The sequence below is a fragment of the Stenotrophomonas capsici genome (assembly GCF_034961085.1).
Taxonomy (GTDB): domain Bacteria; phylum Pseudomonadota; class Gammaproteobacteria; order Xanthomonadales; family Xanthomonadaceae; genus Stenotrophomonas; species Stenotrophomonas capsici.
In genome coordinates this window covers 115,344-160,991 of sequence record NZ_JAYFUH010000248.1, presented here as the reverse complement: position 1 = coordinate 160,991, position 45,648 = coordinate 115,344, and the positions used below count along the sequence as shown (strand labels likewise).

Annotated in this window: 47 protein-coding genes and 1 pseudogene (1 of these 48 cut by a window edge); 35 read left to right on the top strand and 13 right to left on the bottom strand. The window is 66.3% G+C overall.

Going from position 1 to position 45,648, the window contains the following annotated elements; all coding sequences use genetic code 11:
* From VA603_RS13255 to VA603_RS13215, 9 genes are all read left to right on the top strand, one after another.
* The coding region (locus VA603_RS13255; RefSeq protein ID WP_323439130.1) for a DUF2345 domain-containing protein at positions 1 to 497 on the top strand (497 nt) is incomplete at its 5' end.
* Between the two features lie 13 nt (positions 498 to 510).
* Entirely contained in the window at positions 511 to 1,458 is a 948-nt protein-coding gene (locus tag VA603_RS13250; RefSeq protein WP_165931222.1) for a DUF4123 domain-containing protein, read from the top strand.
* Positions 1,459 to 1,559: 101 nt separating this feature from the next.
* Positions 1,560 to 2,141, top strand: a complete 582-nt coding sequence (locus tag VA603_RS13245; RefSeq protein ID WP_225591987.1) for a DUF3304 domain-containing protein — start codon at positions 1,560 to 1,562, stop codon at positions 2,139 to 2,141.
* Entirely contained in the window at positions 2,138 to 4,546 is a 2,409-nt protein-coding gene (locus VA603_RS13240) for a T6SS phospholipase effector Tle1-like catalytic domain-containing protein (RefSeq protein WP_323439129.1), read from the top strand. Before VA603_RS13245 ends, VA603_RS13240 begins: the two co-directional genes overlap by 4 nt.
* 225 nt (positions 4,547 to 4,771) lie before the next feature.
* Positions 4,772 to 7,663: a type VI secretion system Vgr family protein gene (locus tag VA603_RS13235; RefSeq protein WP_323439128.1), complete on the top strand. Its 2,892-nt coding sequence runs from the start codon at positions 4,772 to 4,774 to the stop codon at positions 7,661 to 7,663.
* Positions 7,664 to 7,666: 3 nt separating this feature from the next.
* Positions 7,667 to 9,289, top strand: a complete 1,623-nt coding sequence (locus VA603_RS13230) for an esterase/lipase family protein (RefSeq protein WP_323439127.1) — start codon at positions 7,667 to 7,669, stop codon at positions 9,287 to 9,289.
* Between the two features lie 115 nt (positions 9,290 to 9,404).
* Positions 9,405 to 10,289 carry a T6SS immunity protein Tli4 family protein gene (locus VA603_RS13225; RefSeq protein ID WP_132865971.1) on the top strand — a complete coding sequence of 295 codons (885 nt, stop codon included), beginning with the start codon at positions 9,405 to 9,407 and terminating at the stop codon, positions 10,287 to 10,289.
* 203 nt (positions 10,290 to 10,492) lie between these two features.
* Positions 10,493 to 10,909 carry a hypothetical protein gene (locus VA603_RS13220; protein ID WP_132865972.1) on the top strand — a complete coding sequence of 139 codons (417 nt, stop codon included), beginning with the start codon at positions 10,493 to 10,495 and terminating at the stop codon, positions 10,907 to 10,909.
* Positions 10,910 to 11,078: 169 nt separating this feature from the next.
* Positions 11,079 to 11,441: a roadblock/LC7 domain-containing protein gene (locus VA603_RS13215; protein WP_132865973.1), complete on the top strand. Its 363-nt coding sequence runs from the start codon at positions 11,079 to 11,081 to the stop codon at positions 11,439 to 11,441.
* Positions 11,442 to 11,569: 128 nt separating this feature from the next.
* Here the strand turns inward: VA603_RS13215 and VA603_RS13210 are convergent, their stop codons facing one another.
* A complete protein-coding gene (locus VA603_RS13210; protein WP_132865974.1) occupies positions 11,570 to 11,857 on the bottom strand; it encodes a hypothetical protein in 288 nt (95 codons plus the stop codon).
* A gap of 289 nt (positions 11,858 to 12,146) precedes the next feature.
* On the opposite strand from VA603_RS13210, the gene VA603_RS13205 reads away from it, so the two are divergent.
* A complete protein-coding gene (locus VA603_RS13205; RefSeq protein ID WP_323439126.1) occupies positions 12,147 to 13,655 on the top strand; it encodes an EAL domain-containing protein in 1,509 nt (502 codons plus the stop codon).
* 27 nt (positions 13,656 to 13,682) lie between these two features.
* On the opposite strand, the gene VA603_RS13200 is transcribed toward VA603_RS13205, so the two are convergent.
* Positions 13,683 to 13,976 carry a hypothetical protein gene (locus VA603_RS13200; RefSeq protein WP_132865976.1) on the bottom strand — a complete coding sequence of 98 codons (294 nt, stop codon included), beginning with the start codon at positions 13,974 to 13,976 and terminating at the stop codon, positions 13,683 to 13,685.
* Between the two features lie 268 nt (positions 13,977 to 14,244).
* Between VA603_RS13200 and lexA the strand changes: the two genes are divergently transcribed.
* From lexA to VA603_RS13175, 5 genes are all read left to right on the top strand, one after another.
* Positions 14,245 to 14,847, top strand: coding sequence for a transcriptional repressor LexA (gene lexA, locus VA603_RS13195; RefSeq protein ID WP_132866243.1), 603 nt, complete (start codon positions 14,245 to 14,247; stop codon positions 14,845 to 14,847).
* A gap of 3 nt (positions 14,848 to 14,850) precedes the next feature.
* A complete protein-coding gene (gene imuA / locus VA603_RS13190; RefSeq protein ID WP_165931224.1) occupies positions 14,851 to 15,465 on the top strand; it encodes a translesion DNA synthesis-associated protein ImuA in 615 nt (204 codons plus the stop codon).
* Positions 15,466 to 15,474: 9 nt separating this feature from the next.
* Positions 15,475 to 16,893, top strand: coding sequence for a Y-family DNA polymerase (locus tag VA603_RS13185; protein WP_132865977.1), 1,419 nt, complete (start codon positions 15,475 to 15,477; stop codon positions 16,891 to 16,893).
* Positions 16,890 to 20,147, top strand: a complete 3,258-nt coding sequence (locus VA603_RS13180; RefSeq protein ID WP_323439125.1) for an error-prone DNA polymerase — start codon at positions 16,890 to 16,892, stop codon at positions 20,145 to 20,147. The genes VA603_RS13185 and VA603_RS13180 overlap by 4 nt, the downstream gene beginning before the upstream one ends.
* An 86-nt stretch (positions 20,148 to 20,233) precedes the next feature.
* Complete coding sequence (locus VA603_RS13175; protein WP_323439124.1) at positions 20,234 to 20,500, top strand: hypothetical protein; 267 nt, start codon at positions 20,234 to 20,236, stop codon at positions 20,498 to 20,500.
* A gap of 27 nt (positions 20,501 to 20,527) precedes the next feature.
* Here VA603_RS13175 and VA603_RS13170 read toward each other — a convergent pair whose 3' ends face one another.
* Complete coding sequence (locus VA603_RS13170) at positions 20,528 to 20,941, bottom strand: winged helix-turn-helix transcriptional regulator (protein WP_192285614.1); 414 nt, start codon at positions 20,939 to 20,941, stop codon at positions 20,528 to 20,530.
* A gap of 119 nt (positions 20,942 to 21,060) precedes the next feature.
* Here VA603_RS13170 and VA603_RS13165 point away from each other — a divergent pair, with 119 nt between their 5' ends.
* Positions 21,061 to 21,939: an SDR family oxidoreductase gene (locus VA603_RS13165; protein WP_323439123.1), complete on the top strand. Its 879-nt coding sequence runs from the start codon at positions 21,061 to 21,063 to the stop codon at positions 21,937 to 21,939.
* 14 nt (positions 21,940 to 21,953) lie between these two features.
* Here the strand turns inward: VA603_RS13165 and VA603_RS13160 are convergent, their stop codons facing one another.
* Positions 21,954 to 22,847, bottom strand: coding sequence for an ATP-grasp domain-containing protein (locus VA603_RS13160; RefSeq protein WP_323439122.1), 894 nt, complete (start codon positions 22,845 to 22,847; stop codon positions 21,954 to 21,956).
* A gap of 226 nt (positions 22,848 to 23,073) precedes the next feature.
* Here VA603_RS13160 and VA603_RS13155 point away from each other — a divergent pair, with 226 nt between their 5' ends.
* The 5 genes from VA603_RS13155 to VA603_RS13135 all read left to right on the top strand — a co-directional run bounded on the left by VA603_RS13155 (position 23,074) and on the right by VA603_RS13135 (position 26,527).
* A complete protein-coding gene (locus VA603_RS13155; protein ID WP_323439121.1) occupies positions 23,074 to 23,652 on the top strand; it encodes a TetR/AcrR family transcriptional regulator in 579 nt (192 codons plus the stop codon).
* 18 nt (positions 23,653 to 23,670) lie between these two features.
* A complete protein-coding gene (locus VA603_RS13150; RefSeq protein ID WP_323439120.1) occupies positions 23,671 to 24,597 on the top strand; it encodes an alpha/beta fold hydrolase in 927 nt (308 codons plus the stop codon).
* A 32-nt stretch (positions 24,598 to 24,629) separates the two neighbouring features.
* Positions 24,630 to 25,073: an RrF2 family transcriptional regulator gene (locus VA603_RS13145; protein WP_323439119.1), complete on the top strand. Its 444-nt coding sequence runs from the start codon at positions 24,630 to 24,632 to the stop codon at positions 25,071 to 25,073.
* Positions 25,070 to 25,963 carry an NAD(P)/FAD-dependent oxidoreductase gene (locus VA603_RS13140; RefSeq protein WP_323439118.1) on the top strand — a complete coding sequence of 298 codons (894 nt, stop codon included), beginning with the start codon at positions 25,070 to 25,072 and terminating at the stop codon, positions 25,961 to 25,963. The genes VA603_RS13145 and VA603_RS13140 overlap by 4 nt, the downstream gene beginning before the upstream one ends.
* 102 nt (positions 25,964 to 26,065) lie before the next feature.
* Positions 26,066 to 26,527, top strand: a complete 462-nt coding sequence (locus tag VA603_RS13135) for an acetyltransferase (RefSeq protein WP_323439117.1) — start codon at positions 26,066 to 26,068, stop codon at positions 26,525 to 26,527.
* Between the two features lie 86 nt (positions 26,528 to 26,613).
* Here VA603_RS13135 and VA603_RS13130 read toward each other — a convergent pair whose 3' ends face one another.
* A complete protein-coding gene (locus tag VA603_RS13130) occupies positions 26,614 to 26,793 on the bottom strand; it encodes a hypothetical protein (RefSeq protein WP_132866245.1) in 180 nt (59 codons plus the stop codon).
* A 197-nt stretch (positions 26,794 to 26,990) separates the two neighbouring features.
* Here VA603_RS13130 and VA603_RS13125 point away from each other — a divergent pair, with 197 nt between their 5' ends.
* The 5 genes from VA603_RS13125 to VA603_RS13105 all read left to right on the top strand — a co-directional run bounded on the left by VA603_RS13125 (position 26,991) and on the right by VA603_RS13105 (position 32,483).
* Positions 26,991 to 27,272 (top strand): DUF3247 family protein, encoded by a 282-nt coding sequence (locus VA603_RS13125; RefSeq protein WP_132865988.1) that lies wholly within the window; start codon positions 26,991 to 26,993, stop codon positions 27,270 to 27,272.
* A 451-nt stretch (positions 27,273 to 27,723) separates the two neighbouring features.
* Complete coding sequence (gene ku, locus VA603_RS13120) at positions 27,724 to 28,632, top strand: non-homologous end joining protein Ku (RefSeq protein ID WP_323439116.1); 909 nt, start codon at positions 27,724 to 27,726, stop codon at positions 28,630 to 28,632.
* A gap of 9 nt (positions 28,633 to 28,641) precedes the next feature.
* Positions 28,642 to 29,277 carry a GIY-YIG nuclease family protein gene (locus VA603_RS13115; RefSeq protein ID WP_323439115.1) on the top strand — a complete coding sequence of 212 codons (636 nt, stop codon included), beginning with the start codon at positions 28,642 to 28,644 and terminating at the stop codon, positions 29,275 to 29,277.
* The gene (ligD, locus tag VA603_RS13110; RefSeq protein ID WP_323439114.1) at positions 29,274 to 31,805 is read left to right on the top strand and encodes a DNA ligase D; all 2,532 of its coding nucleotides are present in this window, start codon (positions 29,274 to 29,276) and stop codon (positions 31,803 to 31,805) included. The genes VA603_RS13115 and ligD overlap by 4 nt, the downstream gene beginning before the upstream one ends.
* A gap of 78 nt (positions 31,806 to 31,883) precedes the next feature.
* Positions 31,884 to 32,483, top strand: a complete 600-nt coding sequence (locus tag VA603_RS13105) for an NADPH-dependent FMN reductase (RefSeq protein ID WP_323439113.1) — start codon at positions 31,884 to 31,886, stop codon at positions 32,481 to 32,483.
* Between the two features lie 223 nt (positions 32,484 to 32,706).
* Here the strand turns inward: VA603_RS13105 and VA603_RS13100 are convergent, their stop codons facing one another.
* The 3 genes from VA603_RS13100 to VA603_RS13090 form a co-directional block, all read right to left on the bottom strand.
* On the bottom strand, positions 32,707 to 32,883 hold the full coding sequence (locus tag VA603_RS13100; protein WP_323439112.1) for a hypothetical protein: 177 nt from the start codon (positions 32,881 to 32,883) through the stop codon (positions 32,707 to 32,709).
* A 188-nt stretch (positions 32,884 to 33,071) separates the two neighbouring features.
* A complete protein-coding gene (locus VA603_RS13095; RefSeq protein ID WP_323439111.1) occupies positions 33,072 to 33,671 on the bottom strand; it encodes a cysteine hydrolase family protein in 600 nt (199 codons plus the stop codon).
* Between the two features lie 2 nt (positions 33,672 to 33,673).
* Complete coding sequence (locus tag VA603_RS13090) at positions 33,674 to 34,837, bottom strand: zinc-dependent alcohol dehydrogenase (protein WP_323439110.1); 1,164 nt, start codon at positions 34,835 to 34,837, stop codon at positions 33,674 to 33,676.
* A 288-nt stretch (positions 34,838 to 35,125) separates the two neighbouring features.
* Here VA603_RS13090 and VA603_RS13085 point away from each other — a divergent pair, with 288 nt between their 5' ends.
* Genes VA603_RS13085 through VA603_RS13075 form a run of 3 tightly spaced genes read left to right on the top strand, consistent with a single transcriptional unit; the run spans position 35,126 to position 37,387 of the window.
* Positions 35,126 to 35,701, top strand: coding sequence for a hypothetical protein (locus VA603_RS13085; protein ID WP_323439109.1), 576 nt, complete (start codon positions 35,126 to 35,128; stop codon positions 35,699 to 35,701).
* A 21-nt stretch (positions 35,702 to 35,722) separates the two neighbouring features.
* Positions 35,723 to 36,706 (top strand): magnesium transporter CorA family protein, encoded by a 984-nt coding sequence (locus VA603_RS13080; protein WP_323439108.1) that lies wholly within the window; start codon positions 35,723 to 35,725, stop codon positions 36,704 to 36,706.
* Positions 36,707 to 36,733: 27 nt separating this feature from the next.
* Positions 36,734 to 37,387 (top strand): DUF6766 family protein, encoded by a 654-nt coding sequence (locus VA603_RS13075; protein WP_323439134.1) that lies wholly within the window; start codon positions 36,734 to 36,736, stop codon positions 37,385 to 37,387.
* Positions 37,388 to 37,413: 26 nt separating this feature from the next.
* Here VA603_RS13075 and VA603_RS13070 read toward each other — a convergent pair whose 3' ends face one another.
* Both VA603_RS13070 and VA603_RS13065 read right to left on the bottom strand, forming a co-directional pair.
* A complete protein-coding gene (locus VA603_RS13070; RefSeq protein WP_323439107.1) occupies positions 37,414 to 37,605 on the bottom strand; it encodes a hypothetical protein in 192 nt (63 codons plus the stop codon).
* A 96-nt stretch (positions 37,606 to 37,701) separates the two neighbouring features.
* Positions 37,702 to 37,845, bottom strand: coding sequence for a hypothetical protein (locus VA603_RS13065; protein ID WP_323439106.1), 144 nt, complete (start codon positions 37,843 to 37,845; stop codon positions 37,702 to 37,704).
* Positions 37,846 to 38,043: 198 nt separating this feature from the next.
* Between VA603_RS13065 and VA603_RS13060 the strand changes: the two genes are divergently transcribed.
* Both VA603_RS13060 and VA603_RS13055 read left to right on the top strand, forming a co-directional pair.
* On the top strand, positions 38,044 to 39,099 hold the full coding sequence (locus VA603_RS13060) for a DUF3182 family protein (RefSeq protein ID WP_323439105.1): 1,056 nt from the start codon (positions 38,044 to 38,046) through the stop codon (positions 39,097 to 39,099).
* Positions 39,089 to 39,892 (top strand): alpha/beta hydrolase family protein, encoded by an 804-nt coding sequence (locus VA603_RS13055; RefSeq protein WP_323439104.1) that lies wholly within the window; start codon positions 39,089 to 39,091, stop codon positions 39,890 to 39,892. The genes VA603_RS13060 and VA603_RS13055 overlap by 11 nt, the downstream gene beginning before the upstream one ends.
* 69 nt (positions 39,893 to 39,961) lie before the next feature.
* Here the strand turns inward: VA603_RS13055 and VA603_RS13050 are convergent.
* Positions 39,962 to 40,171: pseudogene (locus tag VA603_RS13050) on the bottom strand (VOC family protein); the annotation flags it as partial.
* Positions 40,172 to 40,377: 206 nt separating this feature from the next.
* On the opposite strand from VA603_RS13050, the gene VA603_RS13045 reads away from it, so the two are divergent.
* Together VA603_RS13045 and VA603_RS13040 are read left to right on the top strand one after the other, a co-directional pair.
* A complete protein-coding gene (locus VA603_RS13045) occupies positions 40,378 to 41,037 on the top strand; it encodes a lysoplasmalogenase (protein WP_323439103.1) in 660 nt (219 codons plus the stop codon).
* Between the two features lie 52 nt (positions 41,038 to 41,089).
* Positions 41,090 to 41,467 carry an MmcQ/YjbR family DNA-binding protein gene (locus tag VA603_RS13040; protein WP_313256038.1) on the top strand — a complete coding sequence of 126 codons (378 nt, stop codon included), beginning with the start codon at positions 41,090 to 41,092 and terminating at the stop codon, positions 41,465 to 41,467.
* 28 nt (positions 41,468 to 41,495) lie between these two features.
* On the opposite strand, the gene VA603_RS13035 is transcribed toward VA603_RS13040, so the two are convergent.
* Entirely contained in the window at positions 41,496 to 42,041 is a 546-nt protein-coding gene (locus tag VA603_RS13035) for an SMI1/KNR4 family protein (protein WP_323439102.1), read from the bottom strand.
* A gap of 271 nt (positions 42,042 to 42,312) precedes the next feature.
* On the opposite strand from VA603_RS13035, the gene VA603_RS13030 reads away from it, so the two are divergent.
* Positions 42,313 to 43,818, top strand: coding sequence for a serine hydrolase (locus VA603_RS13030; protein ID WP_323439101.1), 1,506 nt, complete (start codon positions 42,313 to 42,315; stop codon positions 43,816 to 43,818).
* A 566-nt stretch (positions 43,819 to 44,384) separates the two neighbouring features.
* Entirely contained in the window at positions 44,385 to 45,212 is an 828-nt protein-coding gene (locus VA603_RS13025; RefSeq protein WP_323439100.1) for an alpha/beta fold hydrolase, read from the top strand.
* Positions 45,213 to 45,415: 203 nt separating this feature from the next.
* Here VA603_RS13025 and VA603_RS13020 read toward each other — a convergent pair whose 3' ends face one another.
* Positions 45,416 to 45,648 carry the 3' portion of a MerR family transcriptional regulator gene (locus tag VA603_RS13020; protein ID WP_323439099.1) on the bottom strand. 157 nt of this gene lie beyond the right edge of the window, so only the last 233 of its 390 coding nucleotides appear in the window; the start codon falls outside the window, past its right edge; the stop codon is at positions 45,416 to 45,418.

Genomic DNA, 45,648 nt, shown 5'->3' with positions numbered 1-45,648 from the left:
AGGCGCTGCACTGGACGGCCGGTGAAGGGCTGCTGCTGGCCAGCGGCGAGCACAGCGACACCACGGTGATGGGGGATGCGCGGCTGCATGCCGGGCAGGCGGTCGGGATGCTGGCGGCCGCGGTCGACGGCGGCGTGAAGGAAGGCAACGCGCTGAGCGTGGTCACCGGTGCCGGCGAGCTGGACGTGCAGGCGCAGAACGACAAGGTGCAGATCCAGTCACGGCAGGCGCTGCGCGCGGCCAGTGCGCAGGGCGTGGTGGAGCTGGCAGCCGGCAAGACGATCCACATCGCCACCGCCGGTGGCGCGAGCGTGACGATCGAGGGCGGCAACATCAGCTTCAACTGCCCGGGAAAGATCACCGTGCATGCCAAGAAGAAGTCCTTCGTGGGCCCGGTGCAGGGCGACTATCCGTTGCCGCTGTTCCCGAAGTCCATCTGCGTGGAGTGCATGCTGAAGGCCGCCGCGTCCGGTGCGCCATTCGCGGCATTGCAGTAAGGAGGAAGCGACGTTGTCCTCCTGTCATGCAAACAATGCACTGCCTTCGGCCGCGTTGCCCGCGTTGGCGGCCGCCATCGCCGGTGACGGCGATCTTGCCTGTTGGGCGTTGCTGGATGCTGCCCTGGTCGATGCCGGGCGGGTGCAGGCGGTCTGCGCCCGGCATGGCATGCAGGTCACGGCGGCCTATGCGGGCTCGGAGCTGGATGCCTACGGCGACGTGGGCGTGCTGCTGCTCTCCCTTGCCGGCAGTGAGGTGCACCGCACCGCGCAGGTCCTGCAATTGCTTGAGCTCGCAATGCCCGCGCCGGCGCTGAGCTGGTTGTACAGCAATGCCGATGTTGGGCAGTTGCAGCGGTTGTGCGCCTATCTGGGCATGGCGCGCGTCGCCGAACGCGGGCAGCCCATCCACTGCCGGTTCGCCGATACGCGCGTGCTGCCAGTGTTGCTGGCCGAGTTGTCCGCCACGCAGGTTGCGCGCGTGAGCGGATGTGTCGCGCAATGGGGTTGGGTGGACCGCAACGGACAGTACGTGCAGTGGCGTGGAGCGCCGGGCGGGGCGGTCGCCGATACACACGAGCACCTGCACCTGTCCGTGGCCCAGTTCCGTGCGCTGCGCGCCGCCGCCGAGCCCGATGCGATCTTCATGATGTTGTGCGAACAGACCCCCAGCCTGGTGCCGGAGGCACGCGTGCGCGGCGACTTCCATGCCCGGATCACCCAGATCCTGCAGACGGCGTCCCGCTTCAACGTGCAGGATCTCAAGAGCCGCCTGCAGTTCGTGGTGCTCAGCCTCAGCTGCGGGGAAGACTTCCACACCCTGCCGGAACTGCACTCCACCTGGGAAGGCGTGCGAGCGGGGGAGTTCCTGCTGGTCGACAAGATGCCGCTGTGGGGCAATGCGGTCTGGGAACGGCTGGAGTACCGCCGCCCGGAGGAAGAACGCGGGGTGCTGCCATGAGGGGCACGGCATTGCAGCAGGACGCCACCACATCGCAGCGGTCCGTTGATGACCGCAGGCATGACCACGGCGGGCGCAGGACGCCCGCAAGGATGGACCGAATGAAGCCTGCCCTTCCGTATTTCCATGAACGCCGCAAACCATTGGCACGTACGATGAGGCGGCACTGGCAGGTACTTCTCGGCGTTTGCCTGCTCTCGCTGGTGAGCGCCTGTGGGGCCAAGTCTGGTCAGGACGACACGGCCATGGGCAGCATCGACGGATACAACTCCACCGATCAGGCCATCACGCCGTTCTACGTGAACAACCACGGCGGCGTCAGCATCAACGCTTACTCCGGTGGTGGCTCGGTGTGCTGCATCCTCTACCCGAGGAAATGGCATCCCGGGCTGACCGCCAAGGTCAAGTGGGCGACCAGCAGCGGCAAGTCCGATGGTGACCCGACCCAGACCTGGCATGAGGCGGAGGTTCCGATCGAGCCTTATGACGTGCCCGGTTCGATGAATGTGCATTTCCTGCCGAATGACGAGGTGCGGATCGTGATCTTCAACGGTTCGCCGCGCGCGGAAGGTTACAAGGGGCCGCCCTATCCGGAAGCACCGCCAGGCTGGTCGACGCGATCGGACGTTGAGGACGCAGGTGTGCCGCCCGTACCGGCTGCCCCGCAGGGAGAAACCAAATGAGCAAGTTCGAGGCAGGCTGGTGGGCGGTTGATCGTCGTGGCGACGGTTCGACGGAGGCGTGGTTCTTCGCCGATGCGAAGCATGTCACTGGAACGGCCTTGTTGCTGCCCAACGGCGACCAGTTGCTGTACTTCCGCCCCACCAAGGAGAAGCCCTTCCTGTTGCGTGACTGGAAGCCCAGCTATGAACGCCTGGGCAGCGCACCGCCGGGCGACAGCTGGGACAACGACAAGTACGGGGCGAAGGCAAATGCCACCATGCAGATGCCGAAGGACTTCCCGCGCGCAAGTCGCAAGCCCAGCGCGCAGGAGCTGTCCGGGCGGGCCGGAAAGGCCGACCTGGGCAAGGCCGACGGCCTGGACTGCATGCGCGAGCTGCATGTCGGGGTGTTCTTCGATGGCACCAACAACAACATGCTGCGCGACCGCGGCAGTGCGGGCCATTCAAACGTGGTCACGCTGTACGACGCGCACAAGTCCGATGACGTGGAGTACTTCAAGTTCTACCTGCCCGGAGTGGGCACGCCGTTCCCCGAGATCGACGAAACGGGGGAGGACAGCAAGGGAAAGAGCATGGCCCGCGGTGGTGAGGCACGCATCCACTACGCGATGATCATGCTGTACAACGCGGTTTCGCGTTCGGTCACCGGCACCGACCTGGTGCCGGCGGACGAAGCCAAGGTCCTGGTCACCGAAATCTGGAGGGGCTTGAAGACCCTGTATCGCGGCGGCAACGCCAAGATGATCCAGATATTCGAGGACATCGACAAACGCCTGCTGGCGAAGGTGAAGGAGAAGCGGCCGAACATCACCCGCGTCCACCTGACGGTGTTCGGGTTTTCGCGCGGCGCCGCGGAGGCACGCACGTTCGCGAACTGGGTGAAGCTGGCCACGAAGGGGAAGGTGGGGCCGGCAGAGTTGAACATCCGCTTCCTGGGGCTGTACGACACCGTGGCGTCGGTGCTGCTGGCCGATTCCTCGCCGGTGGGCGGCGGCTTCCTCGATTGGGCCAACGGCAGCATGGGCATTCCGGCCGGCGTCGAGCAGACCGTGCACTACTGCGCCGGGCATGAGATCCGGCGTTCGTTCCCGTTGTCGACGTTGCGCATGGGCGGGGATTGGCCGTCACCGGCCAAGGAGTTCGTCTACCCCGGCGTGCACTCGGATATCGGTGGTGGCTATGCCCCCGGCGACCAGGGCAAGGGACGTGCGGGGCGCAGTGACATGCTCTCGCAGATCCCGCTGAGCGACATGTATTTCGAAGGCGTCAACGGCGGCGTGAAGCTGCTTCCGCTCAATGAGCTGCCTGCCAATATCAACAGCGACTTCAAGATCGAGCCGGCGCTGCAAAGTGCGTTCTCGGCCTACCTTCAATGGACGCCGACCAACGAGAAGGGCGAGAACGTCAGCGGCAGCAAGCGCGGCCATATGGAAGGGCGCATGCAGACGCAGATGCAGCACTACTGGCGTTGGCGCGGGAAGTACACCAGCGACGCCGCGCTGAAGACGCTCAAGAGCTGGTCCGCGGCCAGCGCGCAGGACAAGGCGGACCTGGAAGAGGGAAACAAGGACTGGCAGGTTGACCTGCAGCGTGCCCGCGATGCCCACAAGCCCAGGACGGTGACGGTGCCCATCGGCCTGGCGGGGGTCCAGATCAATCTGTCGGCCTCGCCCTCGCAGGTGCAGAAGGACGTGGTCAGCGCAGTGGATGCGACGGCACCGATTCCTGCCGACGTCGACCGCTTCTTCGACGACTACGTGCATGACTCGCACGCGGGCTTCTGGATGCTTGGGCCGATCACGCGCATCGACAAGGCGATCTTCATCAACGAGATCCGCAAGCGCAACGCGCTGCGGGAGCACCACCTGGCACTGGCAAAAAAGTACAGCGACCTGCGCAAGCACGACGAGGCCGGCCGCGAGTACATGCGGGCGCTGTCCTATGAGCTGAACCGGTTCGAGCAGCAGGTGCTGGCCGCCAACAGCAAGGACGTGGACGTCGAGGACGAGAACAGTGCAGGGAATGTGCCGTTGATGCGCGATTCGGATGCCAAGGACCTGCGTGACAACATGGGCATGGAAGGCTGGGTCGTGAAGAACGTGGTGGGATCGGGCACGCGCCGTGAACCCAACGGCGTTGGCCAGTACCGTCACATCATGGACCGCGACCACGAGCGCTTCCTGCAACCGATGAAGGAAGTGGAGTACCAGCGCGATCGCGCGATCGATGCGGCCAAGGAGAAGGTGCAGGAAGGTGTTGACGGTGTCCGCCAGAAGGCCGAGGAGATCAAGGACGGTGCGGCGCGCGCGGTGGATCGCGCGGTCGACAACGCGATTGATGCCGGCAAGGACGCCGTGATCGACGGACTCAAACGTGCGATCCCCAACGGGATGCCGCGGTTCTGATCACTGCGGTAGTCCTGCCAGACGACACGACGCGAGGCCCCGGTGGGCCTCGCGTCGTCATGGCCTGAACTGTGCGTTGTTGCCCGATTTGAAGCTTTGCCGATTCATTTATTTGAATTCGGCATGAAATGTCACGTTCCTGTTTTCTGATAGATTCGCCGGCAAGGGGGAATGCACGGCTATCCGCTGCGTGTCGGGCGGGCTGTCACAACTTCTGGGATTGGCATGGATCAGCTGACGAACCTGATGGCACAGGTCGCCGCGTTGAACAGCGCGCAGCGCCTGTACCGGCTGGAGAGTGACCTCCTTGGGGAGGGCGTGGTGGAGCGTTGGTGGGGGCGAGACGCGTTGGGCGTGCATGCGCGCACCGACGTGGATGTGCTCTGTACCGACGAGACGGTGGACCTGGAGGCGCTGCTGGGTTCGGCGGCGAGGCTGGTTGCGCGTACCGCCGCGGGCGGTGCGTGGAAGCGCAGCGGGCTGGTCTGCGAAGCGCGCCGGCTGGGCAGCGATGGCGGGCTGGTGCGCTATCGGCTGTCGCTGGCCTCGTGGACATGGTGGTTGCAGCATGCACGCAACAGCCGCGTGTTCCAGGACAAGAGCGTGCGCCAGATCGTCGATGAAGTGCTGCAGGCACACGGCGACCTGGCCAGCTGGCAATGGGCCGAGGGCTGCGATGCGCTGCTCGGTGGCCGGGTGCGCAGCTACTGCGTGCAGTACCGCGAGAGCGACCTGGACTTCGTGCAGCGCCTGTTGGCCGAGGAAGGGCTGGGCTGGCGGTTGCAGGACGATGCGCAGGCACGCTGTGGCAACGGCATGGAGATCTTTGCCGACAGCGTGCGTCTGCCGGAGAGCGCGGCGAGCACCGAAGGCGTGCGCTTCCACCGCAGCGATGCGACCGAATCCAGTGACAGCATCCAGCTGTTGGGCCGGCAGCGGCAGCTGACCAGCACGCGCGTGAGCGTGCTCAGCGATGACTACCGCCGGGTGAGCAGCATTGCGCGGCAGTTGCCGGTGGACGGCGGTGGCACGCAGTCACAGCGCGAGCACTACGACCCGGCCGGTGCCTATGCCTTTGCCGATGGCGCCACGGCCGATCATTACGCGCAGCTGCAGGCGCAGGTGCTCGAAGCCCACAGCCGGTGCTGGCACGGGCAGGGCAGCGTGCGTGGGCTGCAGTCCGGCACCTGGGTGCGGGTGCAGCAGGCACCGTTTGCCGAACCGCCGGAGCTGCTGCTGGTCACGGTGGAGCACACCGGCATCAACAACCTGCCGACCGACCTGCGCAGGAGCGTGGAGACGACGCTGGGTGCCGTGTTGATGGACGGCAGTACGACCAGTTGGGCCTCGGCCGAGAAAGTGGGCTACGGCAACACCTTCACCGCCGTGGAGCGGACGCAGCCCTGGCGGCCCCAGCTGCACGATGCCACCGGCGCGCGCCTGAACCCCCGGCCGACCGCACCGGGCTACCAGACCGCCATTGTGGTGGCCGGCCACGACGGTGGCGGGCAGGACGTCCACGCCGACAGCCTGGGGCGGATACGCGTGCGTTTCCATTTCCAGGATGCGCAGGGCGATACCACCTGGCTGCGGGTGGCCCAGCGTTACGCCGGGCCGGGCGTGGGCAGCCAGTTCCTGCCGCGCATCGGCCAGGAAGTGGTGGTGGGGTTCCTGGAGGGCGACATCGATCGGCCCATCGTGCTGGGCGCGCTGTACAACGGCCGCGGCGAAGCGGGCGTGGCGCCGACCCCGGCCGGGGCCGAGGGCGAGACGGATCGCGCGATCTACGGGCAGGCCGGGGACCAGCGCAGCAGTGCGCAGGGCAACCTGAGCGGTGGCCACGCCCCGGCCTGGCATGCCGCCGGCGGGGGTGACGATGCGCACCGGCACGCCGGTGCGGTGTGGGGCATCCGCTCACGCGAATGGGACGGCGGGCAGGGCAGCAATCACCTGCTGTTCGATGACTCGGACCAGCAGCTGCGGGTGCAGCTGGCCAGCAGCCAGCAGACGTCGCAGCTGACGCTGGGCCACCTGCGCCACCAGTCGGACAACTTCCTGGGCAGCCTGCGCGGCACCGGCTTCGAGCTGCGCACCGACGGCTGGGGGGCAGTGCGTGCGACGGCGGGCAGCTGGTTCAGTGCGTATGCGCATGACGGTGCACAGCCGGTGGGCGAGGCGGTGCAGCCGTCAGCCCTGCTCAAGCAGGTGAACCAGCTGGGCCAGCGCTTCAGCGAAGCGGCACGGACCCACCTGACCAGCCCGTTGGCGCTGCAGGAAGGTGCGCGTGGCAAGGCGCGCTCGCAGCTGGTCGCCGACAAGGCGCCGCTGGCGGCGCTGCAGGACAGCGTCAACACCACGGTGCGTGGCGACAGCTACAGCGAGGCCCGAAGCGAGGCCGGCGAGCGGCAGGCGCAACCCGGTGACGGGCGGGTGCCGCACAGCGGTGATCCGCTGCTGGGCCTGGCCGCGCCGGCGGGCATCGCACAGGTGGCCGGGCAGGCGCTGCACTGGACGGCCGGTGAAGGGCTGCTGCTGGCCAGCGGCGAGCACAGCGACACCACGGTGATGGGGGATGCGCGGCTGCATGCCGGGCAGGCGGTCGGGATGCTGGCGGCCGCGGTCGACGGCGGCGTGAAGGAAGGCAACGCGCTGAGCGTGGTCACCGGTGCCGGCGAGCTGGACGTGCAGGCGCAGAACGACAAGGTGCAGATCCAGTCACGGCAGGCGCTGCGCGCGGCCAGTGCGCAGGGCGTGGTGGAGCTGGCGGCCGGCAAGACGATCCACATCGCCACCGCCGGTGGCGCGAGCGTGACGATCGAGGGCGGCAACATCAGCTTCAATTGCCCGGGAAAGATCACCGTGCATGCGAGCAGGAAGCGGTTCGTGGGGCCGACGCACCTGTCCACCGAAATGAACAGCTGGCCCAACGCGCAGTTTGACGATCTGTATGTCGTGCGCCATCGCGCGACCGGGGAGCCCATGGCCAATACGCGCGTGGAGATCACCCGCAGTGATGGTGGGCGCAGCGAGGTGGTCACCGATGCGCAGGGACGCCTGCCGCGGCAACGCGGGCAGGGCATCGACGAAGTGGTCATCAAGATCCTGGGGAAGGCGTGACGCATGGATGAGAAAGACGAAGTACTGCTGCCGACCGGCGACTGGGATGCCGACGGACGCCCGGTCGCGCGCGCGCGCCTGACCGCGTTGAAGGACCAGCGCGAAAAAGTGGTCGAGGCCGACACCGATGCGGTGATCCCGGTGATCTTCGTGCCCGGCATCATGGGGACCAACCTGAAGTCCACGATCACCGGTGACCCGGTGTGGCGGCCGCCCAATACCGACGGCGTGGGCGCGATCCTGGGGGCGCTGGGGCAGATGGTCGTGTTCCTGTTCCGGGGCGCGGCTACCCGGCAACGCTTGTTGAACCCGTTGACGTCCGAGGTGGACGAGCGCGGCTCCCTGGACGCGGAGGGCACCATCCCCGAAGCGCTGGCGCGTGAACGCGGATGGGGCTCGCTGATGCGCTCGGCCTACAACCCGGTGATGGCCGAGATGCATCGCAAGCTCAACGACCTGATGTCCGCCGGCAAGCTGCAGCCGTGGTGGAGCGGCGATGGCGTACGCGCGCCGGCCGAGTACGGCGAGCAGAACGGGATGAGCGCGGCATTGACACCGGAGCAGTGCAAGAAGGCCGCGCACTATCGCTTCGAGGTCTGGTCCGGCGGCTACAACTGGCTGCAGAGCAATCGCCTGTCTGCCCGCGACATGATCGCCCGCATCGACCAGGTGATCCTGCCGTACTACGCCAAGCGCGGCGTCCGTGCCAAGAAGGTGGTGCTGGTGACGCACTCGATGGGCGGGTTGGTATCGCGTGCGATTTCGCGGCTGGAGAACTATGGCAACCTGCTGGGGATCTCGCATGGCGTGATGCCGGCGACCGGCGCCGCCGCGACCTATCACCATTGCCGCGCGGGCTATACCGGCGTCTCCAGCATCATCCTGGGCCGCAATGCGGGGGAAGTGATCGCGATCCTGGCGCAGGCGCCAGGTGGCCTGGAACTGCTGCCGGCCGCCGACTACAACCAGGGCAAGCCATGGTTGCAGCTGGGCGACAACGGGGCGCGGATCCCGTTCAACGGTGACCCGTACAAGGAGATCTACCTCAACACGAAATGGTACGGGCTGGTCCCGGAGGGCAATACCGAGCTGCTCGACCCCTCCGCGCCGACCGCGGAAGCGGCGTCGGCACGCGAGGAGGAGGATGGCCCGACGTTGTCGGCGCGCACCTCGTTCCAGATCAACATCGAAGGCGTGCAGTTCTTCCACAAGGACATCAGCCGCAAGTACCACGCGCCCAGTTACGTGCACTACGGCGACGATGCAAAGCAGCTGAGCTGGGGGGAGTTGCATTGGAGCGGGGGCAGCATGATGAGTGCCGACGGCATGGAGACGGTGTCGGACAACCGCAACGGGAAGGTCAAGCTCAAGGGTCCAGGCGGTCAGATCAAACTGGAGATCGCCGACCCGGCGGACCCCGGTGACGGCACGGTGCCGGCCTGTTCAGGTGCCGCCCCGAAAATCGATGTGCTGGCGTGTTTCCGGCAAGGCAGTCTCGGTACCGGCGAGTACGCGAAAAGGGGAAAGAAGGGCTATGACCACCAAGGCAGCTACAACGACGAACGCACGCGATGGGCAACCCTGTACGCCGCAGTGCGATTGGCGCAGGGCGCGGACTGGGCCTGAGCGGGTGACGATGGCCTCGGGATGGCCGGCATTGCGCGTCCTGCTGGCGTTGACGGTATTGGCCCTTGGCGCCGCGGGTGTTGCCTGTGCGGCGCCGCTACAACGGGAAAGCGATATGAAGACATTGTGCGTTGGACGATTCCTGCTGGATGTCCCGGCCGGTACCACGGTCAACCCTGGCTACGTGTATGCGAAGAAGAAGGTGGAGACCGCCACCGGCGTTTCGACCGAACGGTTCCGGCAGCAGGTTGCCGCGCGCGAGGCTGCGTTGGCGGCCGCGTCGCATCGGCTGGGTGGCAGCATGTCGGTGAGCCAGACCCGCATCGACGAGGATGCGGTGCTGCTGACCTCCTGGGTGAGCGACACCAGCAAGGCCGGCCATCGGCAGGAACTGTATGTGCTGGACCGTGCGCATGGCGTGCGCTACCTGGTCAGCGGCGAGACCGATGCGGCCAAACTGCCGGCCGCCATCGAGAACTATCGCGCCCTGCGCCCGCGCATCAGTTACCGCGATCCCGCCACCATCCCGACCGCCGCCGGGTTCTGCATCGACTCGGGCTTCATCGCGGGCAACCGCATCAACAGCGAGGAGATGACCATCGGCCTGCGTCCACGCGCTTATCCGGGCGCCCGGATGACGCTGATGTCGTACGTGACCGGGCGGCCGGACCGCCCGCTGTTGCAGCGTAGTAGCGACCTGCCACCCGAGTACGCCGCCGCCCAGGCGAAGATGCGCAACCTGCGCCGTGGTGAGCGCGACGTGGGGCCGATCCAGGGGCAGGAGATCCTTGCCCATGCCGAGGAAGGTGGCAAACGCATGTACGCGTTCCTGTGGGAATCACAGGGGCGCGCGGAGTCGTTGCAGTTCCCGTTCCTCTCGCTGCAGTTGTTGACCGAGGAACAGGCTGCACCGGCCGCCGCCTTTGGCAACGATGCCGAGGCACTGGCGGCCTGGGACCAGGTGCTGGGCAGCCTGCGGTTGCGCCCGGGCGCGATCTGACGCGCCTGCCGCGACCGGGCTGCATCGCCGCCATCTGTCCTATCGATTGATGGCGTCGATCATGCTGGCGCTACAGGCTTCTCCCTTGCAATGGCGGCGGGTGTTCGTGGGGGAGCACGCCCCCTGATTTGTGATCTGCGTGGACAGTTCTCTTCACATTCCGTTTGCTAGATTTGCCTCGGGGAAACCAGCCAGATCACGGGATGTTCAAGTACGCGGTACGAGTGGATGCCAGCCAGGGAAAAGTGAAGGTGGCGCTGGTTGACTGGCCGGAAGTTTCCGTTGCCGCCCGCCGTGATCCGCTCATCGAGCTCAAGGGTGCGCTGTTGGCGGAGATCGCCCGCTGCGTGCGCTCCAAGCTGCCCATCCGCGTTCCCAAGGCCCGGCCTTCGCCTTCCTTCTTCGTGCGGCTCTCGCCCGGCGAGGCCCTCAAGGTGATGGTCATCAACGAGATGTTTGCCAGCGGGCGCGATTTCAGGGCGGCGGCCGCCAGCCTGGACCTGCCCGAACGCGTCATCAAGCAGGCATTGGACCTGGGCCAGCCCACGGATGTCGAACTGCTCAACCGTATCCTGGCCGTGGTGGGTAAGCGCCTGCTGGCCTATACCGTCGCCTGTTGAGGTATGGCCATCGCCATTGCGTGTGATCGAAAGAGAACATGCGCGACGATTTGCGATCATCCGTGAGTGAAGCCCGTTCCCCTGCGCTCCTAGACTCCGCCCCAATCGCTTGCGCGGCCGGCCTGCCGGCGTGCGAGCGGGTCACCATGGAGTCGAAAAGGATCAAGCGATGGCTGGAAACGTGAAGCTGGACAAGTTGAGCGAGTTGGAGGGTTTTGTGGGTGCTGCGCTGGTGGACAGCGGCAGCGGCATGGCCCTGGGCCTGCTCGGGGGCGGTTCGTTGAACATGGAGATCGCCGCTGCCGGCAACGCCGAAGTGGTGCGCGCCAAGCGTCGTGCCGCTGCTTCGCTGGGGCTGACCGACACCATTGACGATGTCCTGATCACCCTGGCCAAGCAGTACCACCTGCTGCGCCCGCTGGAGAGCAACCAGGACCTGTTCCTGTACGTGGTACTGGACCGCTCCCGCGCCAACCTGGCGCTGGCACGCCACGCACTGAAGTCGTTCGAACAGACGCTCGACTTCAAGTAAGCAAGGCGTGTCACCGATCGCTTTGGGCGGTCACCTGCAGCGCTCGTCCTGGGGACTGCTGCAGACCACGCCAGGCAGCGGCTTGCTGCCTGGCGACCGCCACGGCCCGGTTCCCCGGGCCGTTTTCGTCAGGGCAGGCGCCGGGACGGAGTGAGCCACCCGGGGGCTGTTCGCAGGATCCGCTCACACTGCTCAATGGCCCCGACATGGCTTTGGACCCGGTGGAGCAGGGCATCAACCGATGCGGCCACGGCCTCCGCATCGGGCAATCCGTCGGCGGCCGACAGCACCCGGCCGGCCAGCAGGCCGACCCGCTGAAGGTGGAAAGACCGTTCGGCGTGTGACATGCCATAGGCATGGGCGATCAGCTCGGAGGCCGAGTCCTCAAGCGCTGCGCGCAGCTCTGCAAATCCCATCACAGCCCCCTGAATCTGCAACGGATGTCACGGTTTTGGCCAGTATGCTCCTGACGGCAGGCCAGGCGTCAAGGGGCTTTTACGGCCAGTTGCCGGAGGCCTGGCGGACGTAGCGTCGATGGGTCGCTGGCCAGGCCCGGGGCTGAAACGGCCCTTCCCCCATGGCGGTGAATGGCGGGTGTATCGTAATGACGGTTTGCCCAAGGGAAAGGGCATGCCGACATTGCGAGGGTGCATGAGAAAACGATCGGTAATGTTCAGCGCAGTGCTTCTGGCAATCACCGCAGGCATGCTCCCCCTGCTTGGCGTGTCGAAGCTGCTGCAGGCGCAGTCACTGAGGGCGCAGGAACAATACGTTGGCAATGCAGCTGCCTGGACCGCATCACGCGTGGAACGCACGCTGGATGATGCCAGGCAGGCGTTGTCGCGTGCGCAGCGCATCGACCGGACCGACTGTTCGCTCGCGCACCGCAAGATGATGGGGCAGGTGGCCGCGGACTCGCGCAGTATCGAGGACGTGGGCTTCTTCAGGAACTCGGAACTGGTCTGCTCGCGGCTGGGCAGCATCGATCCGCCGGTGCCGGCGCATCCGTCCGACCTTGATATCGGCGGTGGCAACTGGCTGTCCTATGCCGAGCGTCCGGTCCTGTTCAAGGGTAGCCCGCGCGTCGAGATCCGGCGCGGGGACTATGGCGTGCTCATCACGCCGGGGCGGCTCACCGACCTGGTCGCGGACAAGGGCACGGTGTACGGGGTGGCCAGCCGCCAGGGGCGCGTGCTGGAATCCTCCACGCAGGTTGACCCGCAGCTCGTGCAGGCGCTGCTGGTCGGAGGCCATTCGCCGCGCGCCGACCAGTTCGTCTTTGCCGCGCGCCCGGTTTCGGGCCTGGTCGCGTTCGCGCTGGTCGAGAAGGATGCGCACGAAGCATCGCTGTTGCTGGACTGGCGCTACACCGTGCTCATCGGTGGCGTCATCTCGGCCATGCTGCTGGGCCTGATCCTGTGCGTGTGGCGGCAGCAGCCGTCGCCAGAGAAAGCCCTGAAGCGGGCGATCAGGAACCGCGAACTGGTGGTGCATTACCAGCCGATCATGGATCTTACGACCGGCCGTTGCCGGGGGGCCGAGGCGCTCGTGCGCTGGCCGCAGCCGGATGGCCGGATCGCCTTGCCCGGCGAGTTCCTGCCCCTGACCGAAGCCAAGGGCCTGACTTCGGCGCTGACGGAACTGGTGATCGAAACCGCGCTGGAGGAAATGGGCGCCTTCTTCCGTGCACATGGCGAGCTGCATGTCAGCCTCAACATCCCCGCCGATGACATGGAGACGGCGTGCTTCCTGCCCCGGCTTTCCCAGGCGGTGAGCCGGGCAGGCGTGGACCCATCGCAGGTCTGGCTGGAGATCACCGAGCACGGTTTCATGAATGCCTCCGCTGCCGCGGTGGCGATCCGGAAGGTGCGCGCCGCGGGCCACCGCGTGGTGATCGACGATTTCGGTACTGGCTATTCAAGCCTGTCGCTGCTTGAGGGGCTGTCGCTGGATGCGCTGAAGATCGACAAGTCCTTCGTCAAGGCCATCGACCAGGAGGCCGCCCAGAGCATCGTGGTCAACCACATCATCAGCATGGCACACCAGTTGAATCTGGCGATGGTGGCCGAAGGTGTGGAGACCGAGGCGCAGGCGCGTTACCTCATGGAAGCTGGCGTCCAGTACGCGCAGGGCTGGTTGTATGCCAAGGCGTTGCCTGCCGATGCCTTCAAGGCCTTCGTCCAGGGCCGGCAGGGTGGAGCGGTGGGTGGGTAACGCAGCGGCGGCGCAACGATGCGGTGATCAATCGCGGCAGGTGTGCCGGTTGCCGAGGTAATGGCGCGCGGTGCGCTCGCGGATGTTCTCGCACTGCTCCACGGCGTTGACCATGCTGTTGGCGCGGTGGATGGTGCCGTCCAGCGCGCACAGGATCTTGACCTCATCGGCCCGTCCCTGCACCACCTGGGCAATCTGGCCGGCGATCAGGCAGAGCTCGCGCATCATGTGCTTGCGTTCGCCATCGCGCAGGGCGAAGGCGTAGACGACGATTTCCTGGGCCAGGCTGTCAAAACTGGCCTGTAGGTTTTCGTAACTCATAAAGCATCCAACGCCGTGGCTGCCTGTCAGAAGTTAGGAATGTTCCCGTCGGGATGGCCCTTACACAATGCGGGTTAGGCCCGACGCCCTGTAAGTTTATTCCTACAGATGCTGCAGTCTGGTTTCCGGCAGATAGCGTTGATGGGGCCATGGACAGTGGCGCGCGTGAGGTGAATGGGCGCGGGGAGACCGCTTGCCGGCGACGTGCCTGTCAGGTTTTGCAATCCGTTATTGGCAGTTGAATGTCTTTGGTGTACATATGTACACCATGTCAGAATTGTCCTCCCAACGTGCAGCGGTACTGGCCTTCCTGCGCGAGCGGGTGGGCCAGGGCGCGCCGCCCAGCCTGGCCGAGATCGCGGCCCATTGCGGGTTTGCCTCGCGCAACGCCGCGCAGAAGCATGTGCAGGCGCTGGCCGAGGCCGGGCTGATCGAGCTGCGCAGCGGGCAGAAGCGGGGCATCCGCATCCCCGGGGCCGAGCCGCAGGCCGTGCTGGACCTGCCGGTGCTGGGCCGGGTGGCGGCCGGTCGGCCGATCGGGCCGGACATCGGCCTGGAGCGGCAACTGCGGCTGGACCGCGGCCTGTTCGCGCGGCGCCCGGACTACCTGCTGCAGGTGCAGGGCGATTCGATGATCGACGACGGCATCCTGGACGGTGACCTGGTGGGCGTGCAGCGCAGCGGCGAGGCACGCAACGGCCAGATCGTGGTGGCGCGCCTGGACGATGAAATCACCATCAAGCGGCTGGAGCGGGGGCGCGACGGGATCCGCCTGTTGCCGCGCAACCCGGCACATGCGCCGATCGTGGTGGCGGCCGACGCCGACTTCGCCATCGAAGGCATCTACTGCGGCCTGATCAGGCAGGGTTGAACAATGGGCGAAGTACTGGCCCTGGACGAGCTGATGGCGGCACGCACGGTATGGCGGGCCAGCCGTGGCAGTGCGCTCAACCATGAGGGCGAGGCCACCGGCCACGCCCCGCTGGACGCGGTGTTGCCCACCGGTGGCTGGCCGCGCAAGGCACTGACGGAACTGCTGCTGCCAGCCGATGGCGTGGGCGAGATCGCGTTGCTGCTGCCGACGCTGGCGCGGATGACGCAGGCCGGCAACCGGGTGGTGCTGGTGGCGCCTCCGTACATTCCTTATGCGCCGGCATGGCAGTCCGGCGGCGTGGCGCTGGCCGGGCTGGAGGTGGTGGAAGCCGAGCCGCGTGATGCGCTGTGGGCGTTCGAGCAATGCCTGCGCAGCGGTGCCTGTGCGGCGGTGCTGGGCTGGCCCAAAACTGCCGATGCGCGGGCGATGCGACGCCTGCAGGTGGCGGCCGACAGCGGCGATTGCTGTGGTTTTGCATTGCGTGATCGACGCCATGCGGTGAATGCCTCGCCGGCCGCGCTGCGGCTGGAATACCTACCGGCGCAGGATGCCTGGCAGGTGCGCAAATGCCGCGGCGGACAGGTGCCGTCGCAGCCCCTGCGACTGGTGCAGTGAGCGCACGCCATGCTCTGGGCCTGCATTCTGTTGCCACAGCTGGCGCTGGACGCGGTCCTGCGCCGCCTGCCGGACCCCGAACTGCCGCTGGCGTTGGTGGATGGCCCGGCGCAGCTGCGTCGCCTGTACGCGGTCAACGACAGCGCCGCCCAGCATGGGCTGGCGCCGGGCATGCGGCTGTCGGCGGCGCATGCATTGCTGGCCCAGGTGCGCACGTTGGACTTCGATCCCAAGGCCGAGGCGCATTGGCATCGCTTTCTGGCCGCGTGGGCATACCGGCACAGTTCGCTGGTGAGCCAGCAGTGGTCGCATGCGATCGTGTTGGAGGTGAAGGCCAGCTTCCAGTTGTTCGGGCCGTGGCCGCGCTTCGAGCGGCGCCTGCGCAAGGAGCTGGACACCCTGGGCTTCCGTCACCGCATCGCGTTGGCACCCACCCCGCGTGCGGCGCGGGTATTGGTGGGCCTGCGCGATGGCATGGCGGTTACCCAGTTGCCCGCGTTGCAGGGCCTGCTGGACAAAGTGCCGGTGCGGCGTGCGGCCTTGCCCGGTGATGCTGGTGAGCGCCTGCATCGCATGGGCGTGCGTACCCTGGCCGCGTTGCGAGGGCTGCCCAGCGAAGGCGTGCGTCGCCGCTTCGGTGGCGAGGTGCTGGAGCACCTGCGCCGCTTGTATGGCGAAGCCGATGACCCGTTGAGCTGCTATGCCCCGCCGGACCATTTCGATTCACGCCTGGAGCTGGGCTATGAGGTGGAAACGCATACTGCCTTGCTGTTCCCGCTGCGGCGCCTGATCGGCGACCTGTGCACCTATCTGTCCATCCGCGACGGCGGCGTGCAGCGCTTCCTGTTGCGGCTGGAGCACGAGGAAGGCCATACCGACGTGGAAGTCGGCCTGCTGGCGGCGGAGCGTTCGCCATCGATGCTGTTCGAGCTGTCGCGCAACCGCCTGGAGCGGGTGGAGATCCCGCGCCCGGTGGTCGGCATGCGCTTGTTGGCGCGGCAGCTGCCGCCGTTCATCCCGGCCGCGCGTGACCTGTTTGATACCCGCCCGCAGCAGGCGATGGATTGGCCGCACCTGCGCGAACGGTTGCGGGCGCGCCTGGGGGACGAGGCGGTGTATCGGCTGGCGGCCGGCGACGACCCGCGCCCGGAACGGGCGTGGAAAAAGGTCAGCGGTGATGCAGCGGTGGAGACGACCGCACCGCAGCGCCCACCGCGCCCGACCTGGTTGTTGCCCGAACCGGTGCCGCTGCGGGACGGGCGGGTGCGCATCCTGTCCGGGCCGGAGCGCCTGGAAAGTGGCTGGTGGGACGGTGACGATGCACGCCGCGATTACTACGTGGTCGAGACCGCGCACGGGCAACGCGCGTGGGTATTCGCCGCGCCGGGCGAGCAGCAGGGCTGGATGCTGCAGGGCTGGTTCGCATGAGCCGGGATGACCTGCCGCCGGGTGTGCAACCCGATACACCAGGTGCACGTGCACCGCGCAACTGGCGCGTGGGGCAACGTCTGGCCGCCGCGGCCAACGACGATGTGGCACATCACGCGGCCGACGGCAGCCCTGCCTATGCCGAGCTGCATTGCCTGTCCGACTTCTCGTTCCTGCGCGGCGCCTCCAGCGCCGAAAAGCTGTTCGAGCGGGCGCGGGAATGTGGTTACAGCGCGTTGGCCATCACCGATGAATGTTCGTTGGCCGGCATCGTGCGGGGCTGGGAAGCGGCAAAAGCGACCGGCGTTCGCCTGATCGTCGGCAGTGAGTTCACGCTGGCCGATGGCCTGAAGCTGGTGCTGCTGGTGGAGAACGGCGCCGGTTACCGGCAGTTGTGCAGCTTGATCACGGATGGACGGCGTGCGGCAGGCAAGGGGGAGTACCGGCTCGGGCGGGCCGACGTGGAGCGCGTGCTGCAGGACCAGCCGCCCGGCTTGTTCGCGCTGTGGTTGCCGGCCGTCGAGCCCGAAGCGGACGAGGGCAGGTGGTTGAAAGCGGTGTTCGGTGCGCGTGCCTTCCTGGCGGTGGAGCTGCACCGCGAATGGAATGACGCCGAGCGATTGGCCGCGTTGCTGGCGTTGGCCCGCTCGACCGGGTTGGTGCCGCTGGCCAGTGGTGATGTGCATATGGCGCGCCGTCGCGACCGCATCGTGCAGGACACGCTCACCGCCATCCGTCACAACGTTGTATTGGCCGAGGCCGGCGCGCACCTGTTCCGCAATGGCGAGCGCCACCTGCGCGCCCGGCGCACCTTGGGCAATATCTACCCGGCGGCGCTGCTGCAGGCCACGGTGGCGCTGGTCGAGCGTTGCCAGTTTGAACTCAAGCGCGACACGCACTACCAGTACCCGGCCGAGCTGGTGCCGGCCGGGCATACCCCGACCAGCTACCTGCGTGCGCTGACCGAACAAGGCATCGCCGAGCGCTGGAACGAGACCCGGCCGCTGCCGCCGAAGGTGCGCGATGACATCGAGAACGAGCTGGAACTGATCGCCGAGCTCAAGTACGAGCCGTTCTTCCTGACCGTGCACGACATCGTCCGCTTCGCGCGCGACCGCAACATCCTGTGCCAGGGGCGTGGTTCATCGGCCAATTCGGCGGTCTGCTATGCGCTGGGCATCACCGCCGTGGACCCCAGCGAGAACCGCCTGTTGATCTCGCGCTTCCTGTCCAAGGCGCGCGACGAGCCGCCGGACATCGACGTGGACTTCGAGCACGAGCGACGCGAGGAGGTGCTGCAGTACGTCTACCGCAAATATGGACGTGCCCGCGCCGCGTTGGCGGCCACGGTCATCAGCTATCGCGGCAAGAGCGCGGTGCGTGACGTGGCGCGCGTGTTCGGCCTGCCGCCGGACCAGATCAGCCTGCTCTCCAACTGCTATGGCTGGGGCAACGGCGAGACCCCGATGGAGCAGCGCATTACCGAGGCCGGCTTTGACCTGGAGAATCCGCTGATCGCCAAGGTGTTGCACGTGACCGAAATGTTGCGCGACCACCCGCGGCATCTGTCGCAGCACGTGGGCGGCTTCGTGATCTCCGACAGTGCACTGTCCAGCGTGGTACCGGTGGAGAACGCGGCCATGGCCGACCGTACCATCATCCAGTGGGACAAGGACGACCTGGAAAGCATGGAGTTGCTCAAGGTCGACTGCCTGGCGCTGGGCATGCTGACCTGCCTGCGCAAGACGCTGGACCTGGTGCGTGCGCACCGCGGGCGCGACTTCGACCTGGCCAGCATTCCCTCCGAAGACCCGGCCACCTACGCGATGATCCAGCGCGCCGACACCATCGGCGTGTTCCAGATCGAATCGCGCGCGCAGATGGCGATGCTGCCGCGGCTGAAGCCCAGGACCTTCTACGACCTGGTGATCGAAGTGGCGATCGTGCGCCCAGGGCCGATCCAAGGCGACATGGTCCACCCCTACCTGCGCCGGCGGCAGGGGCTGGAGCCGGTCACGTATCCATCCGATGGGGTGAAGGACATCCTCGGCAAGACGCTGGGCATCCCGTTGTTCCAGGAGCAGGTGATGGAACTGGTGATGCATGCCGGCTATTCGGCCGATGAGGCCGATGGGCTGCGGCGTTCGATGGCGGCCTGGCGACGCGGCGGTGACATGGAACCGCATCGCAAGAAGATTCGTTATCTGATGGAAAAGAAGGGCTATTCGTCGGAGTTCATCGACCAGATCTTCGAGCAGATCAAGGGCTTTGGTTCCTACGGCTTCCCGCAGAGCCACGCTGCGTCGTTCGCCAAGCTGGTGTACGCCAGTTGCTGGCTCAAGCGGCACGAGCCGGCCGCGTTCGCCTGCGGCTTGTTGAATTCGCAGCCGATGGGGTTCTATTCGGCCAGCCAGATCGTGCAGGACGCCCGTCGTGGCAACGCCGCGCGCGAGGGCATCGAGGTGTTGCCGGTGGACGTGATGTGCAGTGACTGGGACAACCTGCTGCAGGGCGGACGGCCGTGGCGCAGTGATGCCGATCCCGGCATGCAGCCGGCGTTGCGGCTGGGCCTGCGCCAGGTGGCCGGGTTCTCCGAGGCCGCCGCGCGGGCGCTGATGGAGGCACGGCGGCAACGGCCGTTCAGCAGCGTGGCTGATCTGTGCCAGCGTGCCGGGCTGGATGGAAAGGCGCGCGAGGCGCTGGCCGAGGCCGGTGCGCTGCAGTCGCTGGTGGGCAACCGCAATGCAGCGCGCTGGGCGGTGGCCGGTATCGAGCGCAGCCGGCCGCTGCTGCCGGGCAGTCCGGAGGAGCGTCCGGTGGAACTGCATGCACCGGAAACCGGTGAGGAGATCCTGTCCGACTACAACAGCACCGGCCTGACCCTGCGCCAACACCCCATGGCGTTGTTGCGTGCGGAGATGACGCGGCGGCGCATCGCCGGGCTGGATGCGCTGCGCCAGCGCTCGCATGGCAGCGGCGTGCATGTGGCGGGGCTGGTGACGCAGCGGCAGCGCCCGGGCACGGCCAAGGGCACCATCTTCGTCACGCTGGAAGACGAGTGCGGAATGATCAATGTGATCGTCTGGCCGCACGTAGCGTTGCGCCGGCGCCGCGCGTTGCTGGAGTCACGCCTGATGGCGGTGCGTGGGCGCTGGGAAAAGGTGGATGGCGTGGAGCATCTGATTGCCGGTGACCTGTACGACCTGAGCGAACTGCTCGGGGAGCTGCAGGTGGAATCGCGGGACTTCCATTGAACAGGCGCGGCCTTGGTCGCTCCTGGTGGGCTGGTTATTTGTGATGCGTGACTTTAAGGTGCGCGGGTCGCTGGAGAATTGAAGCAATGCAGGACGAGAACACCCCACAAGCCGATGCCCCGCGCAAGCGTGGCCGTCCCAAGATCTACAGCGAACCGCTGACCCAGGCCGAACGTGCCCGTCGTTATCGGGCAAAGCGCGCCAACGACTTCAGCCCGCCGGGCGAGATGCGTGATGCCACGTTGATCGATGCGGTGCGCTGGGGCATCAACCAGAAGCACGAATCGCTGGACCTGTACCTGGAGGAGCTGGTGCGCCGCTTCCACAGCAAGGGCGTCGACGCCCTGAAGTAGGTGCCGCCGCACCATGGGCGCGCCGGGTCAGTCCGGCGGGGATCCCTGCGATGCCTGCTGGATGCGCGCCAGGTTCACCTCGAACCAGTCGGCCAGCGCCGCCACATGCGTGGCCACTTCCTCGCCCAATCCGGTCAGGCTGTATTCCACCCGCGGCGGGACCACGGCATGGGCGGTTCTGCGCACGAAACCATCCGCTTCCAGGCGCTTGAGCGTCTGCACCAGCATCTTCTCGCTGATGCCATTGGTCATGCGGCGCAGCTCTGCGTAGCGCTGCGTGCCCTCGCGCAGGGCAATAAGGCACAGCACGCCCCACAGGCTGGTGACATGCGCGAAAGCTTCGCGTGATTGGCAATTGTCCTGGCCCGTGAACAGGTCACCGCGACGCACGCGGTCGGACAGTGTCGGTGCCGGATCGGGTTGAGGTTGCTGACTGCTCATTGCACTTACCGAACGGTGCGTACTTCCAACCGGAACAGGCACTCAATATTCTCCCGGGCCTTCCGATCGTCAAGTCATCCAACCGGATGCACGACGGCGCACTTCCTGGAGAACATGCAATGACCATCCTTGTCACCGGCAGCACCGGTCATACCGGGCGTGAAGTGGTACGGCTGCTGGCCGGGCGCGGCGCCGAGGTGCGGGCGCTGACCCGCTCTCCCGCCGCAGCGGGGTTCCCGCCGGGCGTTGCCGCGGTGCAGGGGGAGCTGGCCGATGTGGCGGGCATGCGCACCGCGCTGGCCGGCATCTCCACGCTGTTCCTGCTGGTGCCCAATGTCGGTGATGAGCTGCAGCAGACGCTGACGGTGCTGAATCTCGCGCGGGAGGCCGGCGTGCGCGGCGTGGTCTACCTGTCGGTCTACCAGTGCGAGCTGCATCCGCAGGTGCCTCACTTCGCCTGCAAGGTGGCGGCGGAACGGATGATCGAGGCCACCGGCATGGCGGCGAGCATCCTGCGTCCGGCCTTCTTCATGCAGAACGACCTGTCGTTGAAGGATGCACTGGAGGCGGGGTGCTATCCGCATCCGGTCGGGCACCGCGGCATGGCATACGTGGACACCCGTGACATCGCCCAGGTCGCGGCCGATGAACTGCTGCGCCGTGAGCATGCAGCGAGCGCACTGCCGTTGGTCCGTCATGACCTGGTCGGGCCGGACAACCTCACCGCCAGCGACCTCTGCGCCGGATGGGGCAGGGCACTGGGCCGCGACATCGCCTATGCGGGTGATGACCTGGTGGGCTTCGAGCGGGAGCTGGCAGGCCACGTGCCGGCCGGCTTTGCGCATGACCTGCGGATGATGTTCCAGGGGTTCCAGCAGCAGGGTTCGCCGGCCACCCCGCAGGCCGTCGCCCGGATGACGGCGCTGTTGGGCAGGCCGCCGCGCAGCCATGCCGCTTTCGCCGCCGAGGCGGCGGCGCGCTGGAGGGACAGCGCGTAAGCGAGGTAGCGCTCCTATTTCAATCCGGCGAGCGCCTGGGCAAAGCGCATCGCACTGCCTTCGGCCAACGGAAAGGACAACGACGGTTCGAGGATCTCCAGTTCCAGCAGCTGCGGCTGGCCGTCGTCGGCATGGATCAGGTCGACCCGGGCATACAGCAACGGCGCATCGAGGCCGAGGGTGCGGCTTGCCGCCTGCAGCGCGGCGCTGGCCAGCGCGCGTTCGGTCGCGGTCGCCTCGCATGCGGAAAGGAAGCCCAGGGTCGGGGCGTTGGTGGTGCCGTCGCGGGCCAGCAGCGCGGCCTTGCGGATCGCGTGGCTGTAGATGCCGTTGATGTAGACCAGGTCGGTCTCGCCCTGCCGTTCGATCGATGCCAGATACGGCTGCAGGATGACGCTATGGCCCGCGTCCAGCAGGGTCTCTGCGTGCTGCAGTGCCTGCATCGCATCGGCGCGCAGGAACCGCCGCACATTGCGCGAGGACGCACCGACCGTTGGCTTGACGACGAGTTCATCCAGTCCGGGGTGCGCCTGCAGGAACGCGTCCAGCATCGTCTGCGCCGATGCCTTCGATTCGATGAAGGTGCTGGGAATCACTGCCACGCCGGCCCTGGCCAGGTCGGCCAGGTAATGCTTGTCGAGCGACCAGCGCACGGCCGGCAGCGGGTTCACCAGGCGGCTGACCTTGCTGACGTGCGCGCACCAGTCCAGGAAGGCGTCGGGGCGGCGGGTGTAGTCCCAGGGAGAGCGCAGCACCACGTGGCTGAAGCGGGACCAGTCCTGGTCCGGGTCATCCCAGTTGCAGATGCGGACATCCAGCGCCAAGGCCTGGCAGGCATCGCGCAGTGGTGGCATGTCGTAGTCGTCGTCGAGGCTGGTGGCATCGGTAATCAGGGCAAGGGTGGTCACGGAGGGCATCAAACAGGCATGTAAAGGAAGGGCCGTCCGCACCGACGTTGAGTGGGGCCGGCACGGATGCAAAGGGTCAATGCAGGATATATGGCGGGCAGCCTTACGGGCAGGGCGGTAGCAAGCCGTGGTTGCGTGCCCGTGTTTGCATGAAAAGAACGATTGTGCTTTTATTCGCCGCATGGTCAGGCAGACGACAGCAGGCAAAGGTGCGGCGACCCGGGAGGTGATCCTCGGCACGGCGTGCGCCCTGGCGCGGGTCAACGGGTTGGATGGGCTCACCATCGGCGTGTTGGCCAATGCGGTTGGCATGTCCAAAAGCGGCGTGTTCGCCCATTTCGGCTCCCGCGAGGACCTGCAACTGGCGGTGCTGGACACCACCGCGCAGCGGTTCGTGCAGCAGGTGATCGAGCCGGCGGCGCTGCAGCCGGCGGGGTTGCCGCAGCTGCGTGCCATCGTTGATCGCTGGTTCGACTGGATCCGCCATGAGCGCAATGGCGGCGGCTGCCTGTTCACCGCGGCAGCCAGCGAATTCGATGACCAGCCGGGGCCGGTCCGCGCGCACCTGGCACGCCAGCAGGCGAGATGGCGCGGCTACCTGTCGCGGGTGATCGACCAGGCCGTGTCCGCGGGCGAACTCGCCGCCGATACCGACCCGGCGCAGCTGGCGTTCGAGATCACCGGCTTTGCGATGGTGCTGCACCACGACTCCGGCCTGTTCGACTACACCGAGGCGCGCATGCGCGGGCTACGCGCCTTCGAGCGCCTGATCACCCCCTTCATTCCCCCCCGCAACGCCCGCTGAGGCTCGAGGAGTAGCGCCATGGATTCCGTGCACAACAAAAATAGTACGGTCGTTCGTAAATCACCACGCCGGCGTGCCGACGCGGACTGGCGGTTGGCGGCGATGCGCGCGTGCATGCGCATGGCGGGATGGGTGAGCCCGGCGCTGGCGGCGCGGCTGATGGCGCGGTTGTGGTTCACCGCCCCGCAGACCCGGCCCAAGCCTGCCGCGCTGGCCCGCCTGGAGACGGGCCAGCGGCATGATGTGGATGTGGACGGAAGCCGCGTGGCGGTATGGTCGTGGGGCAACGGCCCAGCAGTCTTGCTGATGCATGGCTGGGGCGGCAATGCCGGACAGATGCATGCCTTCGTCGCACCGCTGTGCGCGGCCGGTCTGCGAGTGCTCGCGTTTGACGCGCCGGCGCATGGCAGCTCCGGGCCGAGCCACTGGGGTGGGCGACGGGTCAGCTTCGTGGAAATCGCCGCCGCCATTGGAAAGGTCACCGCCGGAGTGGGCCCGCTGGTTGGCCTCGTCGCGCACTCCGGTGGATGCACTGCCGCGACTCTGGCGCTGCGCGAAGGGCTCGGCATGCCGGCGCGGCTGGCGTTCATTGCTCCCTTTGCCAGGCCGCAGGAAGCCATTGCGCCGTTCGCGCGTGCCTTGGGCGCGGATGCACGGGCCCTGGCGCGGTTCGAGGCCGATGTACAGCAACGGCTGGGCCGCCGCTGGCCCGCGTTCGACGTGACCGGGTTGCCGCAGGTGAAGCCGGTGGGCCGCCTGTTGGTGGTGCATGACCGCGACGACCGTGAGGTGGCGCATGCCGAGGGCGCTGCCATCGCCGCGAGCTGGCCGGGGGCGCGGCTGCATACCACGCAGGGACTGGGCCACCGGCGCCTGCTCGAGGATCCGGAGGTTATAAACCAGGTCGTGGCGTTCATCGCGGCGGATGAACGCGGGACGGTTTGACGTCTCGCCCTATATGTAACAACATAAGTTACATGAAACGAGACAGCCGCCTTTCCTCCGTCCTGCATGCCCTGCTGCACATGGCCGAGCAGGCAAGTCCCATGACGTCCGAAGCGCTGGGGCTGTGCCTGCGCACCAACCCGGTGGTGGTCCGCCGCACCATGGGGCTGCTGCGTGACGCCGGGTTGGTTGCCGCCGAACGCGGCCATGCCGGCGGCTGGCGAATCACCGCGGACCTGCGCAAGGTCAGCCTGCGCGAGTTGCACGATGCGCTGGGCGAGCCCGCGCTGTTCGCGATCGGCAACCGCAACGAGCACCCCGAGTGCCTGGTGGAACAGGCGGTCAATGCAGCCTTGGACACCGCGTTCGCGGATGCCGAAGCGCTGCTGCTCGAGCGATTCGCCGCGGTTTCGCTGGCCGACCTGGCCGAGGATTTCGCACGCCGGCATGCCGCACACAAGGGAGCAAGGCAATGAAGCTGTACGACGTCATCATCGTGGGTGGCAGTTATGCCGGCATGGCCGCGGCACTGCAGCTGGTACGCGCACGGCGCAGCGTGTTGGTCATCGATGCCGGCCAGCGCCGCAACCGCATGGCGTCGCATTCGCATGGCTTCCTGGCGCAGGACGGCGCCGATCCAGCCGAGATCGCCCGCATCGCCCGCGCACAGTTGCAGGCGTACCCGAGCCTGTCCTGGTGCGAGGACGAGGCTGTCGATGCCGCCGGCACGCATGACGCGTTCGTGGTCAGCACCGCGCGCTCGGGGCAGTTCGGCGCGCGGCGCCTCGTGCTGGCCACGGGCGTTTCCGATGCCTTGCCCGAGATCGAGGGTCTACAGGCGCGCTGGGGACGCAGCGTTTTCCATTGCCCGTACTGCCACGGCTACGAGCTGGCGATGGGCCGCATCGGGGTGATCGCGGTCAACCCGATGTCGTTGCACCAGGCGCAGTTGCTGCCGGAGTGGGGTGAGGTGACGCTGTTGTTGAACAACGCCGTGGAACCCGATGCCGCGGCGCGGGAAGCGCTGAAGCGACGCGGTGTACGGATCGAGTCGACGCCGGTCGCCCGTATCGAGGGTGAGGCCGACGTGGTGCTGGTGGATGGCCGCCGGCTGAGGTTCGCGGGCCTGTTCACGGCACCGTTGAACGCGCCATCCACCCCGCTGGCCGAGCGGCTGGGCTGCCCGCTGGCCAGTACGCCGATGGGCACGCAGATCCAGGTTGATGAGAGCAAGCAGACCGGACTTCCCGGTGTGTTTGCCTGCGGTGATGCCGCCCGTGTGCCGCATTCGGTGTCGTTGGCGGTCGGCGATGGTGCATGGGCCGGCGCGCAGGTGCATCGCTCACTGGTGTTTCCCACGGTCTGAGCGGCAACCCAGCCGCGGGTGCCGGGTGGAGGGTTCGCCTCCACGCAAAGCCTCCGATACAAAGGGGCCCCCCATTGCAGGGAAGGCCGGAAACGGTAGGATGTGCGGCCTCCCTGGAGCCTGCTGTTCGTGCGCATTCGACCCCTGCAACACACTGACCTCCCGGCCTTGCTCGTGATCTGGGAGCAGTCCGTGCGCGCCACGCATGCGTTCCTGTCCGAGCAGGATATCCAGGCACTGCTGCCGATCGTGCGCGATCAGGCGCTGCCCCACCTGGAAGTCTGGGTCGCCAGCGATGACGCTGACGCACCGATCGGCTTCATGGGCCTGGATGGCAACAAGGTCGAGGCCCTGTTCGTGTCGCCCACCCGCTTCCGCCAGGGCGGCGGCAGGCAGTTGCTCGCGCACGCACGCGCGTTGAAGGGGGCGCTGGAACTGGACGTCAACGAGCAGAACCCGCGTGCCGTCGCCTTCTATCTGGCCAACGGCTTCGTCGTGTCGGGGCGTTCGCCGTTGGACGGGCAGGGCAATCCGTTCCCGCTGTTGCACCTGAAGGAAGCCTGATCCCGGCGGATATCTGTGCGCGCAGGGCCGGAAGCACCACGTCGTCATGCATCACGGGGTGATTGCCCGCGTGCCGAACGTAGCGGTCAATCCGGTGCCTTTGCAGGCACAAATGGCGACACCGGATCACTGGCCGGGAACGTTTCCTCCAGAGCCTCGTCCTGGTTGCGGCTCTCGTGTTCCTTGCGTTGCTTCCGCTCGTGTCCGGATTCGGGCTGATCGCGGTCTTCGGACGGATCGGGCGGGTCCTTGCGGTCTCTGATCATGGCGGCAGGTCCTGTGAAGGAAGAGGGCGGTTTGGCGGTGCCGACCGCGCTGGCGGGCACAGGCGAAATCTGCGTCATGGGGTGGTAACGGCGTGTGCAGCACACACGTAGGCGAGGTGAAGGTCGTGCACGCGGGTTTCATGCAAGGTTAGCGGCGCCGCGCATACGGTGCCGGTTTCGACGTCCAGGAGACGCCCATGGCCAGGACCGCACCGCGCGTGCATATCAACCAGGCGGAAATCGATCACCTGAAGGCATTGCAGTTGGCACTGGATGCAGAGTTGATCGTCGAACTGCGGATGAGGGATGGGCGGGTACTTGCCGGCACGGTGACCGAGCGCCCCTCGGTCCAGCAGTTCCGCGGGCCGCAGGAAGAGGAAGGGACAAACGGCCAGGTGCCGATCGATGTGCCGGGTGAGGGCGTGCAGTTGCTCTGGCTGGACGAGATCGAAAGCTTTACCCGGCTCGGCAGCAATTGAGGCACGCGCCGGCTCGGGCAAGGCCGTACATTCACGGCGCATGACCGACGACTAACATCGCCGGGCACAGGGTCAATGCCGCGACACCCCCGTCGCGCCGATATGGCAGGTGGCCCATGAGCACCCCCACGCCGACTGACCCAAGCGCCCCCCGTGAGCCGGGCAGCCCTGACCCGATGCGTGATCCCCGCAATCCCGGGCGGCCCAACCCGGACATGCCCGACCCCGACAATCCCGAGATGCCCCCGCATGATCCCGAGCGCGGGCCTCCACCGCCCGATCAGCCTGACAAGGGCAAGGAGCGATGACGCCACCGGGGGCGGCCCCGCATCGCCAGCGGCATGGGTTCCTCCACGGCCGTCGCGGTGAACGGGTGAGGGACGATTCTTCACGCTGTGTTTCGATGGTGATGTCCAGCGTGGTACGCCTCCTCCTGCCTCCGAGGTACGTCATGGCGCGCCCGATCTGGACCGGCACGCTCTCCTTCGGGCTGCTGAACATCCCGGTATCGCTGATGCCAGGCGAGCGGCGGACCGACATCAGCTTCCGCATGCTCGATGCCCGCGACAGGAAGCCGATCCGCTTCGAGCGGGTCAATGCCGATACCGGCGAAGAAGTGCCGTGGAAGGACATCGTCAAGGCCTTCGAGTACGACAAGGGCAGCTACGTCGTCGTTGAGAAGGAAGACATCGCCTCGGCCGCGCCGCAGACGCATGACGCGGTCGAGGTGGAGAGCTTCGTCCCACGCGAGGAAATCGGCCTGCGCTTCTATGAGAAGCCCTACATCCTGCTGCCGGGAAAGAAGGCCGAAAAGGGCTACGTTCTGCTGCGCGAGACATTGAAGAGTACCGGCATGGCCGGCATCGCGCGGGTGGTCATACGTACCCGTGAGTACCTGTGTGCGGTGCTGGACGAAGGCGATGCGCTGGTGCTGATGATGCTGCGCTACCCGCAGGAGCTGGTGGAACCGGACGAGTACAAGCTGCCCACCGGAAAGGCCGCCGACTATCGCATCAGCCCGCGGGAGATTGCCATGGCCAAGGACCTCATCGCGTCGATGGCCGGAAAATGGGCGCCTGACACCTATCACGACGAGTTCCGGCAGCGCCTGGAGGCCATCATCCGCAAGCGCATCAAGGCCAAGGGCAGCACCACGCGCATCGTGGAGGAAGGGGGCGAGGAGCGCGAAGGTACCGCGACCAATGTGGTGGACTTCATGGCGCTGTTGCAGCAGAGCCTGGAAAGCAAGCGGCGCACACCGGCGAAGAAGAAGGCGCCGGCGCGGAAGGCCACCGGCAAGGCGGCGACCAAGGCCCGGAAGAGCTCGACCCGGGCCACGCGGAAAACGTCGCAGCGGTGAGGCCGGCGTGTGAGCCGTCGCATCGTCCACGTTGATGGAGTGGGGACCGGGCCACGCGGCAGGAGCTTCCTGTACGCGTTCCCGTGCGCCTACGAGGATCTGGCCAAGCTCGGCATGAGCGGTGATCCCATGGCGCGGCTGCAGGCCTTCTCGCGCCGCTACTACGAGTTCTTCGACCTTGAACAGGGGTGGTTGGTGGAAGCGGAGACGGTGAGGCAGGCGCGCGCATGGGAGACGCATTGGAAACGCGTGCTGCAGGAACACCTCGCGCCGGCGCCGTTGCTGGTGCCGGTGGGCGCAGCTGGCCATACCGAGTGGTTCAGGGGTGCATTGCCACGCCTGCAGGAAGCGCGCCAGGCATTGGCCACGGCGGGCTTTGCCGTCCATTGGCCGCTGAGCGCCTGGGTGCGCGAGCAGGTGCGCCCATGGCGCGATGAACTCGATGGCCTGGAACGGGAGGTGGTCATGCAATGGGGAGGCATCGAGGATTGGCCCCCTGCCGCGCGCATGCCGCCATTGGCCGCGCTGCGGGATGCGCTGGATGCGTGCGTGGCACTGTCGCTGCCGTTCGATGCGTGGGTCTCGCCGGCCTTGGCCGCGTGGTTCGAGCGGAACCGGCTGACCGCGGCCCGGTGGCCGGCATGAGCCTGCAACGCTACCGGCGCAAGCGCCAGTTCGACGCAACGCGCGAGCCTCGTGGTGACAAGGGGGTGGGCGGGAGCAGACGCGCGATCTTCGTAGTGCAGTTGCATCATGCCAGTCGCCGCCATTACGACTTCCGCCTGCAGGTCGGTGGCGTGCTGCGCAGTTGGGCCGTGCCCAAGGGGCCCAGCCTGGACCCATCGGTCAAGCGCATGGCCGTGGAGGTGGAGGACCACCCGCTGGACTACGCCGACTTCGAGGGCGACATCCCGAAAGGGCACTACGGGGGCGGACATGTCGCCCGGTTCGATTCGGGCGTCTGGTCCAGCGACGGTGACGTCGAACAGCAATTGGCCGATGGCCATCTTCGCTTCGAATTGTTCGGCGACAAGCTCAAGGGCGCATGGCATCTGATCCGGTCCCAGCGCAATGCCCGGCAACCGCAGTGGTTGCTGATCAAGGACCAGGATGCACACGCGGCGGCGCAACGGGAAGCCGATGACCTGCTGGCCGAAGTGAAGCCGCCGCCGGGTGGCCGCAACCCCGCCAGAACCGCGCGCAAGCCGGCGATGCCGCCCGTCCGCAAGGCGCGGAACGGCGATGCGGGCGGGCATTGGGCATCCCGGGCATTGGCGCTGCCGCAGGCGCGAAGGCAGGCCGCCCCCCGAGGTCCGTTCGCGCCACAGTTGGCACGGCTGGGGACATCGGTCCCCGCCGGCGAGGCTTGGCTGCACGAAATCAAATGGGATGGCTACCGGTTGCTGGCTACCGTCGAGGCGGGCGAAGTGCGGCTGTGGTCGCGCAATGCCCTGGAGTGGACACAACGCCTGCCGGAGATCGGCGAGGCGGTGCGGGCATTGGGACTGACATCGGCCGCACTGGACGGCGAGCTGATCGCCGGCAAGGGGCGCAAGGATGACTTCAATCTGCTGCAGGCCACATTGGCGGGTGAACGCCACGGGCCGCTGCGCTACGTGCTGTTCGACCTGCTCCACCTGGACGGTGTCGATGTGGCCCGCGCACCGCTGCAGGCCCGCAAGGCGCTGCTGCAGGAGGTGCTGGGCGAGGCAGGCGCGCGGCTGTCGTTCAGCAGCCACGCCCAGGGCGACGGTGAGGCCGCATACCGCCTGGCTGGCCAGCATGGCTTTGAAGGCATCCTCTCCAAACGCGCCGATCGTCCGTATCACCCTGGCCGCAGCGACGAATGGCGCAAGACCAAGCAGATGGCAAGCGACGAGTTCGCGGTAGTGGGTTTCACCAAACCCAAGGGCACCCGTAGCGGTTTCGGCTCGCTGCTGCTGGCGCGACCGGATGCGATGCATGGATGGACGTATGCCGGCCGGGTAGGGACCGGTTTCGATGAGGCGCTGCTGCGGAAACTGGGCACGATGGTGGCTGGACGAGGCGCCCACGTGCCGTCGGTACACGTGGCCGTGAAGGACCCAGCGTTGCGGGCGGCGACATGGTTCGCCCCGCGGTTCGTGGTCGAAGTGTTCTATCGGGGTGTTGGCCGGCAGCAGCTGCTGCGACAGCCGTCGTTCAAGGCGCTGCGCCAGGACAAGACCGTGGCCGACCTGCGGAACGGCACGGACGCCGTTGACCAACGCAATGCGAAAGGTGGCACGACCATGAAGACCTCCAGGAAAGCTTCCCGGCGCACGGCTGGCGTGTCATTGCCGGAACTGTCCAGCCCGGAGAAGCAGCTGTTTCCCGACGACCACCTCACCAAGCGTCAGGTCTGGGAGTACTACCTGTCCGTGGCCGACCAGTTGCTGCCCGCGATCGTGGGCCGGCCGTTGTCGGTGGTGCGCTGCCCGGGAGGCATCGCGCAGGCCTGCTTCTTCCAGAAGCACCTGACCGCTGGGCTGGAACGCGTGGCGTCGGTCCGCCTGGAGGAGGAATCAGGTGCCCGGGCCAACTATCTGGTGGTGGAAGACCTGGCCGGGCTGATGGAGCTGGTGCAGTTCAACGCGCTGGAGTTCCATCCGTGGGGGGCACGTGCCGCCACGCCTGACATCGCCGACCGCGTGGTGTTTGACCTGGATCCCGGCGCCAACGTCCCATTCCAGGAGGTGAAGCAGGCAGCACGTGACATCCGCCGGTTGCTGCGACGCCTGGAGTTGGAGTCGTTCCTGCGTGTGTCCGGCGGCAAGGGCCTGCACGTCGTGGTCCCCTTGAATCCGGGTTGCGATTGGGAACTCACCCGGCGCTTCGCGCGCGGCTTTGCCGACACCCTGGCCCGATCCGAGCCGGATCGCTTCTTGGCCACGGCGAGCAAGCGCCTGCGCAACCGGCGCATCTTCATCGACTACCTACGCAATGGTCGCGGGGCCACGGCAGTGGCGTCGTACTCGCTGCGGGCGCGTCCCGGTGCGCCGGTGGCCATGCCAGTGGACTGGCGTGAACTGGGCCGCCTGCAGGCAGCCGACGCGTTCACCCTGGAGAGCGTGCCGCGTCGGCTCGCGCGCCGGCGCAAGGATCCCTGGGAGGGCATCGACGAGATCAGTCAGGATCTTTCGCGATGGTCCTGATTCGCCGATGACGAGGGGGCTTGCCGGGTGGATGGCCGGCGTGGTTCTGTTGCCGTGACCATTCCACGGAGTTCCCCGATGTCCGATGAGCACACTCCCTTCCACGTACTGGCGTTTGCCGGAAGCCTGCGCCGGCACAGTTACAACCGCCACCTGCTGGACGCGGCGGCAGCCGCTGCGCCGGCCGGCATTCGCCTGACCGTCTACGACACCATCGCGCAGGTGCCGTTGTTCGACGAGGACCTGGAATCCGAGACCCACGGCGGGCCGGACGGGGTGAAGCAGTTGCGCGCGGCGATCGTCGCGGCCGATGGCGTGCTGATCTCGACCCCGGAATACAACCAGTCGCTGCCGGGGGTGCTCAAGAACACGCTGGACTGGCTTTCGCGCAAGGACGCCGAGTACGGCGAAGTGTTGTCCGGCAAGCCGGCGGCGATCATGGGCGCGACGCCCGGCCGGTGGGGGACGCGGGTCGCCCAGTCGCAGCTCCGCCATGCCCTGGCGGCGATGGGGGCGCTCACGATGACGGCGCCGCAGCTGTACGTCGCCGAGGCGGCCAAGGCCAGCGACGCGGAAACCGGTGCATTCGACGCCGCGACCCACAAGCGCCTGGGCACATTCCTGGAGGGCTTCCAGGCCTGGATGCAGGTGTTGAACGCCGGGCCACGTAGCCGCTGAAGCGCGTTGCCCCGCAGCGCCGGCCGGTAGCACCGTGCGGGTGCCTGGCAACCGCACGGATGATCACTCCGCTCGCGGGTGATGCACGAACTCGGGATGCGCACGCCGGTGGAGTTGCTTGCCTTCCTTGAACGGAGCGGGCTGCGCGGGGACTAGTGCGACGTCGCCGGCAGCAGGAAACGAGGCCACTCCATTGGCACCCGCGCGAATCCGCTTCTCCGGCCTAGACGAACAGGGCCTTCTGCGTGACCCCCATGCCGGCGGCAAGGCGCGCCATCTCGTTGGCGACCTTGATGCGTGGGTCACCGGTGCGGTCCGAGACAGTGAACATCAGCGCCTGGTAGGTTTGCCAGAATTCCGGCCCGCTGCCATGGGCCTTGTAGGCGGCGTGCAGCCGCATCCATTCTTCATCCGTCAGGTATTGTGCGCTGTATCCCATTTCGTTCTCCAGTGCGTAATATCCCTTGCGACCAACCTAGTCCGCATAACCTGTCTGAAGTGTTAAACGATATCGACCGATGTGGACGAGCCCATGCATGCAGGTTGCCTGAGCGTGCCTGCACGCCCTGAGGGTGGCATGACAGGCGCTCACGGAGGGAACAGTCCGGTGATGGCGCGCGTGGTCCGCACGTCCGCCCGCAGTGACGTGCGGATAAGCGCCAGGCCACCTGACTTCCGCGCAGGACTGATCGCCGCGACCGCATCGGTCGGCACCCAGAGCATGTGCTCCCGCATGTTGGCATCCATCGCGGTGGCAATGATGCAGGAGTCCACGCTCAGTCCGGTCAGCACCAGGCGGCGCGCGCCCAGTTGGGCAAGCAGTACCGCCAGGGGCGTGCACAGGAACGCGGAGTGCTTCGGCTTGAGCACGTGATAGTGATGCGCGGCAGGCGAGAGCAACCGGGCGATCCTCGCCGGACCGGCTCCGGCCATCAGACAACGTGACAGCAGGGTGTGGAAGTCGCCTTGCCAATGCGCGAAGTTGTCGTTCACGTAGATCACCGGCGCACCGGCCCGGTCAAAGCGCCGCCGCAGGCGGATGATTGCAGGCAGTGCGTCCAATGCCGCGGCCTGCAACTGCGACCCGCCGTCAAAGTCGAACAGATTCATCATGTCGATGATGAGCAGGGCGCAGTCCCGCGGATTGTCCCTTGCCGAAGAATGCATGCGTTTGCCTGGGGGCTTCATGCTCAAGGCACCATGACCACTTTCCTGCAGTCTTCCAGGCGTTCGTCGAAGAGTTCGTATCCCTTGGCCGCGTCGTCAAGCGTCATGCGATGGGTGATGATGGCCTCCGGTGCGAGCCTACCCTCGCCAATGGCACGCAGGAGCGACGGCATGTGTGCCTGCACGTGAGTCTGTCCCATCCTGAAGGTCAGGCCCTTGTCGAACGCATCACCGAACAGGAAGCCATGGATGAAGCCGGCGTACACGCCCGGCACGCTGACGGTGCCGCATCGACGCGTGGCGGCGATGCACTGGCGCAAGGCCTTGCCGCTGGAACCCTCGAGCTTGAGCGCGGTCAATACGGTCTCGGTGGTGCTGCCCTTGGCTTCGAAGCCCACCGCATCGATGCTGGCATCGACGCCGCGCCCGGCGGTGGCTTCCAGGATGGCCCCCGCAGGGTCCTCCGTGCCGGCGAAATCGATGGGCAGCACCCCGTAGGCAGCCTGTGCGAAGGCCAACCGGCAAGGGTGGTGATCGATCATGAAGATCGTCTCCACGCCCAGCATGCGCGCGCATGCCGCAGCCATGCAGCCGACCGGTCCCGCGCCGAAGATCGCAAGCGTCGCGCCGGGCCCGACGCCGGCGTTGACCACGGCCTGGTAGCCCGTGGGCAGGATGTCGGAAAGGAACAGCACCTGCTCATCATGCAGCACGTCCGGCACCACGAGCGGGCCGACATTCGCCTTTGGCACGCGGACCAGCTCAGCTTGCCCCCCCGCGACTCCACCGTAGAGATGGCTGTAACCGAACAGTGCCGCCGGTGGCTTGATTCCCTTGTGGTTGATGGACGCGCCCGGGCCGCTGTTGCTGGTCTCGCACGCGGCGTACTCATTCAGGCGGCAATGAAAGCATGTACCGCAGGCAATCACGAAAGGGACCACCACGCGGTCTCCTGCCTTGACTTGCCGGACCCCGGTGCCGACCTCCTCGACGATGCCCATGAATTCATGACCAAGGATGTCGCCGTGCTGCATGCCGGGGATCCTGCCATGGAAGATATGCAGGTCCGAGCCGCAGATGGCGGTCGCGGTGACCCGCAGGATCATGTCGTCCGGCGCGACGATGCCGGGATCGGGAACCCGTTCGACGCTGACGCTGTGCGCTCCCTGGTAAGTGAGGGATTTCATCGTGGTTCCTTCGATGGCGTTGCATTGAAGCTGCGCCCTGCGCGATCAACGCTCCGTGAGCCAACGCGGGCGCAGGCTCACGGCTGCTTCACCGTCGCCGCGCTTCGCCCGTGGCACGCTGCCCGTGGCCTGACCCGCAGGTGGCATGAATGCGTGCGGTGAACATGCGCATCCGGTGCTGTATGCAGCAGGTTCACCACATCTCACGCGGGGTTATCGGAAAGCCGGTTACACCGGGTGCACCTCATCAGGAGAGCAGCCATGGCTCGTAGGACCGATAGTGCGCAGGTGACCGAACTGCTGCTGCAGGCATTGGAAACCGAGCGGGGCGGACAGAAGATCTATGCCGCTGCCCTGAAGGCGGTGCAGAACGATGACCTGCGCGATGAATGGCAGAAGTACCTGGAGGAGACGCGCGGGCATGAGGAGATCCTGACACGGGTCTTCGAGCAGTTGGGCCTGGACCTGGAGACGGAAAGCCCGGGACGCAGCGTGGTGGCGCATCAGGGCGCCGCGCTCGTGGACGCGATCGAGATGGCGATCAACGACGCTTCGCCTGCGGCGGCGGAGCTGGTCGCCGCGGAATGCGTGGTCCTTGCCGAAACCAAGGATCACCAGAACTGGGAGCTGATCGGCAGGGTCGCCGGGCGCGGGGGTGCCTCGGCCAAGGTGCTACAACAGGCCTATGAAGCCGTGGAGCAGCAGGAGGATCATCACCTCTACCACACGAAGGGATGGGCGCGGGAACTATGGCTGCAGAGTCTGGATATCCCGGCCGTGTTGCCGCCGCCGGAGGAACAGAAGGATGTGGAAACCGCGATCGGGGCGGCCCGCGCGGAGAAGGCGCGCAAGGACTATCTTTGAGCCGGCCCGGAGGACGCGTTCGTGGATACTGGAACCGTTCCGGCCTTCTGCGCACGCCTGTACCGTTCCAGTGGTCCGCCGCGCCCGCTCGAGCGCGGCGACCTGGGCCGATGCACGCCCGGTGACGATGAGCTGCTGTGGGTGGATGTCCATGCGCCCGACGGGGAAACCCTTCGCTGGCTCTGGCATTGCCTGGACCTGCCCGAGCGGGCGCTGCGCTTCGTCGACGATGGGAGCACGCCGGCCGTCGAGCGCCAGGGAGACTATTTCTGGACGCGCGCGGTGGCTATCGCCCCGGCGGACGGGAGGGAACAACTCAGCGGCGCGGTGCTGGTCTGCGTGGCCGGCCGCAACCGGGTCGTCACCCATCACACAGTGGGTATCGGCTTCCTGCACACGTTACGGGATGAGGACGATGCCGCGGCGATCGGCACGCTGACCGCCGAGAGTTTCGTTGCCACGCTATTGGACCGGCAGCTCGCCGGCTACTTCGCCGCAGTCAACGACTTCGAATGCGCGGTGGAGCACCTGGAAGCGGATATGCCGGGCAATCGCATCGAAGCGAACATCGGCGAACTGCAGCGCCTGCGGCGTTGGGCATCGAGGATGCGACGCATGCTGGCACCCCACCGCGAGCTGTTCGATGCCTTGTCGCGGCCGGACTTCCGTCCGTCGGAGAACCGTGACGCCGAGCGCCACTTCGTCGCGCTGGACACCCGGTTCGAGCGCGCGATGGACATGATCGAGAATGCGCGTGACCTGGTCATAGGCAGCTTCGAGTTGTTCAGCGGACAGGTCGCGCTGCGTACGGACGGGACCATGCGTGTGTTGACCTTCGTCACCGTCATCGCTGGCGTGCTGGCAACCTTCGTCGGTGCGCTGGGCATGAACTTCCAGGCAAGCCTGTTCGAGTCCGAGGACCTTGGGTTCTGGTCGGTGGTGGGCGGACTGGTGTTGTTCTCGCTGGGCGTGACCCTGTTCGCCCGCCACCGCCGCTGGTTCTGAAGTGAAGGGAGAAGCGCGATGCGCGTCATGTTGCCTTGCCGCTTCTGCAGGCAGAACGGCTTGTCATTGGTCCTGCTGGGGTTGTTCCTGGCGTTCCTTGCCGGGCAGATCGCAACCGGCTTCCATGCCAGCAATGCTGAACGGAGGGCGCAGGGCCGCCCTCCGGAACCAATGGCGGACTACCTGGAAAGCGGGCACTTCATCTCCGCGACGTTCGAGAACTGGGAGAGCGAGTTCCTGCAGATGGGCATGTACGTGCTGCTGACGGTGGGCCTTCGCCAACGCGGCTCGGCCGAGTCGCGTCCATTGGACCCGGCCAGGGAGGAAACGCGGATCGAAGCCGGGCCAACCCCCTGGCCGCTGCGTGCAGGTGGCCGCTGGCGCTGGCTCTATGCCAACTCACTGGCATTGGCCTATGCCGGGCTGTTCCTGCTGGCGTTTGTCGGGCATGCCTACGGGAGCTGGATCCATGAGAATGAGCAACGCGCGATGCAGGGCCAGTCACCGCAGTCGGTTGCCGACCACGTGCTGGGCGCGCAGTTCTGGTTCGAGTCCATGCAGAATTGGCAGAGTGAGTTCCTGGCGGTGCTGTCGATCGTGGTCCTGAGCATATTCCTGCGCCAGGACAAGTCGCCAGAGTCCAAGCCGCTAGCATCGCCCCATTCCCAGACCGGAACCTGAGGTAACGCCGGCCGGACACGACAACGTCAACGTTGTCGCGGCGGAGCCACCGGCAGGCGTTCGTAATCCTCCGGATGCGCGGTATGGTCGGCATCAGGCATGTCATGGTCCTTCCATCGCGCCTTGTCGTTGCGATGCTTGTCCGGGGTGTTGGCCTTGTCCTGGTCGCTGGCGCCGCTGGACGTCGTGGTTCCGGGGGTTCGATCACGGGATGTCATCGTTGAGCTTCCTTCGCCGTCATGCAGGGAGTGCAGCCACACTGAACCCTCCGCCGGCACGATCCATCGCGCCGGGTGGAGGGACGGCGTGGTGTTTCATTCTTCTTCATCGTGGTCCTGGCCTGGCGTCCTGCGCGGCTGTTCCTGTTCGCGCTCGTCGGGTGGGTTCTTGTTGGGAGCGTTCTGGTTGGGTTGGCCGAAGTGCTGTTGCGCGGTATCCCGTTCCCGTTGTGTGTTCATCTGCATGTCTCCGTCACGGCGCATCGCCGCAGGTGCAATGTGGCCGCTGGCATGTTGGAGCGGCGTGCCTTTGCGTCAAGGGCGGCGCGACAAGTGTGACCACGCGCAACGGGTGATGCCCCTGGTACGCCGGTATCACCTTCAGGTAACGCCGCGCCGGCCTAGCATGCGTTGGCTGCCAGCCCTGAAGGAGCACGAATGCAGAAGCTTTCGCTCATATTCGACAGCAGCGCGGACTGCGCTCCCCATGAGGTTGCTGCATTGCGCTTCGCTGCGGCGCGATTGGCGGCACTGCTGCGGTTGGACTACGACGCGGCGGAGACGTCGCCAGGCGTCAATGGGCAAGGCTATCGCATTCCCATGTCGACACTATCCTTCGTCCAGGCCGATGCATTGCGCATCTCCGACGAATCGCATCTGTGGGGAGGCATCGTCCCGCACGCCTTCGTCGCGACCAAACTTGTCAGTCACCCGCTGTGGTCTGCCGGGGCTGCACGTCCGGAGGGCTGGCGGGCCATCGACGGGATAGAGGCACTGACCTTGCCTGGCTACTCGGTGTTCTCGCGCGAGGATGCGTGGGCCGCTGGCTGCGCATTGCTCCAGGCAGGCCAGGTGCGGGTCAAATCCCCCTTTGCCCGTGGCGGCAACGGCCAGGTGGTCGTGGGCGACGAGGAAGCATTGCGCCGCTGGTTGGCGGCATTGATGGACGAGCCGGTACGGGCCGGCCTGGTGCTGGAGCGGAATCTGGCCGAATCCAGTACCTGCAGTGTCGGCAGCTCTTGCCTGCCGGGGCATGAGATCGCGTACCGTGGTTCGCAGTGCACGGTTGCCGGCCCGGGCGGGCATGACGTCTACGGCGGATCCACGCTGGAGGTGCACCGCGGAACTCTGAAGACGCTGCGTACGGCATTCCCGGACGAGTCGGTGTGCATGGCCGAGGCCTATGACACGAAGGTACGCGGTGCCTACGACGTACTGGCATCACGGCGGAACTACGACGTCATCGCCGGGGTGGACTCGCAGGGCATTCGCCATGCCGGCGTGCTCGAACAGTCCTGGCGGTTTGGCGGAGCCAGCATGGCCGAACTGCTGGCACTGGAGTGGTTCCAGCAGCATCCACAGGACGATGTGGTCAGTGCCGAGACCGTCGAGTCCTACGGGGAGGGGATATTGCCGGCCGGAGCGGTGGTCTACGCCGAAGGCGGTGCGGGTATGCCGCGGAAGTACGCACGGGTGCTACCACATGGATATTGAGCTGGACCATTGCCGCATCGGCGTCACGGCCACCGAGACGGTCGAGGCGACGGTGCTGTCTCCCCAGCGTGAGTTGCCGGGGGTGCTGTTCGTGCATGGCTGGGGAGGCAGCCAGGAGCACGATCTCGGTCGCGCCAGGGAGGCAGCCGCGCTCGGCTGCGTATGCCTGACCTTCGACCTGCGCGGGCATCGGGCGATGGCAGCAAGCCGCGATACGGTTACCCGCCCACAGAACCTGCAGGACCTGTGCGCCGCCTACGACTGGCTGGTGCGGCAACCGCACGTGGACCAGGAGGCCATCGCGGTGATCGGCATCAGCTACGGCGGTTACCTTGCCGCATTGCTCTCCCGGATCCGGTCGATCCGTTGGTTGGCGCTGCGGACCCCGGCGATCTACCTGGACAGGGACTGGGAGGCGCCGAAGCGCCAGTTGAACGCGGATCCGGAGTTGCCCTCCTACCGTCGGCGGCCGTTGGCCGCGCAGCACAACCACGCATTGCAGGCCTGCGCACGATTCACCGGCGACGTGCTGCTGGTCGAGGCCGAACATGACGAAATCATTCCACGACAGGTCATCGAGGACTATGCCAGCGCCTTCGCCAAGGCGCGCTCGATGACGCGCCGGCTGATACGGGGGGCCGGCCATGCGTTCGACGACAAGAGCGCACAGAAGGACTACACCGATGTGCTGGTGGACTGGATGACGGAGATGATCGTCGGTTCGCGGGGTGCCATCGCCGAGCGCAAGGTGAGGGAGTACAAGGACGAGGGGCGCATCGATGCATTGCGCTGAAGGGCAGTCGATGGCGCGGACGCAGGAGCACCGGGGGCAGCTGCCCGCACCACGCGTGAGCGGCAGTGGCTAGAGGTGCTGGAGGATGTTGACCAGCTTTCCCAATGGACCCCTCACGTAGAACCGGCGCACGCCCCAAGGCTCGTCGGTGGGCCCGTACTCCAGGGGGATGTGGGCCCGTCGCACCCGGTGCAGGGCTTCATCAAGGTCATCGACCTCGATGGACAGATCGGGGACAGGCGTCCCGGTGCCGCCTTCACGGGCGAAGCTCACGTGCGACGAACACGGCCGTGTACGGGGTGGGGCAGAGGTACCTGGAGAATGAGGCTGCTGTCCGGCACCCACTATCCGGCGACATCGTTCATTGGCATGTCGACGCGACGCGGAACCGCCCGCGCAATCGCCACACGAGCATGACGCACTGGTAGATTGTGCGGCCTTGCCCGTCCCATGGGCGCTGCATACGACCTCCAGCAGGAACGCTCATGTTGACCGGTGTGGAAATCACGATCATTGCGTGCCTTGCGGCGTGCGCGGCCCTGGTGGTGTGCGAGTACCGGGGATGGCGGCCGGGCAGGGCGATCTCCAAGATCACCGCCAGCACCGCGTTCGTCGCGCTGGCCCTGCAACTCGATGCGGTGCATTTGGCCTATGGGCGCGTGATCCTCGCCGCGCTGGTGCTCAGCTGGGTGGGCGACGTGTTCCTGCTGTCACACCGGAACCGGCTTTTCCTGCTCGGCATCACCAGCTTCCTGCTGGCCCACGTGGCGTTCTCGTTGGCGTTCTCGTTGGTCGGGGTCCCGTTGCCGGCGCTGCTGGTCGGGCTGGCGGCCATGGCGGTGATCGGTGCCAGCGTGCTTGCCTGGCTATGGAAGCATCTGGATGGGTTCTACCGCGTTGCCGTCGGTGCCTATGTGCTGGCCATCGTCGCGATGTGCGCCTTTGCGATCGCCGCGAGCGCGGCGTCCGGCAACTGGCTGCTCGCGGGCGGGGCCATCGCGTTCGCCGTGTCGGACATTTCCGTGGCGCGTGACCGCTTCGTGGCGCATCGTTTCATCAATCGCCTCTGGGGCTTGCCGCTCTATTACGTGGCCCAGGTCATCCTGGCGCTGTCGATCCAGCACGTGGCCGTCGCGGTGGCCTGAACGGCAGCCGGTCGTGGTGCCCCATTCCCCTGAGATGCACGGGAGAACACCGATGGACGTGGAACAGGTCAAGCAGCACTGCAGTGCCTACCCGGGCGCGACCGTCAAACTGCATGGGCCGCCGGGCAACGTGCTGGCGTTCCAGGTGGGGGGCCGCCAGTTCGCCTACTTCAAGACCAGCGCGCCGGAGCGATGGCGCTTCAGCCTCCGTACCACCTCCGAACGGTTTCTGGAGCTGACCGATGTGCCCGGCATCAAGCCGGCCCGCTACATGGCCAGGTTCCACTGGGTGACCATCGTCGACGTCGCTACGGTGCCCGCCGGCTATCTGCAGGAGCTGATCGGCTGGTCGTACGCCAAAGCACTGTCGGGGTTGTCCCGGCGGCAGCAGTCGGTCATCACCGGGCAGCTGCCCGCGAAAGTCCAATGACGGGAGGCGTGCGCGTGCCGGGAGCATGCTACCGCTTCGGTGCTGTCCGGACGTACTCCCGCTGCCGGTCCATGAGCTCGGCAATCTCCGCAGCGTAAAGTTCAACGATCGGGGCATCCAGGCGTTGTACTTCGCCATCCATGACCAGTACCGAGCCGCCATCGCGGTCCACGCCCCAGATCCGGTCGTGGTCCCCCAGCACCTTGAAGACCGGGGCAACGCCTTCAACCTCGAGGTCGCGCAGTGCCGCCGCCGCCGTGGTGAGGCTGGCCCATTCGGGCAGGTCCCCGGTATCAAAGCCGAACAACATGACGCCGCGCCAGAACTTCCAGGCAGGGCCGACCGAGTAGAGCTCCGGCTCGGGCCAGAGTTCGGTCCGGGCAACGACGAGCAAACCGTTGCTCTTCCGCGAGAAGGCGACGAATTCGGGCGGGAGCGGGGCGTCAAGCACAGCCTCAACTGCTTGTACTTCCGCATCACTCGGCGGCTGCGCGGCAATCGCCTCGAAGGCAGCCTCGTCCACCGGGCCGAGGGCGGCCCATATCTGTTTGTGGAACTGTTCGATTGGAGTCATCGTGATTCTGGTGCTTCTCGCCGGGTACGGCCGGGCCGCGGGAAGCCCTTGTTCTATCACGCCAATGCTTCGAGAAGGAACGTAGTGGCCACGACATTCTGCCAGCATCGACGGGGTTGGATCGAAGACGCGAACTTGAACCCAGCTGACAATGGCGCGGACCTGGAGGCCGGGCCCGCGGGTCTTTCGTAGGCCATCAGTCATGGCAATCGCGGCCGTTCGCAATGATTCGGCACGGCTACACTGCGCTCTTTATGAATGGGATATGTGGATGCCGCGCGCCATCTTGTCGCTCTCCCTGAAAGAAAGCCGATCCTTTCGGCGGGCCATTCTTGTGGCAGCAGGCTTCCTTGCAGCGCTGCTCGTTGTTTCCGGACCGGCCAGGGCAGAGGCAGGTCCCGCCGAGCTGAAACAGTTGGTGGACAGCTACGCAGCGAACCGTGACTTCAATGGCGTGGTTCTTGTCGCCCAGCATGGGCGCATCCTGTATCGCGGCGCCCATGGGCTGGCCAACCGGGAATGGCGGGTGCCCAATGTGGGCGAAGGCGTGTTCCGCATTGGCTCGTTGACCAAACCAATCACCGCCATCCTGGTGATGCAGTTGGTGGAGGAGAACAGATTGCGGCTGGAGGGAACGCTGGGCGACTACCTGCCGGTGCTCTACGCCAACACCCCCGCTGCTTCGGTCACGGTGGCACAACTGTTGAACCATACCTCCGGCGTCGCGGATCTGCCGCATAGCTACGAGGACCCGTGGTGGAATACGCAGGCACGTCTGTCGTTCGAGCCAGAAGACTTCGCGAAGGCGTGGATACCCGGAACCCTGGTCAGCGCGCCGGGGGCGGAATGGCGATACAACAACAACGGCTACTTCCTGCTCGGCCTGGTCATCGAGAAGGTGACTGGCGCCAGCTATGAGGCGAATGTGCGCAGCCGGATCCTGGACAGGGCAGGCATGAAGGACAGCGGGCTGTATCACGCCAGTGACCTCATTCCACGGTTGGCGACGGGGTATCAAACCCGGCCCGACCTGAGCTTGGCACGGCCCATGCCGATCGATCCGAGCGTCTCGTTCGCTGCAGCCGGCCTTTACTCCACGGTTGACGACCTGCTTCGCCTGGACCGAGCCCTCCAGGGTGATGTGCTTCTGGCAGAACACTCCCGGCAGGCCATGTGGACAGACCACCGCTCGAACTATGGGTACGGCTGGGAGGTGGAGAACTGGACCTTGCCGGCGGGTGGCACCTACAAGGTGGAATCACATACGGGCAGCGTTCCCGGCTATCAGAGCTACTGGCTCCGCGCCGAGCATGACCGGTCGGTGGTGATCATCCTGGACAATTACTGGCAGGGTGAGACGGTAGCGACCTTGGGCAAGGAATTGATGGCAGTACTCCACGGCGAGCCGATTGCGCTGGCCAGGAAAAGCCTGGGCAACCTGCTGATACCACTGGCCACGTCGCAGGGCGTAGCGGGCATGACCCGGGCCTATGAAGGGCTGGGTGCGGCCGCCAGCGAATACGATACTTCCGAGAAAGCACTGAATTCGCTGGGCTATCGCCTATTGAGGATGAAGCGCGTGCCGGAGGCCGTGGCGGTTTTCCAGTGGAACGCCAACGCGCACCCGGAATCGGCGAATGTCTACGACAGCCTTGGCGAGGCTCATCGTGCCAACGGAGATCGCGACCAAGCGATACGCAGTTACAAAAAGGCCGCCGAGCTTGCACCGAGTGATACGCGCATCCCCGGGATTCTGAAAGCGCTTGAAAATCGCTGAGTGCATGCGTGTTGGAGCTATCACCTTGCTGGGTTGGTCCCGACCTTGGATTCAACCGATCGACGCAACAGCGCGCCACCGCCGTTCGTTGGCCGCAGTTGCCGGGGAGCGGGATACACAGATGCTCATGGCCGCTCGCGGTGCCGGTGCCACTGCTGGCCACCGCGCATGACCCAGTGTCGTTCCCGTTGTTGCGTGGTGTTCGCACCGGTCGTCTCTGTGCAAGCGCCGCCCAAGCGATGGGAGTACATGACCTGCGCATGCTTCGCGGCCATCCGTTGGCGTACCGAATCGGTCGCATTCGAAACCAACGGGCTGCAAGTACGTAGTTCCCCCGAAGGCGTTCGTTCGCAGCACTGATGGCTGCGGTACAAGCGGGTCTGCAGGGTCAGCAGGGTGATTGCCGGGGGCGCCAAGCCCATGACTTCCAGCATGGGACCATGGTGTTATACCTCACTACATTACCAGCACGATTAGACGCAGAGTCGTTAGGCAACCCGCGCCGAGGCAGGCGCGCGCCTTTCATCCAAGGGTGGTTGCGTGCCCAGGCACGGAGGAGTCGAGTGATGAGCAAGGGCGTGAAGACGTGGGTGATGGCCGCCCTGATCGCCGTAGCGGGGGCTGCACAGGCGGACGGTGTTTCCGTCGAGCGGGACGCGTATACGCTCAAGGCGGAGCAGGCTGGGACAGGCCCGGTCGTCGTCTTCGAGTCAGGCTTCGGGCAAGGCCCTGACGTGTGGAAGGACGTGATTGCTGCGCTGGGGAGCGGTTATCGCGGCATCACCTATGCGCGCGCGGGGCAGGGCGGATCGGGCAGTGATGGGCAGGCCAAGACCATCGACGCGCATCTCAGCGATCTTGGTGCCGTGATCAGCAACCTCGCTCCCGCAGACAAGGTCATTCTGGTGGGGCACTCGTACGGCGGCCTGCTCGCCACCGAGTTCGCACGCCGTCACCCGGAGCGCCTGCAGGGCTTGGTGTTGGTCGATCCGACGACGATTGGGCAGCGGCATGCCCTCAAACAGGCCGACAGCGCACGGGTCCAGGCGGACGATGCCAAGCTATTGGGGATATTGCCGCCCACATTGGCCGCCGACTATCAAACGCTGGTTGCACAGTTGGACGCACCCGATGCGGCCACACCACGCACGATGCCGGATGTACCGGTCGCGCTGCTCACCTCCACCCAAGTTGCGGCCAAACCTTTCGTCCTTGAAGAAACGGTGCAAGGCAAAGCCGTCTGGAAAGCCCAGCACGCAATGCTGTTCGCGGGTTTCGCACGCGGCTCCCACCGTTACTTTGCGACCGGCCACAACATCCATCGCGAAGATCCTGCTGCAATCGTGGACGCTATTCGCACCGTTACAGACAGCGCCGCGTCTGCCGTGCACTGATTGGACGTATGCCGAGTGACGCGCTGGCTTGAGACCTGGTGAACAAATCTGGGCCTCCGGCTGCATCCGGAGCGCCCATTGTTGGGGTAGGGCAGAACTCCACCCAAAAGCGGACATCCGCCTCCTTTACCGGCGCGAGCTTGCGGTGGTCTTGATGCCGCATCCTCCCGACAGGGGATGCTCCGGACGGTGATGTTGGCTGCTTACTCGGACAGATTGTGCTTAGCCTGAAGCTCTAGTTGTCTGGCCGCACTGGCGCTGAGCGTTGCGCGCTCCTTGTTCAAATACTCATGAATGCTCTTGAGGCGGGACATTTTGTTTTCAATATCCGCCATCTTCCTGGAGATGATTGCGGCGCCTGCAGCGCAATCGATCGCCTTGCTGCGTCGAGCACTCAGGATTTCGCCGATTTCTCCAAGGGAAAAGCCCATGCCCT

Coding starts and splice junctions, on each gene's coding strand:
- imuA (WP_165931224.1), top strand. CDS start 14,851: ATGGGCGAAGTACTGGCCCTGGACGAGCTGATGGCGGCACGCACGGTA.
- VA603_RS13100 (WP_323439112.1), bottom strand. CDS start 32,883: ATGCGGCTGCACGCCGCCTACAAGGCCCATGGCAGCGGGCCGGAATTC.
- VA603_RS13150 (WP_323439120.1), top strand. CDS start 23,671: ATGGATTCCGTGCACAACAAAAATAGTACGGTCGTTCGTAAATCACCA.
- VA603_RS13175 (WP_323439124.1), top strand. CDS start 20,234: ATGCAGGACGAGAACACCCCACAAGCCGATGCCCCGCGCAAGCGTGGC.
- VA603_RS13075 (WP_323439134.1), top strand. CDS start 36,734: ATGTTGCCTTGCCGCTTCTGCAGGCAGAACGGCTTGTCATTGGTCCTG.
- VA603_RS13170 (WP_192285614.1), bottom strand. CDS start 20,941: ATGAGCAGTCAGCAACCTCAACCCGATCCGGCACCGACACTGTCCGAC.
- VA603_RS13210 (WP_132865974.1), bottom strand. CDS start 11,857: ATGGGATTTGCAGAGCTGCGCGCAGCGCTTGAGGACTCGGCCTCCGAG.
- VA603_RS13035 (WP_323439102.1), bottom strand. CDS start 42,041: ATGACTCCAATCGAACAGTTCCACAAACAGATATGGGCCGCCCTCGGC.
- VA603_RS13215 (WP_132865973.1), top strand. CDS start 11,079: ATGGCTGGAAACGTGAAGCTGGACAAGTTGAGCGAGTTGGAGGGTTTT.
- VA603_RS13025 (WP_323439100.1), top strand. CDS start 44,385: ATGAGCAAGGGCGTGAAGACGTGGGTGATGGCCGCCCTGATCGCCGTA.
- VA603_RS13180 (WP_323439125.1), top strand. CDS start 16,890: ATGAGCCGGGATGACCTGCCGCCGGGTGTGCAACCCGATACACCAGGT.
- VA603_RS13040 (WP_313256038.1), top strand. CDS start 41,090: ATGGACGTGGAACAGGTCAAGCAGCACTGCAGTGCCTACCCGGGCGCG.
- VA603_RS13200 (WP_132865976.1), bottom strand. CDS start 13,976: ATGAGTTACGAAAACCTACAGGCCAGTTTTGACAGCCTGGCCCAGGAA.
- VA603_RS13125 (WP_132865988.1), top strand. CDS start 26,991: ATGGCCAGGACCGCACCGCGCGTGCATATCAACCAGGCGGAAATCGAT.
- VA603_RS13065 (WP_323439106.1), bottom strand. CDS start 37,845: ATGAACACACAACGGGAACGGGATACCGCGCAACAGCACTTCGGCCAA.
- VA603_RS13105 (WP_323439113.1), top strand. CDS start 31,884: ATGTCCGATGAGCACACTCCCTTCCACGTACTGGCGTTTGCCGGAAGC.
- VA603_RS13145 (WP_323439119.1), top strand. CDS start 24,630: ATGAAACGAGACAGCCGCCTTTCCTCCGTCCTGCATGCCCTGCTGCAC.
- ku (WP_323439116.1), top strand. CDS start 27,724: ATGGCGCGCCCGATCTGGACCGGCACGCTCTCCTTCGGGCTGCTGAAC.
- VA603_RS13165 (WP_323439123.1), top strand. CDS start 21,061: ATGACCATCCTTGTCACCGGCAGCACCGGTCATACCGGGCGTGAAGTG.
- VA603_RS13140 (WP_323439118.1), top strand. CDS start 25,070: ATGAAGCTGTACGACGTCATCATCGTGGGTGGCAGTTATGCCGGCATG.
- VA603_RS13055 (WP_323439104.1), top strand. CDS start 39,089: ATGGATATTGAGCTGGACCATTGCCGCATCGGCGTCACGGCCACCGAG.
- VA603_RS13240 (WP_323439129.1), top strand. CDS start 2,138: ATGAGCAAGTTCGAGGCAGGCTGGTGGGCGGTTGATCGTCGTGGCGAC.
- VA603_RS13245 (WP_225591987.1), top strand. CDS start 1,560: ATGAAGCCTGCCCTTCCGTATTTCCATGAACGCCGCAAACCATTGGCA.
- VA603_RS13185 (WP_132865977.1), top strand. CDS start 15,475: ATGCTCTGGGCCTGCATTCTGTTGCCACAGCTGGCGCTGGACGCGGTC.
- VA603_RS13220 (WP_132865972.1), top strand. CDS start 10,493: ATGTTCAAGTACGCGGTACGAGTGGATGCCAGCCAGGGAAAAGTGAAG.
- VA603_RS13060 (WP_323439105.1), top strand. CDS start 38,044: ATGCAGAAGCTTTCGCTCATATTCGACAGCAGCGCGGACTGCGCTCCC.
- VA603_RS13130 (WP_132866245.1), bottom strand. CDS start 26,793: ATGATCAGAGACCGCAAGGACCCGCCCGATCCGTCCGAAGACCGCGAT.
- VA603_RS13090 (WP_323439110.1), bottom strand. CDS start 34,837: ATGAAATCCCTCACTTACCAGGGAGCGCACAGCGTCAGCGTCGAACGG.
- VA603_RS13045 (WP_323439103.1), top strand. CDS start 40,378: ATGTTGACCGGTGTGGAAATCACGATCATTGCGTGCCTTGCGGCGTGC.
- VA603_RS13095 (WP_323439111.1), bottom strand. CDS start 33,671: ATGAAGCCCCCAGGCAAACGCATGCATTCTTCGGCAAGGGACAATCCG.
- VA603_RS13225 (WP_132865971.1), top strand. CDS start 9,405: ATGAAGACATTGTGCGTTGGACGATTCCTGCTGGATGTCCCGGCCGGT.
- lexA (WP_132866243.1), top strand. CDS start 14,245: ATGTCAGAATTGTCCTCCCAACGTGCAGCGGTACTGGCCTTCCTGCGC.
- VA603_RS13030 (WP_323439101.1), top strand. CDS start 42,313: ATGCCGCGCGCCATCTTGTCGCTCTCCCTGAAAGAAAGCCGATCCTTT.
- VA603_RS13230 (WP_323439127.1), top strand. CDS start 7,667: ATGGATGAGAAAGACGAAGTACTGCTGCCGACCGGCGACTGGGATGCC.
- VA603_RS13205 (WP_323439126.1), top strand. CDS start 12,147: ATGCTCCCCCTGCTTGGCGTGTCGAAGCTGCTGCAGGCGCAGTCACTG.
- VA603_RS13235 (WP_323439128.1), top strand. CDS start 4,772: ATGGATCAGCTGACGAACCTGATGGCACAGGTCGCCGCGTTGAACAGC.
- VA603_RS13070 (WP_323439107.1), bottom strand. CDS start 37,605: ATGACATCCCGTGATCGAACCCCCGGAACCACGACGTCCAGCGGCGCC.
- ligD (WP_323439114.1), top strand. CDS start 29,274: ATGAGCCTGCAACGCTACCGGCGCAAGCGCCAGTTCGACGCAACGCGC.